This window comes from Streptomyces sp. JJ36 (assembly GCF_021696945.1).
Lineage (GTDB): Bacteria > Actinomycetota > Actinomycetes > Streptomycetales > Streptomycetaceae > Streptomyces.
Genome location: NZ_JACYHE010000024.1, coordinates 1 through 57,671, shown reverse-complemented (window position 1 = coordinate 57,671; position 57,671 = coordinate 1). Strand labels below are relative to the sequence as shown.

The 57,671-nt window shown below is 74.7% G+C and carries 48 protein-coding genes (1 of these 48 running past the window's edge); 34 read left to right on the top strand and 14 right to left on the bottom strand.

What is annotated here, in order from left to right; genetic code table 11:
- The 3 genes in view from HOY81_RS12490 to nusB are tightly spaced (at most 56 nt apart) and all read left to right on the top strand, a layout consistent with a single transcriptional unit that may run on beyond the window.
- Positions 1-212: the end of an aminopeptidase P family protein gene (locus HOY81_RS12490; RefSeq protein WP_237320377.1), read on the top strand. 889 nt of this gene lie to the left of the window's left edge; only the last 212 of its 1,101 coding nucleotides appear in the window; its start codon lies beyond the left edge, outside the window; its stop codon occupies positions 210-212.
- 56 nt (positions 213-268) lie between these two features.
- Positions 269-835, top strand: a complete 567-nt coding sequence (efp, locus tag HOY81_RS12485; RefSeq protein WP_237320376.1) for an elongation factor P — start codon at positions 269-271, stop codon at positions 833-835.
- Positions 836-837: 2 nt separating this feature from the next.
- The gene (nusB, locus tag HOY81_RS12480) at positions 838-1,263 is read left to right on the top strand and encodes a transcription antitermination factor NusB (protein ID WP_237320375.1); all 426 of its coding nucleotides are present in this window, start codon (positions 838-840) and stop codon (positions 1,261-1,263) included.
- A gap of 125 nt (positions 1,264-1,388) precedes the next feature.
- Here nusB and bldD read toward each other — a convergent pair whose 3' ends face one another.
- Positions 1,389-1,889 (bottom strand): transcriptional regulator BldD, encoded by a 501-nt coding sequence (bldD, locus tag HOY81_RS12475; protein WP_237320374.1) that lies wholly within the window; start codon positions 1,887-1,889, stop codon positions 1,389-1,391.
- Between the two features lie 288 nt (positions 1,890-2,177).
- Here bldD and pyrR point away from each other — a divergent pair, with 288 nt between their 5' ends.
- The 14 genes from pyrR (at position 2,178) to HOY81_RS12405 (ending at position 19,001) form a co-directional block, all read left to right on the top strand.
- On the top strand, positions 2,178-2,762 hold the full coding sequence (pyrR, locus tag HOY81_RS12470) for a bifunctional pyr operon transcriptional regulator/uracil phosphoribosyltransferase PyrR (protein ID WP_237320393.1): 585 nt from the start codon (positions 2,178-2,180) through the stop codon (positions 2,760-2,762).
- A 132-nt stretch (positions 2,763-2,894) separates the two neighbouring features.
- Positions 2,895-3,869, top strand: coding sequence for an aspartate carbamoyltransferase catalytic subunit (locus HOY81_RS12465; RefSeq protein WP_237320373.1), 975 nt, complete (start codon positions 2,895-2,897; stop codon positions 3,867-3,869).
- Complete coding sequence (locus tag HOY81_RS12460) at positions 3,866-5,152, top strand: dihydroorotase (RefSeq protein ID WP_237320372.1); 1,287 nt, start codon at positions 3,866-3,868, stop codon at positions 5,150-5,152. The genes HOY81_RS12465 and HOY81_RS12460 overlap by 4 nt, the downstream gene beginning before the upstream one ends.
- Positions 5,149-5,754, top strand: coding sequence for a hypothetical protein (locus HOY81_RS12455; RefSeq protein WP_237320371.1), 606 nt, complete (start codon positions 5,149-5,151; stop codon positions 5,752-5,754). The genes HOY81_RS12460 and HOY81_RS12455 overlap by 4 nt, the downstream gene beginning before the upstream one ends.
- On the top strand, positions 5,751-6,899 hold the full coding sequence (gene carA, locus HOY81_RS12450) for a glutamine-hydrolyzing carbamoyl-phosphate synthase small subunit (protein WP_237320370.1): 1,149 nt from the start codon (positions 5,751-5,753) through the stop codon (positions 6,897-6,899). The genes HOY81_RS12455 and carA overlap by 4 nt, the downstream gene beginning before the upstream one ends.
- Positions 6,892-10,203, top strand: a complete 3,312-nt coding sequence (gene carB / locus HOY81_RS12445) for a carbamoyl-phosphate synthase large subunit (protein ID WP_237320369.1) — start codon at positions 6,892-6,894, stop codon at positions 10,201-10,203. The genes carA and carB overlap by 8 nt, the downstream gene beginning before the upstream one ends.
- 151 nt (positions 10,204-10,354) lie before the next feature.
- Positions 10,355-11,464: a quinone-dependent dihydroorotate dehydrogenase gene (locus tag HOY81_RS12440; RefSeq protein WP_237320368.1), complete on the top strand. Its 1,110-nt coding sequence runs from the start codon at positions 10,355-10,357 to the stop codon at positions 11,462-11,464.
- The gene (gene pyrF, locus HOY81_RS12435) at positions 11,461-12,306 is read left to right on the top strand and encodes an orotidine-5'-phosphate decarboxylase (RefSeq protein ID WP_237320367.1); all 846 of its coding nucleotides are present in this window, start codon (positions 11,461-11,463) and stop codon (positions 12,304-12,306) included. Before HOY81_RS12440 ends, pyrF begins: the two co-directional genes overlap by 4 nt.
- 315 nt (positions 12,307-12,621) lie before the next feature.
- Positions 12,622-12,945: an integration host factor, actinobacterial type gene (locus HOY81_RS12430; protein WP_237320366.1), complete on the top strand. Its 324-nt coding sequence runs from the start codon at positions 12,622-12,624 to the stop codon at positions 12,943-12,945.
- A 36-nt stretch (positions 12,946-12,981) separates the two neighbouring features.
- A complete protein-coding gene (gene gmk, locus HOY81_RS12425) occupies positions 12,982-13,578 on the top strand; it encodes a guanylate kinase (RefSeq protein WP_237320365.1) in 597 nt (198 codons plus the stop codon).
- Between the two features lie 21 nt (positions 13,579-13,599).
- On the top strand, positions 13,600-13,884 hold the full coding sequence (gene rpoZ / locus HOY81_RS12420) for a DNA-directed RNA polymerase subunit omega (RefSeq protein ID WP_237320364.1): 285 nt from the start codon (positions 13,600-13,602) through the stop codon (positions 13,882-13,884).
- A gap of 148 nt (positions 13,885-14,032) precedes the next feature.
- Complete coding sequence (gene coaBC / locus HOY81_RS12415; protein ID WP_237320392.1) at positions 14,033-15,250, top strand: bifunctional phosphopantothenoylcysteine decarboxylase/phosphopantothenate--cysteine ligase CoaBC; 1,218 nt, start codon at positions 14,033-14,035, stop codon at positions 15,248-15,250.
- A 146-nt stretch (positions 15,251-15,396) separates the two neighbouring features.
- Complete coding sequence (metK, locus tag HOY81_RS12410; RefSeq protein WP_237320363.1) at positions 15,397-16,605, top strand: methionine adenosyltransferase; 1,209 nt, start codon at positions 15,397-15,399, stop codon at positions 16,603-16,605.
- A 254-nt stretch (positions 16,606-16,859) separates the two neighbouring features.
- Complete coding sequence (locus HOY81_RS12405; protein WP_237320362.1) at positions 16,860-19,001, top strand: primosomal protein N'; 2,142 nt, start codon at positions 16,860-16,862, stop codon at positions 18,999-19,001.
- A gap of 198 nt (positions 19,002-19,199) precedes the next feature.
- Here HOY81_RS12405 and HOY81_RS12400 read toward each other — a convergent pair whose 3' ends face one another.
- Positions 19,200-19,760 (bottom strand): hypothetical protein, encoded by a 561-nt coding sequence (locus HOY81_RS12400; RefSeq protein WP_237320361.1) that lies wholly within the window; start codon positions 19,758-19,760, stop codon positions 19,200-19,202.
- Positions 19,761-20,072: 312 nt separating this feature from the next.
- On the opposite strand from HOY81_RS12400, the gene fmt reads away from it, so the two are divergent.
- The 6 genes from fmt to HOY81_RS12370 all read left to right on the top strand — a co-directional run bounded on the left by fmt (position 20,073) and on the right by HOY81_RS12370 (position 26,359).
- Positions 20,073-21,005: a methionyl-tRNA formyltransferase gene (gene fmt, locus HOY81_RS12395; protein ID WP_237320360.1), complete on the top strand. Its 933-nt coding sequence runs from the start codon at positions 20,073-20,075 to the stop codon at positions 21,003-21,005.
- 186 nt (positions 21,006-21,191) lie between these two features.
- The gene (locus tag HOY81_RS12390; RefSeq protein WP_237320359.1) at positions 21,192-22,598 is read left to right on the top strand and encodes an RsmB/NOP family class I SAM-dependent RNA methyltransferase; all 1,407 of its coding nucleotides are present in this window, start codon (positions 21,192-21,194) and stop codon (positions 22,596-22,598) included.
- 41 nt (positions 22,599-22,639) lie between these two features.
- On the top strand, positions 22,640-23,314 hold the full coding sequence (gene rpe, locus HOY81_RS12385; protein ID WP_237320358.1) for a ribulose-phosphate 3-epimerase: 675 nt from the start codon (positions 22,640-22,642) through the stop codon (positions 23,312-23,314).
- Between the two features lie 169 nt (positions 23,315-23,483).
- A complete protein-coding gene (locus HOY81_RS12380; RefSeq protein WP_237320357.1) occupies positions 23,484-24,500 on the top strand; it encodes a sugar-binding transcriptional regulator in 1,017 nt (338 codons plus the stop codon).
- Between the two features lie 143 nt (positions 24,501-24,643).
- Entirely contained in the window at positions 24,644-25,123 is a 480-nt protein-coding gene (locus HOY81_RS12375; protein ID WP_237320356.1) for a cation:proton antiporter regulatory subunit, read from the top strand.
- 12 nt (positions 25,124-25,135) lie between these two features.
- Positions 25,136-26,359, top strand: a complete 1,224-nt coding sequence (locus tag HOY81_RS12370; protein ID WP_237320355.1) for a cation:proton antiporter — start codon at positions 25,136-25,138, stop codon at positions 26,357-26,359.
- A gap of 63 nt (positions 26,360-26,422) precedes the next feature.
- Here the strand turns inward: HOY81_RS12370 and HOY81_RS12365 are convergent, their stop codons facing one another.
- The 3 genes from HOY81_RS12365 to HOY81_RS12355 form a co-directional block, all read right to left on the bottom strand.
- Positions 26,423-27,493 (bottom strand): SCO0930 family lipoprotein, encoded by a 1,071-nt coding sequence (locus tag HOY81_RS12365; protein ID WP_237320354.1) that lies wholly within the window; start codon positions 27,491-27,493, stop codon positions 26,423-26,425.
- 161 nt (positions 27,494-27,654) lie between these two features.
- The gene (locus HOY81_RS12360; protein ID WP_308340986.1) at positions 27,655-29,172 is read right to left on the bottom strand and encodes an NADH-ubiquinone oxidoreductase-F iron-sulfur binding region domain-containing protein; all 1,518 of its coding nucleotides are present in this window, start codon (positions 29,170-29,172) and stop codon (positions 27,655-27,657) included.
- Positions 29,169-30,002 (bottom strand): hypothetical protein, encoded by an 834-nt coding sequence (locus HOY81_RS12355; protein WP_237320353.1) that lies wholly within the window; start codon positions 30,000-30,002, stop codon positions 29,169-29,171. Before HOY81_RS12355 ends, HOY81_RS12360 begins: the two co-directional genes overlap by 4 nt.
- A 364-nt stretch (positions 30,003-30,366) precedes the next feature.
- On the opposite strand from HOY81_RS12355, the gene HOY81_RS12350 reads away from it, so the two are divergent.
- Positions 30,367-31,455 (top strand): CdaR family transcriptional regulator, encoded by a 1,089-nt coding sequence (locus tag HOY81_RS12350; protein WP_237320352.1) that lies wholly within the window; start codon positions 30,367-30,369, stop codon positions 31,453-31,455.
- Between the two features lie 131 nt (positions 31,456-31,586).
- Here HOY81_RS12350 and HOY81_RS12345 read toward each other — a convergent pair whose 3' ends face one another.
- Together HOY81_RS12345 and HOY81_RS12340 are read right to left on the bottom strand one after the other, a co-directional pair.
- Complete coding sequence (locus HOY81_RS12345) at positions 31,587-33,083, bottom strand: DUF1996 domain-containing protein (RefSeq protein ID WP_237320351.1); 1,497 nt, start codon at positions 33,081-33,083, stop codon at positions 31,587-31,589.
- 13 nt (positions 33,084-33,096) lie between these two features.
- Complete coding sequence (locus HOY81_RS12340; RefSeq protein WP_237320350.1) at positions 33,097-33,753, bottom strand: DUF4142 domain-containing protein; 657 nt, start codon at positions 33,751-33,753, stop codon at positions 33,097-33,099.
- A 723-nt stretch (positions 33,754-34,476) separates the two neighbouring features.
- On the opposite strand from HOY81_RS12340, the gene HOY81_RS12335 reads away from it, so the two are divergent.
- The 5 genes from HOY81_RS12335 to HOY81_RS12315 all read left to right on the top strand — a co-directional run bounded on the left by HOY81_RS12335 (position 34,477) and on the right by HOY81_RS12315 (position 40,076).
- Complete coding sequence (locus HOY81_RS12335; protein ID WP_237320349.1) at positions 34,477-35,913, top strand: GuaB1 family IMP dehydrogenase-related protein; 1,437 nt, start codon at positions 34,477-34,479, stop codon at positions 35,911-35,913.
- A 73-nt stretch (positions 35,914-35,986) separates the two neighbouring features.
- Positions 35,987-36,682, top strand: coding sequence for a bifunctional 2-polyprenyl-6-hydroxyphenol methylase/3-demethylubiquinol 3-O-methyltransferase UbiG (locus HOY81_RS12330; protein WP_237320348.1), 696 nt, complete (start codon positions 35,987-35,989; stop codon positions 36,680-36,682).
- Positions 36,683-36,776: 94 nt separating this feature from the next.
- A complete protein-coding gene (locus tag HOY81_RS12325) occupies positions 36,777-37,235 on the top strand; it encodes an Lrp/AsnC family transcriptional regulator (RefSeq protein ID WP_237320347.1) in 459 nt (152 codons plus the stop codon).
- A 271-nt stretch (positions 37,236-37,506) separates the two neighbouring features.
- A complete protein-coding gene (locus HOY81_RS12320) occupies positions 37,507-38,346 on the top strand; it encodes a carbon-nitrogen hydrolase family protein (protein ID WP_237320346.1) in 840 nt (279 codons plus the stop codon).
- Entirely contained in the window at positions 38,343-40,076 is a 1,734-nt protein-coding gene (locus HOY81_RS12315) for an NAD(P)/FAD-dependent oxidoreductase (protein ID WP_237320345.1), read from the top strand. The genes HOY81_RS12320 and HOY81_RS12315 overlap by 4 nt, the downstream gene beginning before the upstream one ends.
- A 29-nt stretch (positions 40,077-40,105) precedes the next feature.
- Here the strand turns inward: HOY81_RS12315 and HOY81_RS12310 are convergent, their stop codons facing one another.
- Positions 40,106-41,140, bottom strand: coding sequence for a LacI family DNA-binding transcriptional regulator (locus tag HOY81_RS12310; RefSeq protein WP_237320344.1), 1,035 nt, complete (start codon positions 41,138-41,140; stop codon positions 40,106-40,108).
- Between the two features lie 318 nt (positions 41,141-41,458).
- On the opposite strand from HOY81_RS12310, the gene HOY81_RS12305 reads away from it, so the two are divergent.
- The 4 genes from HOY81_RS12305 to HOY81_RS12290 all read left to right on the top strand — a co-directional run bounded on the left by HOY81_RS12305 (position 41,459) and on the right by HOY81_RS12290 (position 46,271).
- Complete coding sequence (locus HOY81_RS12305; protein WP_237320343.1) at positions 41,459-42,964, top strand: alpha-N-arabinofuranosidase; 1,506 nt, start codon at positions 41,459-41,461, stop codon at positions 42,962-42,964.
- Between the two features lie 49 nt (positions 42,965-43,013).
- On the top strand, positions 43,014-44,378 hold the full coding sequence (locus HOY81_RS12300; protein WP_237320342.1) for an ABC transporter substrate-binding protein: 1,365 nt from the start codon (positions 43,014-43,016) through the stop codon (positions 44,376-44,378).
- 10 nt (positions 44,379-44,388) lie between these two features.
- Entirely contained in the window at positions 44,389-45,357 is a 969-nt protein-coding gene (locus tag HOY81_RS12295) for a carbohydrate ABC transporter permease (RefSeq protein ID WP_237320341.1), read from the top strand.
- Positions 45,358-45,440: 83 nt separating this feature from the next.
- Complete coding sequence (locus HOY81_RS12290) at positions 45,441-46,271, top strand: carbohydrate ABC transporter permease (protein ID WP_237320340.1); 831 nt, start codon at positions 45,441-45,443, stop codon at positions 46,269-46,271.
- Positions 46,272-46,659: 388 nt separating this feature from the next.
- On the opposite strand, the gene HOY81_RS27355 is transcribed toward HOY81_RS12290, so the two are convergent.
- Positions 46,660-50,850: a CHAT domain-containing protein gene (locus HOY81_RS27355; RefSeq protein ID WP_272892705.1), complete on the bottom strand. Its 4,191-nt coding sequence runs from the start codon at positions 50,848-50,850 to the stop codon at positions 46,660-46,662.
- Between the two features lie 65 nt (positions 50,851-50,915).
- Entirely contained in the window at positions 50,916-51,662 is a 747-nt protein-coding gene (locus HOY81_RS12280; protein WP_237320339.1) for a hypothetical protein, read from the bottom strand.
- A 677-nt stretch (positions 51,663-52,339) separates the two neighbouring features.
- On the opposite strand from HOY81_RS12280, the gene HOY81_RS12275 reads away from it, so the two are divergent.
- Positions 52,340-54,175 (top strand): caspase family protein, encoded by a 1,836-nt coding sequence (locus HOY81_RS12275; RefSeq protein WP_237320338.1) that lies wholly within the window; start codon positions 52,340-52,342, stop codon positions 54,173-54,175.
- Between the two features lie 46 nt (positions 54,176-54,221).
- Here HOY81_RS12275 and HOY81_RS12265 read toward each other — a convergent pair whose 3' ends face one another.
- The 4 genes from HOY81_RS12265 to HOY81_RS12250 are packed head-to-tail and all read right to left on the bottom strand — an operon-like array spanning position 54,222 to position 57,559.
- A complete protein-coding gene (locus HOY81_RS12265; protein ID WP_308340985.1) occupies positions 54,222-54,854 on the bottom strand; it encodes an RES family NAD+ phosphorylase in 633 nt (210 codons plus the stop codon).
- A gap of 51 nt (positions 54,855-54,905) precedes the next feature.
- Positions 54,906-55,580 (bottom strand): hypothetical protein, encoded by a 675-nt coding sequence (locus tag HOY81_RS12260; RefSeq protein WP_237320337.1) that lies wholly within the window; start codon positions 55,578-55,580, stop codon positions 54,906-54,908.
- Positions 55,577-56,734, bottom strand: a complete 1,158-nt coding sequence (locus tag HOY81_RS12255; RefSeq protein WP_237320336.1) for a hypothetical protein — start codon at positions 56,732-56,734, stop codon at positions 55,577-55,579. Before HOY81_RS12255 ends, HOY81_RS12260 begins: the two co-directional genes overlap by 4 nt.
- A 42-nt stretch (positions 56,735-56,776) precedes the next feature.
- On the bottom strand, positions 56,777-57,559 hold the full coding sequence (locus HOY81_RS12250) for a DUF5995 family protein (RefSeq protein ID WP_237320335.1): 783 nt from the start codon (positions 57,557-57,559) through the stop codon (positions 56,777-56,779).
- Between the last annotated feature and the right edge of the window lie 112 nt (positions 57,560-57,671).

Sequence of the window (57,671 nt, the reverse complement as noted above, 5' to 3'; positions counted from 1 at the left end):
GCGGCGTCGGTCTGGAAATCGGGGAGGAGCCTCGGCTGGCACCGGACGCCATGGGTAAACTGGACGCTTGTGTGCCGGTCACCGTCGAACCGGGGGTCCACCTCCCGGGACGGGGCGGAGTCCGGATCGACGACACGCTCGTCGTCCGCCCGCAGGCGGACGGCGGACCCGAGCTACTCACCATCACGACCAAGGAGCTGCTCGCCCTGTGACCCACGGGCTGCGGCTCCGGGTCACCGCAGCAGCAGTCTCAGGAGATTCCGCAACCGTGGCCACCACGAACGACCTCAAGAACGGCATGGTGCTCAAGCTCGACGGCGACCAGCTCTGGTCCGTCGTCGAGTTCCAGCACGTCAAGCCCGGTAAGGGCCCCGCCTTCGTCCGCACCAAGCTGAAGAACGTGCTCTCCGGCAAGATCGTCGACAAGACCTTCAACGCGGGCACCAAGGTCGAGACGGCCACCGTGGACCGACGCGCCATGCAGTTCTCCTACATGGACGGCGAGTACTTCGTCTTCATGGACATGGAGACCTACGACCAGATGCACATCACCCGCGAGATCGTCGGCACCGCCGCGAACTACCTCGTGGAGGGTTTCGAGGCGACCGTCGCCGTCTACCAGGACAACCCGCTCTTCGTGGAGCTGCCCGCCGCCGTGGAGCTCACCATCGAGCACACCGAGCCGGGCGTCCAGGGCGACCGCTCCACCGGCGGCAGCAAGCCGGCCCGCCTGGAGACCGGCTACGAGGTGGGCGTTCCGCTCTTCATCACCACCGGCGAGAAGATCAAGGTCGACACCCGGTCCGGCGAGTACCTCGGCCGGGTGAGCGGCTAACCGTGGCAGCCCGCAGCAAGGCCCGCAAGCGCGCCTTCCAGATCCTTTTCGAGGCCGACCAGCGCGGCCGGGCGGTCACGGACGTTCTGGGGGACTGGATACGGCACGCCCGGACCGACGACCGGCAGCCCCCGGTCAGCGAGTACACCCGGCAGCTCGTGGAGGGGTACGCCGAGCACGCCGGGCGCATCGACGAGCTGCTCGCGGCCTACTCCGTGGGCTGGACGCTGGACCGGATGCCCGACGTGGACCGCAGCATCCTGCGCCTCGGCGCCTACGAGCTGCTCTGGTCGGAGGAGACGCCGGACGCCGTCGTGCTCGACGAGGCGGTGCAGCTCGCGAAGGAGTTCTCCACCGACGACTCGCCGAACTTCATCAACGGCCTGCTCGGCCGGCTCAAGGAGCTCGGCCCCAGCCTGAAGCGGTGAGGCCCCGCCGGATGCCGTGAGCGGCACCGGCCGGCAGCGCACGAGGGGGCCCGGACGCACGGCGTCCGGGCCCCCTCGGCCTCTCCGGTCTTCCCGTGGCGGCCGTTCCCGGCCGCCCCGGAGGCTCAGCCCTCGTCGTGCGAGACGGCGCGGCGCGCGTCGGCGTCCAGCACGCCCCAGCTGATGAGCTGCTCGGTCAGCACCGAGGGCGACTGGTCGTAGATCACCGCGAGCGTGCGCAGGTCGTCCTGCCGGATCGAGAGCACCTTGCCGTTGTAGTCGCCGCGCTGGCTCTGGATGGTCGCGGCGTACCGCTGCAGCGGCCCGGCCTTCTCGGCGGGCACTCCTGCCAGCCGCTCCAGATCGAGCACGAGCTTCGGCGGCGGCTCCGCCGCGCCCCCGGGCGTGGTGCCGGGCAGCAGCTCCTGCACCGGGACGCCGTAGAAGTCCGCCAGCTCGGCGAGGCGCTGGACCGTCACCGCACGGTCCCCGCGCTCGTACGAGCCGACCACGACTGCCTTCCAGCGGCCCTGGGACTTCTCCTCGACCCCGTGGAGTGAGAGGCCTTGCTGAGTGCGGATGGCCCGGAGCTTGGCTCCGAGCTGTTTGGCGTATTCGCTGGACATAGGGCTCCCCGGACGACGTCTTGGTAACTCACTGTGAGATTACGCAGCGTAATGTGCGCCGTCAAGCCGAACGGGCTCCGGTAACCGCCGATCAGGTCGAATACGGCGGGCGACGACCCGGTGCGGCCGTGCGGTCGCCCGGTGTGGCCAGGCGGCTCCCCGCCGGCCCGGCGGCGCCCCCGGTCCGGTGCGGAGCAGGCCGCCTGCTACGGTTGACGGCGCACATCCCCGACGTCCTTTAAGACCGTCCCGTGAGGCGGAGAAGGAGGTCCGTTCGCCATGGATTCCATGGACGGAAACGGCAGCGCACGCGCCGGCACAGCCCGCCCCGTGCTGGAGGCCCCCGACATCGCGCGGGTCCTCACCCGTATCGCCCACGAGATCGTCGAGCGCGCCAAGGGCGCCGACGACGTGGTCCTGCTCGGCATCCCCACCCGAGGCGTCTTCCTCGCCCGCCGGCTGGCGGCCAAGCTCGCCGAGATCACCGGCCGCACCACCCCGGTCGGCTCCCTCGACATCACCATGTACCGCGACGACCTGCGGATGCGCCCGGCGCGGGCGCTGGCCCGCACGGAGATCCCCGCCGACGGCGTGGACGGCCGCCTCGTCGTCCTCGTCGACGACGTGCTCTTCTCCGGCCGCACCATCCGCGCCGCCCTCGACGCCCTGGGCGACATCGGCCGGCCGCGCGCCGTGCAGCTCGCCGTGCTGGTCGACCGCGGCCACCGCGAGCTGCCCATCCGCGCCGACTACGTCGGCAAGAACCTCCCCACGTCGCTGCGCGAAACGGTCCGGGTCCAGCTCACCGAGGAGGACGGCCGCGACGGCGTGCTCCTGGGGGCCCGCGGCACCGCCCCGCCCGCCGCCCGCTAGCGGCGCGCCCGTACGCCCCCGGAGCCGCGCCCCGTGGGCCCGGCCGCCCCGCGCGGGCCCGCGCCCGGGCCCGGTGGCGGACGCCCGCGCACCCGCACGCCCCAGCACTCCTCCCACCCCGTGAGGCACCAGATGAAGCGCCACCTCACCTCGGCCGCCGACCTGAGCCGCGACGACGCCGTCCTCATCCTCGACACCGCCGAGGAGATCGCCCGGGTCAGCGACCGGCCGATCAAGAAGCTGCCGACGCTGCGCGGCCGCACCGTGGTCAACCTCTTCTTCGAGGACTCCACCCGCACCCGGATCTCCTTCGAGGCCGCGGCCAAGCGGCTCTCGGCCGACGTCATCAACTTCTCCGCCAAGGGCTCCTCGGTCTCCAAGGGCGAGTCCCTCAAGGACACCGCGCTCACCCTGGAGGCCATGGGCGCCGACGCCGTGGTCATCCGGCACCACGACTCCGGCGCACCGCACCGGCTGGCCACCTCGGGGTGGATCGGCGGCTCCGTGGTGAACGCCGGCGACGGCACCCACGAGCACCCCACCCAGGCCCTGCTGGACGCCTTCACCATGCGGGGCCGGCTGTCCGGCACCGGCACCGGGCAGGACCTGGCGGGGCGCCGCGTCACCATCGTCGGGGACATCCTGCACAGCCGGGTGGCCCGCTCCAACGTCCATCTGCTGAGCACCCTGGGCGCGCACGTCACCCTGGTCGCGCCGCCCACCCTGGTCCCGGTCGGGGTCGGGAGCTGGCCCTGCGAGGTCTCCTACGACCTCGACGCCGTGCTCCCGGACACCGACGCGGTGATGATGCTGCGCGTCCAGCGTGAGCGGATGAACGCCGCCTTCTTCCCCACCGAGCGCGAGTACGCGCGCCGCTACGGCCTGGACGGCGCCCGGATGGCCCGGATGCCGGAACACGCCCTGGTGATGCACCCCGGCCCGATGAACCGCGGCATGGAGATCACCGCCGAGGTCGCCGACTCGCCCCGCTGCACCGCCGTCGAGCAGGTCACGAACGGCGTCAGCATCCGGATGGCCGTCCTGTACCTGCTGCTCGGCGGCAGCGAGCCCGCCGTGTCCCCCCGCACCGAGGAGAACGACCGATGAGCAAGACCCTGATCCGCGGCGCGCAGCTCCTGGGCGGCGACCCCACGGACGTGCTGATCGACGGCGAGACCGTCGCCGGGGTGGGTCCCGGGCTCGACGCCGCGGGCGCCCAGGTGGTGGACGCGGACGGCCTGGTGCTGCTGCCCGGCCTGGTCGACCTGCACACACACCTGCGCGAGCCCGGCCGCGAGGACTCCGAGACGGTGCTCACCGGCACCCGGGCCGCCGCCCAGGGCGGCTTCACCGCCGTCCACGCGATGGCCAACACCTTCCCCGTCGCGGACACCGCGGGCGTCGTCGAGCAGGTCTGGCGGCTCGGCCGGGAGTCCGGCTACTGCGACGTCCAGCCCGTCGGCGCCGTCACCGTCGGGCTGGAGGGCCGCCAGCTCGCCGAGCTCGGCGCCATGCACGACTCCGCCGCCGGCGTGCGGGTCTTCTCCGACGACGGCAAGTGCGTCGACGACGCCGTGATCATGCGCCGGGCGCTGGAGTACGTGAAGGCCTTCGACGGCGTCGTCGCCCAGCACGCGCAGGAGCCCCGGCTCACCGAGGGCGCGCAGATGAACGAGGGCGTGGTCTCCGCCGAGCTCGGCCTCGGCGGCTGGCCCGCGGTGGCCGAGGAGTCGATCATCTCCCGGGACGTGCTGCTCGCCGCCCACGTCGGCTCCCGGGTGCACGTCTGCCACCTCTCCACCGCCGGTTCCGTGGAGATCGTCCGCTGGGCGAAGTCCAAGGGCTGGCGCGTCACCGCCGAGGTCACCCCGCACCACCTGCTGCTCACCGACGAGCTCGTACGCTCCTACGACCCGGTCTACAAGGTGAACCCGCCGCTGCGCACCGAGGCCGACGTGCTGGCACTGCGCGAGGCCCTGGCCGACGGCACCATCGACTGCGTGGCGACGGACCACGCCCCGCACCCACACGAGGACAAGGACTGCGAGTGGGGTGCCGCCGCCATGGGCATGGTCGGCCTGGAGACCGCGCTCTCCGTCGTCCAGCACACCATGGTCGACACGGGGATGCTCGGCTGGGACGCGATCGCGGACCGCATGGCGTACCGGCCCGCAGCCATCGGCCGTCTCGCCGGCCACGGCCGGCCCGTCTCACCCGGTGAGCCAGCCAACCTCACCCTGGTCGACCCGGCCTACCGTGGACAGGTGGACCCCGCGGGCTTCGCCTCCCGCAGCCGCAACACCCCCTACGAGGGCCGCGAGCTGCCCGGACGCGTCCAGCACACCTTCCTGCGGGGCACACCGACGGTCATGGACGGGAAGCTGCAGTGAACCAACCGAACGCCCCGCACCCGCACCCCCTGGACGCCGTCACCGGCCTGGCGGCCGCGGCACGGAAGTCGCAGGAGGTCACCGACTGGGCCGAGCGCATCGGCTGGACGGTCGGCCTGCTCCTCTTCGTCCTGCTGCTCTACTGGCTGATGCGGCAGGGCTGGAAGTGGCGCGCCACCCTCCAGAGCGACCTGCCCGAGCTGCCCGAGCCGCCGGACCCGTCGGCCGGGAGCGGCGACGCCCGGCTCCGCCTGACCGGCCGCTACCACGGCACCACGACCGCCGGGCAGTGGCTCGACCGGATCGTCGCCCACGGACTGGGCACCCGCAGCCGCGCCGAGCTGCTCCTCACCGACGCCGGCGTGACCGTGCTCCGGCCCGGGGCCCGGGACTTCCACATCCCCGCCGACCGGCTGCGCGGCGCCCGGCTCGACACCGGCATCGCCGGCAAGGTGCTCACCGAGGGCGGGCTGCTGGTGATCAGCTGGTCCCACGGGGAGCGCCGGCTCGACTCCGGCTTCCGCTCCGACCACGCCGCCGAGCACCCCGAGTGGGTCACCGCGGTGAACGCACTGACGACCACCCAGGAGGGTGCACGATGACGACCCCCGCCAGGAGCGCCGACCGGACCCCCGCCGTACTCGTCCTCGAGGACGGCCGCACCTTCCGCGGCCGGGCCTACGGCGCCGTGGGCGAGACCTTCGGCGAGGCGGTCTTCAACACCGGCATGACCGGCTACCAGGAGACCCTCACCGACCCCTCCTACCACCGCCAGGTGGTCGTCATGACCGCCCCGCACATCGGCAACACCGGTGTCAACGACGAGGACCCGGAGTCCCGCCGGATCTGGGTGGCCGGCTACGTCGTCCGCGACCCGGCCCGGGTGCCCTCCAACTGGCGCTCGGTGCGGACCCTGGACGAGGAGCTCGCCGCCCAGGGCGTGGTCGGCATCAGCGGTGTCGACACCCGCGCCCTCACCCGCCACCTGCGGGAACGCGGTGCCATGCGGGTGGGCGTCTTCTCCGGTCCCGCGGTCCGCGGCGCCGACGAGGCGGCGCTGCTGGCCCGGGTGCAGCAGGCGCCGCAGATGTCCGGCGCCGACCTCTGCGGCGAGGTGGCGACCACCGAGCCGTACGTCGTCCCGGCCCACGGCACCCGGCGCCTCACGGTCGCCGCGGTGGACCTCGGCATCAAGGGCATGACCCCGCACCGGATGGCCGAGCGGGGGATAGAGGTCCACGTGCTGCCCGCCCACACCACGCTGGAGCAGCTCTACGCGGTCCGCCCGGACGGTGTCTTCTTCTCCAACGGCCCGGGCGACCCGGCCGCCGCCGGGCACCCCGTCGAGCTGATGCGCGGGGTCCTGGAGCGCGGCACACCGCTCTTCGGGATCTGCTTCGGCAACCAGATCCTGGGCCGCGCCCTGGGCTTCGGCACCTTCAAGCTCAAGTACGGTCACCGCGGGATCAACCAGCCCGTGCAGGACCGCACCACCGGCAAGGTCGAGGTGACCGCGCACAACCACGGGTTCGCCGTGGACGCGCCGCTCGACCGCGTCACCGACACCCCCTACGGCCGGGCCGAGGTCTCCCACGTCTGTCTCAACGACGACGTGGTGGAGGGCCTGCGGCTGCTCGACCGGCCGGCCTTCAGCGTCCAGTACCACCCCGAAGCGGCCGCGGGCCCGCACGACGCCGCCTACCTCTTCGACCGCTTCGTCCAGCTCATGGAGGGCCAGCGTGCCTAAGCGCACCGACATCCAGTCCGTCCTGGTGATCGGCTCCGGTCCGATCGTGATCGGTCAGGCTGCCGAGTTCGACTACTCGGGCACGCAGGCCTGCCGGGTGCTGAAGTCCGAGGGCCTCCGCGTCGTCCTGGTGAACTCCAACCCGGCGACGATCATGACCGACCCGGAGATCGCCGACGCCACCTACGTGGAGCCGATCACCCCGGACTTCGTGGAACGCATCATCGCCAAGGAGCGCCCGGATGCCCTGCTGGCGACCCTGGGCGGCCAGACCGCGCTGAACACCGCCATCTCCCTGCACCAGGACGGCACCCTGGAGAAGTACGGCGTCGAGCTGATCGGCGCGAACGTCGAGGCGATCCACAAGGGCGAGGACCGGGACCGCTTCAAGGAGGTCGTGGACGCGGTCCGGGAACAGACCGGCCACGGCGAGTCGGCCCGCTCGGTGATCTGCCACTCCATGGAGGAGGTCCTGGCGGGCGTGGAGGGGCTCGGCGGTTACCCCGTCGTCGTGCGCCCCTCCTTCACCATGGGCGGCGCCGGCTCCGGCTTCGCCCACGACGAGGACGAACTGCGCCGCATCGCCGGCCAGGGGCTCTCGCTGTCCCCCACCACCGAGGTGCTGCTGGAGGAGTCCATCCTCGGCTGGAAGGAGTACGAGCTGGAGCTGATGCGCGACCGGAACGACAACGTCGTGGTCGTCTGCTCCATCGAGAACTTCGACCCCATGGGCGTGCACACCGGCGACTCGGTCACCGTCGCCCCGGCGATGACCCTCACCGACCGCGAGTACCAGGTGCTGCGGGACATCGGCATCGCCGTGATCCGCGAGGTCGGGGTGGACACCGGCGGCTGCAACATCCAGTTCGCCGTCAACCCCGAGGACGGCCGGGTCGTGGTGATCGAGATGAACCCCCGCGTCTCCCGCTCCTCGGCGCTGGCCTCCAAGGCCACCGGTTTCCCGATCGCCAAGATCGCCGCCCGGCTCGCCGTGGGCTACACCCTGGACGAGATCCCCAACGACATCACGGAGCAGACCCCGGCCTCCTTCGAGCCGGCCCTGGACTACGTGGTGGTCAAGGTCCCGCGCTTCGCCTTCGAGAAGTTCCCGGCGGCGGACAACACCCTCACCACCACGATGAAGTCCGTCGGCGAGGCCATGGCCATCGGGCGGAACTTCCCGGAGGCGCTCAACAAGGCGCTGCGCTCGCTGGAGAAGAAGGACTCGCAGTTCGACTTCACCGGCGCGCCCGGCGACAAGGACGAGCTGCTCGCGGCCGCCGCCCGGCCCACCGACGGCCGGGTCAACACGGTGATGGCCGCCATCCGGGCCGGCGCCACCCGTGCCGAGGTCTTCGCCGCCACCCGGATCGACCCCTGGTTCACCGACCAGCTCTTCCTGATCAAGGAGATCGCCGACGAGGTGGCGGCCGCACCGCGGCTGGACGGCGAGGTGCTGGCCGAGGCCAAGCGGCACGGCCTCTCCGACGCGCAGCTGGCCGCCCTCCGCGGCCTGCGTGAGGACGTGGTCCGCGAGGTCCGGCACGCCCTCGGTGTCCGGCCGGTGTACAAGACGGTCGACACCTGCGCCGCCGAGTTCGCCGCCCGCACCCCGTACTTCTACTCCTCCTACGACGAGGAGACCGAGGTCGCCCCGCGGGAGAAGCCCGCGGTGATCATCCTGGGCTCCGGGCCCAACCGCATCGGGCAGGGCATCGAGTTCGACTACTCCTGCGTGCACGCCTCCTTCGCCCTGCACGACGCCGGCTACGAGACCGTGATGGTCAACTGCAACCCGGAGACCGTCTCCACCGACTACGACACCTCCGACCGGCTCTACTTCGAGCCGCTCACGCTGGAGGACGTGCTGGAGATCGTGCACGCCGAGCGGCAGGCGGGGCCGGTCGCCGGGGTCGTCGTCCAGCTCGGCGGGCAGACCCCGCTGGGCCTCGCCCACGGGCTCAAGGACAACGGCGTGCCGATCGTCGGCACCTCTCCGGAGGCGATCAACCTCGCCGAGGAGCGCGGCGCCTTCGGCCGGGTGCTCACCGAGGCCGGGCTGCCCGCGCCCAAGTACGGCACGGCGTACTCCTTCGCCGAGGCCCGGGACATCGCCGCCGGGATCGGCTACCCGGTCATGGTCCGGCCCTCCTACGTCCTCGGCGGCCGCGGCATGGAGATCGTCTACGACGAGCCCTCGCTGGAGGCCTACCTCACCCGGCACGCCGGGCTGATCTCCGAGCACCCGGTGCTGATCGACCGCTTCCTCGACGACGCCATCGAGATCGACGTGGACGCCCTCTACGACGGTCACGAGCTCTATCTCGGCGGCGTCATGGAGCACATCGAGGAGGCCGGCATCCACTCGGGCGACTCCGCCTGCGCCCTGCCCCCGATCACCCTGGGTGGCCACGACGTCAAGCGACTGCGCGCCTCCACCGAGGCCATCGCGCGTGGCGTGGGGGTGCGCGGACTGATCAACATCCAGTTCGCACTGGCCGGGGACATCCTCTACGTCCTGGAGGCCAACCCGCGGGCGTCCCGCACCGTGCCCTTCACCTCCAAGGCGACCGCGGTGCCGCTGGCCAAGGCCGCCGCCCGGATCTCGCTGGGCGCCACCGTCGCCGAACTCCGCGCCGAGGGCATGCTCCCCGCCACCGGCGACGGCGGCACGCTGCCGATGGACGCGCCGATCTCCGTCAAGGAGGCGGTGATGCCCTGGACGCGGTTCCGGGACGTGCACGGGCGCGGGGTGGACACCGTCCTCGGGCCGGAGATGCGGTCCACCGGCGAGGTCATGGGCATCGACTCGGTGTTCGGCACCGCCTACGCCAAGTCGCAGGCGGCCGCGTACGGCGCGCTGCCGACCCGGGGCCGGGCCTTCGTCTCGGTGGCCAACCGGGACAAGCGGTCCATGATCTTCCCGGCCCGGGAACTGGTGGCCATGGGCTTCGAACTGCTGGCCACCTCCGGCACCGCGGAGGTCCTCCGCCGCAACGGCATCGACGCCACCGTGGTGCGCAAGCACAGCGAGGGGGAGGGGCCGGACGGCGAGAAGACCATCGTCCAGCTCATCCACGACGGCCAGGTCGACCTGATCGTCAACACCCCCTACGGCACCGGCGGCCGCCTGGACGGCTACGACATCCGCACCGCCGCCGTCGCCCGCTCCGTCCCCTGCCTGACCACCGTGCAGGCCCTCGCCGCCGCCGTGCAGGGCATCGAGGCGACCGGCCGCGGCGAGGTCGGCGTCCGCTCCCTCCAGGAGCACGCGGGGCACCTGAACGCGGCGCGGAACGCGTGACCCGCGTGCCCGGCCGTACGCCGTCCGGCGGCGTACGGCCGGGCACGGCCCCCCGCCCGCAGGGGCGCCCGTCCCGGCCCGCAGGCGGCTCGCCGCCGGCCGCCGTTCCGCCCACCGCCCCGCCCCCGACCGAGAACCCGCGAAGGGCCGCATGTACCCCCTCCTCTTCCGTCTCCTCTTCCGCCGGATGGACCCCGAGCAGGCACACCGGCTGGCCGCCGGCTGGATCCGGCTGGCCGCCCGGATCCCCGTGCTGCGCACCTTCCTCGCGGCGTATCTCGCCCCGCGCGACCCGGCGTTGCGCACCGAGGCGCTCGGGCTGCGCATGCACGGGCCGTTCGGCCTGGCCGCCGGCTTCGACAAGAACGCCGACCTGATCGACGGCATGGCGCTGCTCGGCTTCGACCACGTCGAGACCGGCACGGTCACCGCGCAGCCCCAGCCCGGCAACCCGCGCCCGCGGCTCTTCCGGCTCACCGCCGACCGGGCCCTGATCAACCGCATGGGCTTCAACAACGACGGCTCCGCCGCGGTCGCCGCCCGGCTGGCCGCCCGCCGGCCGGTCTTCCGCACCCCGGTCGGGGTCAACGTCGGCAAGACCAAGGCGGTGCCGGAGGAGGAGGCGGTCGCCGACTACGTCACCTCCACCGAGCGGCTCGCTCCGCACGCCGACTACCTGGTGGTCAACGTCTCCTCGCCGAACACCCCCGGGCTGCGGGACCTGCAGGCCGCCGAGCGGCTCCGGCCGCTGCTGGCAGCAGTGCGCGCGGCCGCGGACCGTGCCGTCCCCGGCCGCCGGGTACCGCTGCTGGTGAAGATCGCCCCGGACCTCGCCGACGAGGACGTGGACGCCGTCGCCGACCTCGCCGCCGGACTGGGCCTGGACGGCATCATCGCCACCAACACCACCGTCGCCCGCGAGGGCCTGGGTCTCGTCTCCCCGGCGGCGGCCGTCGCGGAGCCCGGCGGGCTCTCCGGCGCACCCCTCAGGGAGCGCTCGCTGGAGGTGCTGCGGCGCCTGCACGCCCGGGTGGGCGACCGGCTCACGCTGATCGGCGTCGGCGGCGTGGAGGACGCCGAGGACGTCTGGCAGCGCATCCTGGCCGGGGCCACCCTGGTCCAGGGCTACAGCGGGCTGATCTACCGCGGGCCGTTGTGGTGCCGGTCCGTGCACAAGGGGCTCGCCGCGCGGCTCGCCGCGAGCCCGTACCGGACGCTCACCGAGGCGGTCGGCGCCGGGACCCGGAGGACGGCGGCATGACGGAGCGTTTCGGGGCGCGCCTGCGGCGCGCCATGGACACCCGCGGGCCGCTCTGCGTCGGCATCGACCCGCACCCCGGGTTGCTCGGGGCCTGGGGCCTCACCGACGACGTGCCGGGCCTGGAGCGGTTCACGCACACCGTGGTGGAGGCGCTGGCCGGCCGGGTCGCCGTGCTCAAGCCGCAGTCCGCCTTCTTCGAGCGGTTCGGCTCGCGGGGAGTGGCCGTGCTGGAACGCGCGGTGGCCGACGCCCGCGACGCCGGCGCGCTGGTGGTGATGGACGCCAAGCGTGGCGACATCGGCTCCACCATGGAGGCGTACGCCGCCGCCTATCTGAACCCCGGGGCCCCGCTCTGCTCGGACGCGGTCACCCTCAGCCCGTATCTGGGTTTCGGCTCGCTGCGGCCCGCGCTGGAACTGGCCCGGGAGCACGGCCGGGGCGCCTTCGTGCTGGCCCTCACCTCCAACCCGGAGGGGGCGGAGGTGCAGCACGCCCTCCGCGGTGCCGGCGGCCCCAGTGTCGCCGCCGGGGTGCTGGAGCGGCTCGCGGCGGAGAACGCCGGGGCCGAGCCGCTCGGCTCCTTCGGGGCCGTGGTCGGGGCCACCCTGGGCGACGCGGCCGCCCGGCTGGGCGCGGATCTGTCGATCAACGGCCCGTTGCTCGCCCCCGGCCTCGGGGCCCAGGGGGCGACCGCCGCGGACCTGCCGCGGGTCTTCGGCGACGCGGCCGGCCAGGTCCTGCCCAGCGTCAGCCGGAGCGTGCTGCGGCACGGACCGTCCGTGACGGCGCTGCGCGAGGCCGCCGCGGCACAGGCCGCGGAGCTGGCCGCCGTCCTGCCGTAGCCGTCCGGAGGTTTTCGCAGCTCCGGGCAGGTTCGCAGCTTCGGACATCTGTGGTGGTTTGCCCCGGAAAGTCCTGGTCAGAATTAAGCTGACCAGGACTTTTCCGCAGTTCTCGCTGACTACGGCGCCGTCGGCCGCTAGTCTCCGTCGGGAGCACCGCGAAATCCGGGGTCTCACCAGGTCCGGAGGGCCGGGGGAGGCTCCCGGGGCCGCCGGAACCACGGGGAAGCGTTGCTCGTTGCTCCGCAGGAGCGGGGTGACCAGGTTCCTCAACCGATCCATATCCGACAGTTCGACAACTGAGGTGACGTAGGCGTGGCTCTTCCGCCCCTTACCCCTGAACAGCGCGCAGCCGCGCTCGAGAAGGCCGCAGCGGCTCGCCGGGAGCGCGCCGAGGTCAAGAACCGGCTCAAGCACTCCGGCGCATCCCTGCACGACGTGATCAAGCAGGGCCAGGAGAACGACGTCATCGGCAAGATGAAGGTCAGTGCTCTCCTGGAGAGCCTGCCGGGCGTCGGCAAGGTCCGCGCCAAGCAGATCATGGAGCGTCTCGGGATCTCCGAGAGCCGTCGCGTCCGCGGGCTCGGCTCCAACCAGATCGCCGCACTGGAGCGTGAGTTCGGCGGCGCCTCGGCCTGATTTTCCGGCGCCCCCGGAAACCTGGATAATCGCTCCATGGCTAACGCAGTCTCCCGGGGGGCGACCCCCGTACCCCCGGAAGGACGCACGCGGCTGACCGTGCTCTCCGGCCCCTCCGGGGTCGGCAAGAGTACGGTCGTCGCACACCTGCGCAAGGCACACCCGGAGGTGTGGCTCTCGGTCTCGGCCACCACCCGCAGACCGCGGCCCGGCGAGCAGCACGGCGTGCAGTACTTCTTCGTCGAGGACGAGGAGTTCGACAAGCTGATCGCCAACGGCGAGCTGCTGGAGTGGGCCGAGTTCGCCGGCAACCGCTACGGCACCCCGCGACGGCCCGTGGTGGACCGGTTGGAGGCCGGGGAGCCGGTGCTGCTGGAGATCGATCTCCAGGGCGCGCGGCTGGTGCGGGAGTCCATGCCGGAGGCGCGTCTGGTCTTCCTGGCCCCGCCGAGCTGGGACGAGCTGGTCCGCCGGCTCACCGGCCGGGGCACGGAGTCGCCGGAGGTGATCGAGCGCCGGCTGGCTGCCGCCCGTACGGAGCTCGCGGCCGAGGAGGAGTTCGACTCCACCCTGGTCAACACCTCGGTCGAGGAGGTCGCCGCAGAGCTGCTAGCCTTGATGAACGTCGCATGACCACCCTCCGGAAGGCAGAGCGTGTCCTCTTCCATCTCCACACCCGAGGGCATCATCAATCCGCCGATTGATGAGCTGCTCGAGGCCACCGACTCGAAGTACAGCCTGGTGATCTACGCCGCCAAGCGCGCGCGCCAGATCAACGCGTACTACTCGCAGCTCGGTGAGGGCCTGCTGGAGTACGTCGGCCCCCTGGTGGACACCCACGTCCACGAGAAGCCGCTGTCGATCTCCCTGCGAGAGATCAACGCCGGCCTGCTGACCTCCGAGGCCACCGACACCCCGCCCGCCGCCCCGGCCCCGTAGGGACCGCGTGGCACCGCGGCGCCACGGGCCGTAGGCCCGGCGGAAGCCCTGCACGGGCCCGGCAGCGTGGCTGCCGGGCCCGTGGTGTGTCATGGGAACGAGTACCGCGGTGCAGGCCGGGGTGGCCACGAGTGGGGAGAGGCGAGCGATGGACGAGCGGGTCGGGCCCGGCGTCGTGCTGGGGGTGAGCGGCGGCATCGCCGCCTACAAGGCGTGCGAGCTGCTGCGCGGCTTCACCGAGTCGGGACACGACGTGCGGGTGGTGCCCACTGCCTCCGCGCTCCGCTTCGTCGGGGAGGCCACCTGGTCCGCGCTCTCCGGGAACCCGGTGACCACCGGGGTCTGGGAGGACGTGCACGAGGTGCCGCACGTCCGTATCGGGCAGCGCGCCGCACTGGTCGTGGTGGCCCCCGCCACCGCGGACCTGCTGGCCAGGGCCGCGCACGGGATCGCCGACGACCTGCTGACGAACACCCTGCTCACCGCCCGCTGCCCGGTGGTGTTCGCTCCCGCCATGCACACCGAGATGTGGGAGCACCCCGCGACCCGGGAGAACGTCGCCACGCTGCGCCGCCGCGGCTGTGTGGTGATCGAGCCCGCCGTCGGGCGGCTGACCGGCGTGGACACCGGCAAGGGGCGGCTGCCCGACCCGGGCGAGATCCTCGAGGTCTGCCGCCGGGTACTGGCCCGGGGGGTCGCCGCCCCCGACCTGGCCGGGCGCCGGGTGGTGGTCAGCGCGGGCGGCACGAGGGAGCCGCTGGACCCGGTGCGGTTCCTCGGCAACCGCTCCTCCGGCCGGCAGGGCTACGCCCTCGCCCGTACGGCCGCCGCGCGTGGCGCCCGGGTGACGCTGGTCGCGGCGAACACGGCGCTGCCCGACCCGGCGGGAGTGGACGTCGTCCCGGTGGGCACGGCGGTGCAGCTCCGGGAGGCCGTGCTGAAGGCCGCCGCCGACGCGGACGCGGTGGTGATGGCGGCCGCGGTGGCCGATTTCCGCCCCTCGGCCTACGCCGAAGGGAAGATCAAGAAGCGCGACGGGGAGGAGCCGGAACCCCTCCGGCTGGTCCGGAACCCCGATGTGCTGGCCGAGCTCTCCGCCGACCGTGCCCGGCCCGGACAGGTGGTGGTCGGCTTCGCCGCGGAGACCGACGACGTCCTCGCCAACGGCCGCGCGAAGCTCGCCCGCAAGCGCTGTGACCTGCTGGTCGTCAACGAGGTGGGGGAGCAGCGCACCTTCGGCGCGGAGGAGAACGAGGCGGTCGTGCTCGGTGCCGACGGCAGCGAGACACCGGTGCCGCACGGCCCGAAGGAGGCCCTCGCCGACACCGTCTGGGACCTGGTGGTGCGGCGGCTCCCGGGAGCGTGACCGGGGGACGAATCGTGTCGGAGTTCGAGACAGCATGATTGGATGCGGCCTCGGATGGATAAACTGGCCGCGGACCGTCGTCGGGCGCAGCCCCCGGCCGGTCCGACCATGTTCAGCCAGCAGCCGCTGCAACCCCAGGGAGCGATGTGTCCCGCCGCTTGTTCACCTCGGAATCCGTGACCGAGGGTCACCCTGACAAGATCGCTGACCAGGTCAGCGACACCATTCTCGACGCGCTGCTCAAGGAGGACCCGCAGTCGCGGGTCGCCGTCGAGACCCTGATCACCACCGGCCTGGTCCATGTGGCCGGGGAGGTCACCACCAAGGCCTACGCCCCGATCTCCACCCTGGTCCGCAACAAGATCCTGGAGATCGGTTACGACTCGTCGAAGAAGGGCTTCGACGGCGCCTCCTGCGGTGTCTCGGAGTCGATCGGCGCGCAGTCCCCCGACATCGCCCAGGGCGTCGACACCGCCTACGAGAAGCGGGTCGAGGGCGACGAGGACGAGCTCGACAAGCAGGGCGCGGGCGACCAGGGCCTGATGTTCGGCTACGCCTGCGACGAGACCCCCGAGCTGATGCCGCTGCCCATCACGCTGGCGCACCGGCTCTCCGAGCGCCTCTCCGCCGTCCGGAAGAACGGCACGATCCCGTACCTGCGCCCGGACGGCAAGACCCAGGTCACCATCGAGTACGACGGGGACAAGGCGGTCCGGCTGGACACCGTCGTGGTCTCCTCGCAGCACGCCGCGGACATCGACCTGGACTCGCTGCTGGCGCCGGACATCAAGGAGTTCGTCGTCGAGCCCGAGCTGAAGCAGCTCGTCGAGGACGGCATCAAGCTGGACACCGACGGCTACCGCCTCCTGGTCAACCCCACCGGCCGCTTCGAGATCGGCGGCCCCATGGGCGACGCCGGGCTGACCGGCCGGAAGATCATCATCGACACCTACGGCGGTATGGCCCGCCACGGCGGCGGCGCCTTCTCCGGCAAGGACCCCTCCAAGGTCGACCGGTCCGCCGCCTACGCGATGCGCTGGGTCGCCAAGAACGTCGTCGCCGCGGGCCTGGCGTCCCGCTGCGAGGTGCAGGTCGCCTACGCGATCGGCAAGGCCGAGCCGGTGGGTCTGTTCGTGGAGACCTTCGGCACCGCCAAGGCCGACGTGCACAAGATCGAGCAGGCCATCTCGGAGGTCTTCGACCTCCGCCCGGCCGCGATCATCCGCGATCTGGACCTGCTGCGGCCGATCTACTCCCAGACCGCCGCCTACGGGCACTTCGGCCGTTCCCTGCCGGACTTCACCTGGGAGCGCACCGACCGGGTCGACGCCCTGCGCAAGGCCGCCGGGCTCTGACCCCCGGGCGGTGACGCCCCGCCGCGCGCCCGCCACCGGGCGCGGGCGGGGACCGTACCCGCACGGCACCCCGGCACACCCGGAGACACCGCGGCCCGGCCGCCCCGCAGCGGGGCGGCCGGGCCGCAGCCGTGTCCAGGGGACCATGGTGTCCCTGGGCTCCGCGGCGCGGTGGCGTGCGCAGGGCTCCGCGGCGCCGGGACGGTCGCCGCACCGCCCCGGCGGTGTCGGCGCCGTCTGCTAAGACTGGAGCCGTGAGCAGCGACGACGCCCGCAGCGGCCCCTCCGGCGCCCGGCCCCCGGAGCAGCTGGCCCTGCTCCGGGAGACCGTGCGGCGCAGCCGTGAGCCGCGGGCCCGGCCGCGCACCTGGCGCGGGGCGGCGCTCGCCGGGGAGCTGCCCGTGGCCCGGGTGCTGGTGGACAAGGGCCCTGTCCACCTCGACCGCCTCTTCGACTACGCCGTCCCCGCCGCCATGGACGCCGAGGCCCGGCCCGGGGTCCGGGTCCGGGTGCGCTTCGGAGCGGGGGAGAAGGAGGGCCGGCGGGAGGGCGGCGGGCTGATCAACGGCTTCGTGGTGGAGCGCGTCGCGCACAGCGACTATCCCGGCGTCCTCGCCCCCCTCGCCCAGGTGCTCTCCCCGGAGCCCGTGCTCTCCCCGGAGCTGCTCGCCCTCTGCCGCGCGGTCGCCGACCGGTACGCGGGCTCGCTCGCCGACGTCGTGCAGCTCGCCGTGCCGCCCCGGATGGCCCGTGCCGAGAAGGCTCCGTCGCCTCCCGTCCCGGATGCCCCGCCCGCCCCCGCACCCGGGTCGTGGACGCGCTACCCGCGCGGTCCCGGCTATCTGGAGTCCCTGGCCGGGGGCGGCACCCCCCGCGCCGTGTGGACGGCGCTCCCCGGGCCGTCCTGGCCGGACGAGCTGGCCCGCGCTCTCGCCGCCGCGCTGGCCTCCGGCCGCGGTGCGCTCGCCGTTCTTCCCGACGGCCGCTCCGCGGCCCGGGCGGACGCCGCCCTGACCGGGCTGCTCGGCCCCGGCCGTCATGTGCTGCTCACCGCCGACGCGGGCCCCGAGGCGCGGTACCGCCGCTGGCTCGCCGTGCGCCGGGGCGCCGTGCGGGCCGTCGTCGGCACCCGGGCCGCGATGTTCGCGCCGGTGCGGGATCTCGGGCTCGCCGCCATCTGGGACGACGGCGAGAGCGCGCACAGCGACGACCGTGCTCCGCTGCCGCATGCCCGCGAGGTCCTGTTGCTCCGCGCGGCCCACGAAGGCGCCGGCTTCCTCCTGGGGGCACACGGCTGCACCGTGGAGGCGGCTCAGCTCGTGGAGACCGGCTGGGCGGGTCCGCTGACCGCGGACCGGGCGACCGTACGGGCCGTGGCGCCCCGGATACGCACGGTCGGGGAGGACGAGGAGGCCCGGGACCCGGCCGCCCGCGCCGCTCGACTGCCCAGCGCCGCCTGGGAGACCGCCCGGGACGCGCTGCGCACCGGCCCCGTCCTGGTGCAGGTGCCGCGGCGCGGGTACGTCCCCCGGCTGGCCTGCGAGCGCTGCCGCACCCCGGCCCGGTGCGCCCGCTGTCACGGCCCGCTGGAGGCGCCCGGCGCGGGCGAGGCGCCGCGCTGCGCCTGGTGCGCCCGGGCCGTGCCCGGCTGGCACTGCCCGGAGTGCGGCGGCGACCGGCTGCGCGGACGCGTCTTCGGTACCCGCCGCACCGCCGAGGAGCTGGGCCGGGCCTTCCCCGCCGTCCCGGTGCGCACCTCCGGCCGGGACCACATCCTCGACCGGGTGCCGGACCGGCCCGCCCTGGTGGTGTCCACGCCCGGCGCGGAGCCGCCCGCGGACGGCCCGGGGTATGCGGCGGCGCTGCTGCTGGACGGCTGGGCGCTGCTGGGACGCCCCGATCTGCGGGCCGACGAGGAGGCGCTGCGGCGCTGGCTGGGCGCGGCGGCCCTGGTGCGGCCGCAGAGCGAGGGCGGCAGCGTGCTGGTGGTGGCCGAGCCCTCGCTGCGGCCGGTGCAGGCCCTGGTGCGCTGGGACCCGTCCGGGCACGCCGTGCGCGAGCTGGCGGAACGCGCCGAGCTCGGTTTCCCCCCGGTGTCCCGGATGGCGGCGGTCACCGGTCTCCCGGAGGCCGTCGCGGGCCTGCTGGCGGAGGCGGAGCTGCCGCCGGAGGCCGAGGTGCTGGGGCCGGTGCCGCTCCCCGTGGCGCCGGCGGGGCGGCCGCGCCGCCCGGGGGGCCCGCCGCCGGGCGAGCGGTGGGAGCGGGCCCTGGTGCGGGTGCCGCCCGGCAGCGGCACGGCGCTCGCGGCAGCGCTGCGGACGGCGCTGGCCCGGCGGCTGGCCCGGCGCGAGGGCCCGCCGGCCCAGCTCCGGATCGACCCGCCCGACATCGGCTGAGCCGGCCTCGCGGGGCGGCACGACCGGCCCGCGCGCCCGGCCTGAGGCGCGGTGGGCTGCGGTGCGGTGGGCTGCGGTGCCGTGGGCCTTCGGCCCGTGCGGGAGGGCGGAGGAGGGCGCCCGGGCATGAGGCCGCCCGGCGCCCCGGCCTGCGGCTGCGGGCGGGTCCGCCGGGCGGCGGCGACGGCTGCGGAGGGATCAGCCGTTGCGGGGGCCGGGAAACGCCCCGGGCCGCGGCTCCTGCGGGGATTTCTGCGTCGGCTGTCCCGGCAGGGAACGCGCGGCGGGCACCGCTGCGGTGCCCGTGGGCCCCGGAACTCCCGGCGTGACGGGAACGGCGGGTGCGGGGACCGCCGTCCCGTCCGTCCGAGCGGCGGGCTCGCCGCTGCTGCCGGCGGCGTGCCGGGTGGTGGCGCGCCGTGAGCCGTAGCGGCGGTGGACCGCCTGCTTGGTGACGCCCAGCGCCGATCCCACGGCGTCCCAGGAGAAGCCGAGCGAGCGGTCGAAGTCCACGGCCGCCGTCACCAGGGTCTCCACGCTGTCGCGCAGCTCCTGGGCCAGCCGTACGGTCGGCGCGGGCGCCCGCCCGTACACGACGAAGCCCGCCGACGGACCCGTGCGCCGGGGCCGGTAGACGTTGCCGAGCTGCGCGGTGAGCGTGCGCAGCGCGTCCACCTGCCGGCGGACCCGCTCGATGTCCCGCACCAGCAGATGCAGGCTGGCCCTCGCCTGAGCGTCGTGGGATGCGTGGTCGGCCATGAACAAGCCTCTCGAACCGGCGTGCAGGGAATGACGTTGCAGGGAACACGTGCGGAGAACACGTGCAGGGAGGTGCTGGGGGAAGGGAGTACGTGTCGGGGGTACGTGCGGGGGTCGGGGGCCACTCGGCAGCCCGTTTCGGTCAATCCGACTTGACCAACGCCGCACCCTCCGCCCGGGTCACGCACCGGGGGCGCGCGAACGGCAGTACGGGTCGCGCGGCGCCGGACGTGCACCCACGGCGACCAGGGCGCTGACGGACCGTAGACTCGGAGCGCCGTTCCACCGTTTGTGAGAGGTTGTTCCCCACCGATGAGGCTCGTCTTCGCCGGCACCCCCGAGGTCGCCGTACCCGCCCTGGACGCCCTGCTGGCCTCGGAACGGCACGAGGTGGCGGCCGTCGTCACCCGGCCCGACGCCCGGGCCGGTCGCGGGCGGCACGTCGCGGCCAGTCCCGTGGCCCAGCGCGCCCGCGAGGCCGAGATCGAGGTGCTGCGCCCGGAGCGGCCGCGCGACCCGGCCTTCCTGGCCAGGCTCGCCGAGATCGCGCCGGACTGCTGCCCGGTGGTCGCCTACGGCGCGCTGCTGCCACAGGCCGCCCTCGACATCCCGGTGCACGGCTGGGTCAACCTGCACTTCTCGCTGCTCCCGGCGTGGCGCGGGGCGGCACCCGTGCAGCACGCCGTGCTTGCCGGGGACGAGCTGACGGGCGCCAGCACCTTCCGCATCGTGGAGGAGCTGGACGCCGGGCCGGTCTTCGGCGTGGTCACCGAGCGGATCCGCCCGGCGGACACCAGCGGCGACCTGCTCACCCGGCTCGCCTTCGCCGGTGCCGGACTGCTGGCCGCCACCATGGACGGCATCGAGGACGGCGCCCTGCAGGCCGAGCCGCAGCCGGCCGAGGGCGTCTCCTTCGCGCCCAAGATCACCGTGGCCGACGCCCGCATCGACTGGGCGGCGCCGGCCCTGCGGGTGGACCGGCTGGTGCGGGCCTGTGCCCCCGCCCCGGGGGCCTGGACGACCTTCCGCGGCGCCCGGCTCAAGGTCCGTGCCGCGGCCCCGGACCCGGAGCACACCGGCGTCGCGCCCGGCGAACTCGCGGTCGGCAAGAAGACCGTGCACGCCGGCACCGGCTCGCACGCCGTGCGGCTGGAGTGGGTGCAGCCCCAGGGCAGGAAGCCGATGCGCGCCGCGGACTGGGCGCGCGGGGTCCGCCCCGGCCCCGGCGAGCGGCTGGGGGAGTAGCCGGCGGCCACCGTTCCGCCGGTCCCCGGAGGTAGCCTGGCTTGACCAGGCCTGAGCCGGACCGGGCCGGGCGCAGCGCCCGGCGGCGCCTGCGCCGGGCCGCCACGCAGTTTCCCCCGGCGCCCGCTGCACGCCCCCGCAACCCCGTAGCCCCGCCGATCCCGCGACACCGGAGCACCGACACCCGTGAGCACCCGGACCCGCCGTCCCGCCCGTCCCGCCCGCCCGCCCCGCAAGGACCCGGTGCGGCTGCTCGCCTTCGAGGCGCTGCGGGCCGTCGACGAGCGCGACGCCTACGCCAATCTGGTGCTGCCGCCGCTGCTCCGCACGGCCCGCGAGCGCGGCGAGCTCGACGGGCGGGACGCGGCACTCGCGACCGAGCTGGTCTACGGCACGCTGCGCCGCCAGGGCACCTACGACGCCGTCGTCGCCGCGTGCGTGGACCGCCCGCTGCGCGAGGTGGACCCGCCGGTGCTGGACGTGCTGGCGCTCGGCGCCCACCAGCTCCTCGGCACCCGCATCCCGACCCATGCGGCGGTGAGCGCCACCGTGGAGCTGGCCCGGCTGGTGCTCGGCGACGGGCGCGCCCGGTTCGTCAACGCGGTGCTCCGCCGGATCGCGGCCGAGGACCTGGAGGGCTGGCTGGACCGGGTCGCCCCGCCCTACGAGGAGGACCCCGAGGAACACCTGGCCGTACGCCACGCCCATCCGCGCTGGATCGTCTCCGCGCTCTGGGACGCGCTCGGCGGCGGCAGCGCCGGGATGGAGGAGCTGCTGGAGGCCGACAACGAGCGTCCGCGGGTCACCCTGGTGGCCCGGCCCGGGCGGTCCACCCCCGGGGAGCTGCTGACCGGCGACGCGGAGCCCGGACGCTGGTCGCCGTACGCGGTGCGGCTGGCCGAGGGGGGCGAGCCGGGCGCCCTGGACGCGGTGCGGGACGGCCGGGCCGGGGTCCAGGACGAGGGCAGTCAGCTCGTCGCGCTCGCCCTGGCGAACGCGCCGCTGGACGGGCCGGACCGGCGCTGGCTGGACGGCTGTGCGGGGCCCGGGGGCAAGGCCGGGTTGCTCGCCGCGCTGGCCGCGGAGCGCGGCGCCTCGCTGACGGCTGCCGAGAAACAGCACCACCGGGCCCGGCTGGTCGCCCGTACCCTCGCGGGCAACCCCGGCCCGTACCAGGTGGTCGCCGCCGACGGCACCCGGCCGCCGTGGCGGCCGGGCACTTTCGACCGGGTGCTGGTGGACGTGCCGTGCAGCGGGCTGGGAGCGTTGCGCCGCCGCCCCGAGGCGCGCTGGCGCCGCCGCCCGGAGGACCTGGAGGCCTTCGCGCCCCTGCAGCGCGGGCTGCTGACCGAGGCGCTGCGCGCCGTCCGGCCGGGGGGCGTGGTGGGCTACGCCACCTGTTCGCCGCATCTGGCGGAGACCCGGGCGGTGGTGGACGACGTCCGCCGGCGGGTCCCCGGCACCGAACCGGTGGACGCCCGGCCGCTGCTGCCCGGTGTGCCGCACCTGGGGGACGGTCCCGACGTCCAGCTCTGGCCGCATCTGCACGGCACCGACGCGATGTATCTGGCCCTGCTGCGCCGCACGGAGTGACCCCCCGTACGGGTGAGAGCGGTCCCCGCCATACTGGAGCCATGGCACAGATCAATCCCAGCATCCTGTCCGCCGACTTCGCCCGGCTCGCCGACGAGGCCCGGGCGGTGGAGGGCGCCGACTGGCTGCACGTCGACGTGATGGACAACCATTTCGTCCCCAACCTCACGCTCGGCGCGCCGGTCGTCGAGTCGCTGCGCAAGGCGACGGACACCCCGCTGGACTGCCATCTGATGATCGAGGAGCCGGACCGCTGGGCTCCGCGGTACGTCGAGGCGGGCGCCGGATCCGTCACCTTCCACGCCGAGGCCGCGGCCGCCCCCGTGCGGCTGGCCCGGGAGATCCGGGCCCTGGGGGCGCGCGCCTCGATGGCGCTCAAGCCCGCCACGCCGGTCGAGCCGTACGAGGACCTGCTGCCCGAGCTGGACATGCTGCTGGTGATGACGGTGGAGCCGGGCTTCGGCGGCCAGGCCTTCCTGGACATCATGCTGCCGAAGATCCGCCGCACCCGGCGGTTGATCGAGAAGCACGGGCTGCAGATGTGGCTCCAGGTGGACGGCGGCGTGTCGGAGTCCACCATCGAGAGGTGCGCCGAGGCCGGCGCGGACGTCTTCGTCGCGGGGTCCGCCGTCTACAGCGCGGACGACCCGGCGGCCGCCGTCCGGGCGCTGCGGCGGCGCGCGGAGGAGGCGGCAGAGCGTGCGGGCACCGGCTGACCGCGCCGCGAGCGCGCCGGAGCGCCCGGACGGGCGGACCCGGCTGCGTGCACCGTGCACGGTTCGGATCACCGCGGCGCGGGATCTGCGAGGATGAACGCGCGGCGCGAGCGCGCCGGTACGGCGGAACAGTGAGGTGAGTGCGGTGTCGACGGGTCGGACCACGAGAATGGGACCCGCCGAGCTGATGCAGGCGGCGGCCATGGCGCGCCGCTTCTACCTGGAGGGCAAGTCCAAGATCCAGATCGCCGACGAGTTCGGGGTCAGCCGTTTCAAGGTGGCCCGGGTGCTGGAGACGGCCCTCGAGCGGGACCTGGTGCGCATCGAGATCCGGGTGCCCGCGGAGCTGGACGCCGAGCGCTCCGACGCGCTGCGGGCCCGCTACGGCCTGCGGCACGCGGTGGTCGTGGAGTCCCCGGTGGACGCTGCCGACGCGGTGCCCGGCGCCACGGCCGACGACGCGGCCGCGGACCCGGAGAACCTCGGGGAGGTCGCTGCCGACCTGCTCGGCGAGCTGGTCACCGAGGGCGATGTGCTGGGCCTTGCATGGGGCCGGTCGACCATCCACATGGCGGCGGCCCTCCGCCAGCTCCCGCCGTGCACGGTCGTCCAGCTCACCGGCGTCTACGACGCGGGGACGGCCGACCGGGGCTCGGTGGAGGCGGTGCGGCGTGCCGCGGAGGTCGCCGGGGGAGAGGCGCACCCGATTTATGCGCCGATGCTGCTGCCGGACCCGGCGACGGCGACCGCCCTGCGCAGCCAGACCGGCATCGCCCGGGCGTTCGAGTACTTCGACAAGGTCACCGTCGCCGCGGTGTCGATCGGCTCGTGGGAGCCCGGGATCTCCACCGTCCACGACATGCTCAGCGACTCCGAGCGCGCCCACTACTCCTCGCTCGGGGTCGCCGCCGAGATGTCCGCACACCTCTTCGATGCCGAGGGCCGGCGCATCGGACGCGATCTGGGCGAGCGGTGCATCACCGTGGAGGCCGACCGGCTGCGCCGGATCCCCGAGGTGGTGGCGATCGCCGGCGGCCAGCGGAAGTCCGAGGCCATCGCGGCCGTGCTCCGATCCGGCCTGGTGACCAGCCTGGTCACCGACACGGCCGCCGCCGACCACCTGCTGCACGAGACGGGTCCGGGGCCGCGGCCGGCCCTGGACCGTGCGGATCCCGACGGGCCCTGAGCTCGCCGCGGTCCCTCCCGGGCCCGCCACCGCACGTGCGGGGCCGGGGCGTGGTCCCGGTCACCCTGGACCGCGGCATCGTAGGATGATCACACCGGGGGTCCCAGGGGTGCCGCCCGGTGCCGGGGACGGAGGAGGACCTCATGATCACACGCCGCACCTCGCTGCCCGGGCTGGGCGTGCAGTACGACATCGAGACGCGGCACGGCGACCGCCATGTCTCCGTCGTCGTCCACCAGGACGGCCGGCGGTTCGTCGGCTTCTACGAGGCGGAGGACCCGGACGCCTGCCAGGCCACCGTGCCGCTCGACCCGGACGAGTCCGCGGCCCTCGCCGAGCTGCTCACCCCGGAGAAGACCGCGCACTGGGCCGCCTACGACTTCGAACTCGACCTGGTGACCGAGCGCCTCCCGGTCGCCCCCGGCTCGCGGTACAGCGGGCGTCCGCTCGGCGACACCCGGGCGCGCACCCGCACCGGCGCCTCCATCGTCGCGGTGCTGCGGCGCACCGGCGCCCATCCCGCGCCCGGTCCCGACTTCCGGCTGGAGGGGAACGACGAGCTGGTGGTGGTCGGCACCCGGGAAGGCGTCGACGACCTCGCCCTGATCCTCTCCGAGTCCTGAGAGGCGAAGCGCGTGCACCATACGGCGATCATGCTCATCGAGCTCGGCGCGGTGATCCTCGGGCTGGGCCTCGTCGGGCGGCTCGCCACCCGGATCGGGATGTCGCCCATCCCGCTCTATCTCCTGGGCGGGCTCGCCTTCGGGCACGGCGGCGTGCTGCCGCTCGACGCCAGCGAGGAGTTCTTCGAGGTCGGTGCCGAGATCGGGGTGATCCTGCTGCTGCTCCTGCTGGGGCTGGAGTACAGCGCCTCCGAGCTGGTGAGCAGCCTGCGCACACAGTTCCCCTCCGGGGCGGTCGACTTGGTGCTCAACGCCACGCCGGGCGCCGTGGCGGGGGTGCTGCTCGGCTGGAGCCCCGCAGCGGTGGTGGCGCTCGCCGGCGTCACCTGGATCTCCTCCTCCGGGGTGATCGCCAAGGTCCTCGCCGACCTCGGCCGGCTGGGAAACCGGGAGACCCCGGTGGTGCTGGGCGTCCTCGTCCTGGAGGACCTCGCCATGGCCGCGTACCTGCCGCTGCTGACCACCCTGGTGGCGGGCGTCAGCCTGGCCGCCGGCAGCGTGACCCTGGCCGTCGCGCTGGGCACCGTCGCCGTGGTGCTCGTGGTCGCGCTCCGCCACGGCCGGATCATCAGCCGGGCGGTGGGGACCGAGAGCGCGGAGATGCTGCTGCTGGTGGTGCTCGGCCTGACGCTGCTGGTGGCGGGCCTCGCCCAGCGGCTCCAGGTCTCCGCGGCGGTCGGCGCCTTCCTGGTGGGCATCGCCCTCTCCGGCGAGACCGCGGAGAACGCGCGGAGCCTGCTGACCCCGCTGCGCGACCTCTTCGCCGCGGTGTTCTTCGTCTTCTTCGGGCTCTCCACGGTCCCCGCCGAGATCCCCCCGGTGCTCGTGCCGGCGCTGCTGCTGGCCGCCGCCACCGCCGCGACCAAGATCGCCACCGGCTGGTACGCCGCCCGCCGGGCCGGCATCGGGCCCCGGGGCCGCTGGCGGGCCGGCGGCGCCCTGGTGGCCCGCGGCGAGTTCTCCATCGTGATCGCCGGGCTGGCCTCCGGCCTGGACGCGCGCATCGCGCCGCTGGCCGCGGCGTACGTCATGCTGCTGGTCGTCACCGGGCCGCTGGCCGCCCGCTGGACGGAGCCGGTGATGCGGCGGCTGACCCGCGGCTCCTCCGGTACGACGGCGGGGCCGGGCGCGCCTGCCACGGGGAAGGACGGCGCGACCCGGCCCCTGTCCCGGTGAGCACGCGGCCTCTCGGCCGCCGGGACGCCGGAGGGCGGGGCGTCGCCCCGCCGGGGGAGGCGGTCAGCCGGCCTTGCCGGCCTTGCCGCCCTTGTCGGTGACGGCCCACCAGAGCCCCTGCTTGCCGTGGCCCGTGGTGTCCCCGGGCTGCCGGTCACCGGTGAACCAGTACACCGGCCAGCAGTCGATGGCGAGCTGCTCGGTGCCGTCCGGGCGCTTGAGCGTGCTGATCAGCTTGGGGGCCACGCCCTCGATCTTGTTCTTGTCGACCGGTTTCGCGGGCTTCCAGGTCTCCAGGCAGGCGCCGGTGCAGTCGGACTTCATGGGCCAGGCGCTGTCCTTGTCGAAGCGGTAGAGCGTCCGGCCCTCGGCGTCCCGCACGAGGCGCCCCAGCGTGGGGTCCTGCACGGCGCGCAGCTCCGCGCCGCCGCCCGCGGGCTCGGAGCCCGCGGGGTCCGACCCGCCGGGGGCTGTTTCCCCGGCGTCCCCGGCGTCCCCGGGAACCTCCTCGCCCGCCTGCGCGGTGCCCGCCTTGCCGCCGTCGGGGGCGAGGGCGTTCCAGGTGCCGCCCACGCCGTGGCCCGTGGTGTCCCCGGGGGCGGCGTCCTGGGCGTAGCGGTAGACCGGCCAGCCGCCCAGGGTGAGCTGCCAGGAGCCGTCGTCGCGCTTCACCCGGCCGAGGTCCTCGGCCTTGATCCCGGCCGCGGGGGAGACCTCCTCGGCCGGTACCGGGGGCCAGGTCTCGGCGCAGCCGCCGGTGCAGTTGGACGCGGGCGGCTGCGCCGAGTCCTCGTCGAAGCGGTAGAGCGTCCACCCCTCGCTGTCCGTCACCACCCGCCCCAGCTCGGGGCTGTTCTGCAGGGTGAGCGTCTTGGCCGGGCCGGACCGGGCGTCGCTGCCCGCCTGGCCCGCCCCGCCGGCCTGCTCGCTCCCGTAGCCGCCGGCGGAGCCGGCGCCCGGACCGGCGGCCGCGTCACCGACCGGGCGGACGTCGTCGCTGCCGGTGGCCTGGTCGCCGTAGCCGCAGGACGCCGTCAGCAGCGCCGTGGCGAGCGCCGCCCCCGCCAGGGCGGCGCTCCGCCACCGCTGCACGGCCCGCCGGCCGGCCGTCCTGGGGGTGCCCGTGTTCTCCATGACCGCTCCTTCACGTGTGTCAGGTCCGGCACGGCGGGAGCCGTCGTGCCGGTGCGGAATTCGCAGTCTGGTGCGGACAGGACGGACAGGGACGGGGATTGTCATAGCTCGACAAAAGCCGAAATCCGGTGAGCGATGCGGCATCCGGCCCCGTACCCCGGTCAGCCCTCCAGCCGCAGCGCCAGCTCCGGGCAGCGGCGCACCGCGCGCAGGGCCTGCCGGCGCAGCGCGTCCGGCACCGGGGAGCGCGCGCGGTCCGGGAAGCCGTCCCGGTCCAGGCCGAGGAGGTCCGGAGCGACGTCGGCGCACAGACCGTGCCCGCGGCAGCGGGTCCAGTCGACCACCAGCCGGCTCGTGCTCTGCTCCTCCCGGGGGGCGCTGCGGCCGCCGGGAGGGCCGCCGGGAAGCGGCAGCGCCCCCGTCGCGCCGCGGCCGCACCCCGCCCCCTCCGCGTGCCGCTCGAACTCGTCCGGGAAGGTGCCCAGGGCCGAGGAGACGAACCCGGCGGAGCCGTCCGGATGGGAGCACGCACCCCTCTTCTCCACGGCCCGCATCCGGGTCCGTACGGCCTCCAGGGACGCCGTGCCCCCGCCGTCCGCCGCATGCCGCAGTGCGTCGGCGAGGGCGGGCAGACCGAGCGCGCACGGACCGCACTGCCCGGCCGACTCGCCCGCCAGCCATGCCGTGACCGCGACCGTCTCGGCCACCGGGCAGGTGTCCTCCGGCAGCGGCAGCACGGCGCCCGCCCCCAGGGTCGCGCCGAGCGAGGAGAGCGACTGGCGGGAGATCACCGCCTCGGCGGCCCCTTCGGGGGTCAGCCAGCGGCCGTGGTATCCCCCGACCAGCACGCCCTGTCCGGGCGCGGTGCCGCACACGTCCAGCACATAGGTCAGCAGCGCCCCGGTGGGGGCCTCCACGACATGCTCGCCGGCCACCGTCAGCAGCACCGTGCCCGGCTCACCGGGCAGCCCGGTCTCCCGGAAGCCGAGCGCGCCGAGCCGTGCGGCCACGGCGATCTGGGCGTACGTCTCCGTGTTGGAGAAGAGCGTGGGCAGCCCGCGCAGTCCGCGTTCGCTGGTGCGCACGGGGCTCCCGGTGGGCAGCGCGGGGCCGTCGTCCAGGCCGCTGGTCAGCGCCGAGGACTCGCCGGTGACGAAGCGCTCCGGGAGGCGGCCCACGCGGATCCGCGGGCCGTCGGGCCCCCGTTCCGCGAGGGCTTCCTGCAGGGACCGCTCCACGTCCCCGCGGGTGACGCCCAGGGCCACCTCGCGGGCCCCGAGCGCGTTGGCGCACAGGACCGCCCCGTCCAGCACGAGATGCGGCGCGTACAGCAGCAGAGCCGCGTCCTTGAGGCAACTCGGTTCTCCCTCGCTGCCGTTGACGACCACCGCGGTGTCCGCGCCCTGCCGTCCGGCCGCGTCCACGACGGCCCGCAGCTTCCGCACGAACGGGAAGCCCGCGCCGCCGCGCCCGCGCAGCGCGATGTTCTCCGCGAGGTCCATCAGCTCTTCGAGGCGCAGGTCCGGCAGCCCGCCGTGGACGGTCAGATGCGCGACCCGGTCCATCCGGTCGCGGTCCTCCAGGCCCGCGAGCAGCCGCGGTTCCCCCAGACAGGCGAGGTCGGGGACGGCCTCCGCCGTCCCCCTCCCGGCGGGGGCGGCGGGCAGCGTGAAGGTCACTGCTCTCTCCTCTTCCGTACGGGGGCGGAGCCGCCCGGCGGCGGGGTCCGCGGCATCCGCAGCCGCATCACCAGGACGCCCGCCATGCCGAGCGCGCAGAGCGCATAGCTCGCGGTCACCCAGCCCGCCGCCTCCCGGCCGGCCTTGAGGCCGTGCACCAGGGCCATCCCCCAGGCCGGGTAGGCGCCCATGTGCAGCGCACGCCACCAGGGGGAGCGGCGGGGGGTGGCGAAGGCGCTGCGGGCCGCGCCGATGACGGCGACGGCGAGGAAGAGATAGCCGGAGAGTGTGCCCAGGCCGATGAGGAACGGCCGCATCCCGTCGGTGAACGGGACCGCGGCGGCGAGGCCGCCGGTCGAGCCGGTGGCGACCTTCACCCAGATGTGCAGGGCGAGGAAGCCCAGCCCGGCCACCGCCGTTCCCCGGTGCACGCCCTGGGCGAGCAGCCGGTGGTCGGGTCCGAGCAGCAGCCGGTCGCCCGCCGCCATGCCCCACAGGGTGGTGGCGGTCAGCGAGACCAGGGCCAGCACCCCGGCGCCGAAGTCGAGGAACGCCCAGAGCCGGCCCATCGCCCGGTCCCCGACGGTGAGCAGCAGGGCGACGGCCACGGCTGCCGCGAAGAGGGTGTTGAGCCGTCCCGGGCGGGCGCCCGGGGCGGAGAAGCGGGCGCGGCGCCGCGGGCTCGCCGGGCGTTCCAGGAGGTACAGCGTGGGCGGCTGCCGCCGGGCGCGGTGCGAGGCGGCCGGCCGCCGGCCCGGTGGCGGGTACGGCGGCTCGTAGGGCGCCGGATACGCCCCCGGTCGTGACGAAGGGGAGCGGGGTGTGGTCATGTGGGTCTCCCGAGGGGCGGGCCGGGCCCCCGGGACCGGCCCGCTGCCGGAAACGTTATTGACGCGGTGACATACAACGGCCGGATGTGCCGGGCGGAACCGCGTGTTTCCGCATCCGCCGAAGAGGCCGGCCGGTTCAGCAGCATCTCGGAGGTGCACCAGGCCTTCACAGGATTTATCGTCCTGTGACAAATTCCTGCGGGGACGTCGCCGTCGCGGACCGTGACTGTCGATGATGCCCAACCAGAGGAGGCAGGGGGGACCAACTCCGTTGCCGGGGCGGGAAACCGGCTTCGGGGACCACCTCCGCGGGCTCAGTCCGTCCCGCACCGGCGGGCCCGTACCAGGCAGGAACGAGGTAGAGATGTGCGACCTTCTTAACCGCATCTGGTCTCGCCCCCGTGGCGAGTGGACGCGGGTTCTGAGAAAGGAACTCCCCGCCATCGCCGACCGTATGGTGGAGTCGCTGCAGCACAGTATTCCGGGAGTATCCCCGCTCGGGAAGGACAACCGCGCGGACCTGCAGTGGGCGGTGGAGCAGGCACTGCTGACGGCCCTCGGCTACCAGCGTCACACCGGTGGCGCCACCGCGGCACCGGAGCCGGAGCGCCCGGCCCGCCGGACCGGCATCGCTCCCGCGGTCCCGATCGACCGGGCCCGCCGCACCCTGTTCACCGCGCTCATCGGTGAGCGGGCCACCTCTCCGGTGCCGCTCGCCGAACTCGCCCGCGCGGCACGGTGGCCGCTGCCGGCCACGGTGCGTGCGGTGGCGCTCGGCTCACCGTGCGAGGCCCCGCAGCTCGCGGCCGTGCTCGGCAACGTCCTCGCGGGGCCCGTCGAGGGCGAACTGTGCCTGCTGCTGCCGGGCCCCGGCCCGGCGGAGGAGACGGGCACCGCCCTGGAGAACGCGCTGCCCGGCCGCACCGTGGCGATCGGGCACACGGTGCCGCTCGCCGAGGCGGCCTCCTCGGTGCGCTGGGCGCGCCGGCTGCTGGAGATCACCCCGCCGGAGGGCGGGGCCCAGCAGGGCGGCCGCGTGGTCACCGTCGACGACCATCTGTCGCTGCTGCTGCTGCTCCAGGACGAGTCGCTCACCGAGGCGCTGTCCTCGCGCTGGCTCGCCCCGCTGGGTGATCTGACGCCGCGGCAGAGCGAGCGGCTGGAGGCGACGCTGCTCGCCTGGCTGGAGGGCGGTGGCGCGCCGGAGGCCGCCAAGGCCCTGCGGGTCCACCCGCAGACGGTGCGGTACCGGCTGCGGCAGATCGAGAAGCTCTTCGGCTCGGCGCTGCGCGACCCGCACACCCGCTTCGAGCTGGAGGTGACCCTGCGCAGCAGGCGGCTGGTGGCCGAGACGCGGCGGCGTGCCGTCCGCGGCGGTCGCCGGGCCCGTGCCGTCGCGGCCGGCCTTCGCCCCCTGGGCCGGGCGCAGGAAGCGCGGGTCAACGGCCTCTGACCCCCGGGGCGCTTCCGCCCCGTACGACGGCGGCCCCGGACACGGAACCGAATCCGTGTCCGGGGCCGCCGCCTTTCCCCGCGAGGCCGGCGGGGCGGAGGGCGGGGAGGGCCTCGCGGGGAGGCGGCGGGTCAGGAGCAGTCCTGCCCGCTGTTGATGCAGTCGACGGCCTCCTCCATCAGCTCCTCCGGCATCACGTTGATGAAGTCGCTGTGGTCGGTGACCGGCTTCTTGAGCTGCTCCGCGAAGCCGTCCACCGCGAAGGGCGTCTCCTCCGGGATGTTCTCGCCTTCCGGAACCTCGTAGGTCAGCTTCTGCACCAGTTGCGGCACGGCGACGAAGCCGTCCGGGCAGGAGCCGTCCTCCTCGGCGAAGGCCATGTGGTCCCGGCTGTTCGCGCTGTCGATGTTCTCGCCGTCCCAGCAGCTCTGGAAGCGGAAGGTGCGGGTGATGTCGCTGCCCTCCGGGCAGATCGGGTACTTGTCGGTGAGCTGACGGTCCTCGAAGCCGGTGCAGCTCCAGGAGGCGTTGGCGTTCTCCGGCCCGTTGGTGAACGCCTTGGCGTCACCGGTGATGATCTGCAGGAAGCGGGGCATCGCCACGACGTCGCCCACCGGGCTCCCCTCGAAGGTGATGTCCACCTCCTTGGCCTGCAGGATGGTGCCGACGTTGCCCTGGTTCCCGAAGCCGTCGGGGGTGCCCCGGTTGTCCTCCTGGCCGTCCAGGGCCCGCAGCACGGGCCAGTAGTACGTCGACTGGTCCCCGTTGGTGCAGGTCGTCTCGCCCTGGGCCAGGACGTCGTTGTCCGAGTCGAAGTCGGTCTCGAGGTTGCCGACGTGGTCGTGGGTGTGCTGGGCCCCGTTGAGCTGGCCCGGCGCCACGATGACGTTGTCCGTGTTGAAGTGCTCCTCCTCGTTGACGCCGCACTCGGAGGTGAAGGTGCCGGTGGAGGCGCCCTCCTGCTCCTGTGGTTCCTGCACGTTCGGCTCGACGGTGGTGATGTCGACGAAGTCCTCGGCGACCGGCCCGGTGGCCTGTTCCTCGCCGTCTCCGTCCTGGCCGTCCTGGCCGCCGCCGTCCTGTTCCTGGCCGTCTCCGTCCTGGCCGTCCTGGCCGTCGCCGCCCTGTTCCTGGCCGTCCTGACCGTCGTCGCCGTTCTGGCCGTCGTCGACGGGCGTGCCCTCGACCTCCCGGACCTCGCACTCGTCCATGGAGTCCAGGCCGGCGGGCTGCTGAGCCTCCAGGCGGTCCAGCAGGACCCGGATGCGGTCGATGAGCGTCTGGCGTTGCTGCTCCAGCCGGGGTACCACCGTCCTCGCGGACTCGCCCCGGTTGAGCTGCCAGAACGCCTCCGTCACCCGGCGGTCGAGCTCGGCAGAGCTCCTGGCCACCTCCTCCTCGGCCTGCTGGGGTACCTCCTCCATCGCGAGCGCCACGTCCGGGCAGTCGATCGTCTGCACGGTGGCCGTCCTGCCGACCGTCCCGTCGCGGTCGTCGCCCTGGCTGCCCTGGCCGGCCATGGCGTTGGCGGTCACCACCGCGATGCCGCTCCCGCCCAGCAGCAGGGCCGCGAGCATGGCGATCCCCTTGCGGGACCTGCGTTGGTGCCTGGCTGGCTGTGCTCTCATCTGCGCCTCACTCTCATAGCACGTCGTCGTCGAACGGTTCGAAGTCCACGAGCCCGGTGTTCTCCAGGACCGTGATGTGGTCGAGAACGACGGCGTTCGCCCGGTCCGCGAGGGACCGCACCATCGAGTTGCGGGTCTGGTGCCGCACGACGGCGATCAACTGGAAGACCTTTCCGTGCGCCATCCGCAGGATGTTCGCCAGCTTGCGGTCGAACTCCTCGCCCTGCGCCGCGTCCATCTCCGCCAGCAACTGCTGCTGTTTCTCGCCGGGCTGGTTGGGCAGCGAGATGCCCAGCGCCCGGCCGGCCTCGATGGCGCGGCGGTCCAGCTCGGTGTGGCCCGCGACCAGATGGTCCCCGGCGGTCCGGGTGGCCTTGCGGAAGCCGCGCTCCTGTGCCTGACGGCCGGCCGGGAGCTCCCAGAGCCCGGCGAGCCGGACCTTGCGGACGAAGTCCCGGTCGAGTGCCGTCAGCGGTCCGTAGGGGGTGCTGGTGGTGCCGCGGCCGTCGTCGATCCAGCCCTGCCGGGCAGCGGCCACCGAACGGTTGCCGTTGAACAGCTGGGCCGGCAACAGCAGCGACACCACCGTGGCGATGAGGGACACCACGATCAGCGCGGTGCCGATCGTCCGCCGGTCCCCCGGCGGCCTGATACTGGTGAACCACCGCATGGGTTCCTCCGTGTCCGTTCGCACAGGTGCTCGTCCTCGAAGTGCGACTGGACGCTAGTCGCCGCCGGAGGCAGGTCACTGAGGGTTCGTCATCAACCGACAAAGACCGGCCGGGCCCGTTGCGGCTGCGCTACATTGCCGCGCCCGGGCGTCCGCCGGGCGGCTCAGGAGCAGAGGGCGTCGATCTCCCCGCGTACCGCCGCACGATCGCGCCGCGGCGCAGCCTCGGCGCGGGCGCCGGCAGGGCCGCTCCCCGCCCCCGTGCCGCGCGATACGGAGGGCTACGCCCGGTGTCGGCCTGCCCACGGTCCCGGACCCACGGCCGGGCCGGCCCCTGCGCCGTGACGGCGCCCGGGGTCCCGGTCGGTCCGCTGCCGTCGTGGACGGTGATGCCCGCCCCGGCGAGCGCCGGCCCGAGCTGCCGGCCGCGGGTCGACCCGCCGGAGACCACGTGGCGGGTGCGGCCGCCGTGCACCGCGCGGATCCGCCGTCCACCCGGACCGGACGCCGACGGCCGGCAGCCCCTTCGCCACGGCCGGCCCGCCGCCCTCGCCGCCGGCGGAAGGCGCGACCCCACCCGCCGGACCGCGCTGCCCCGGGGGCGGAGGAGACCGGCCGCCCTCCGGGCACCCGTGGGTTTGTGCGATCGCACGGACGCCGGGGCGGAGCTGTGGCGCTTCCTCCGTTCCCGGGCCGGCGCTGCGGCGTGGGAGAATGAACCACGTGCGTTTTCTCAATGATCAGCGTCCGCCGTACGACCTGACGTACGACGACGTCTTCATGGTCCCCAGCCGCTCCGCGGTCGGCTCCCGCCAGGGCGTGGACCTGGCCAGCCCCGACGGCAGCGGCACCACGATCCCGGTCGTGGTCGCGAACATGACGGCGATCGCCGGCCGCCGGATGGCCGAGACCGTCGCCCGGCGCGGCGGCCTGGTGGTGATCCCGCAGGACATCCCGCTGGAGGTGGTCGCGGAGGTCACCGGCTGGGTCAAGCAGCGGCACCTGGTGCTGGACACCCCCATCACGCTGGCCCCCGGGCAGACCGTCGCCGACGCGCTCTCCCTGCTGCCCAAGCGTGCGCACGGCGCGGGCGTGGTGGTGCGGGACGGGCGCCCGGTCGGCGTGGTCACCGAGCACGACCTCACCGGCGTGGACCGCTTCACCCAGCTCTCCGAGGTGATGTCCCGGGACCTGCTGGTGCTGGACGCGGACATCGACCCGCGCGAGGCGTTCAACCGGCTGGACGCCGCGCACCGCAAGCTCGCGCCCGCCGTGGACGCCGACGGCCGGCTCGCGGGCATCCTCACCCGCAAGGGCGCGCTCCGCGCCACCCTCTACACCCCCGCCACCGACGCCGCGGGGCGGCTGCGCATCGCCGCCGCCGTGGGCATCAACGGCGATGTGGCCGGCCGCGCCAAGGCGCTGCTCGACGCCGGGGTGGACACCCTGGTCGTGGACACCGCCCACGGCCACCAGGAGGGCATGCTGGACGCGCTGCGCGCGGTCCGCGCCCTGGACCCGCAGGTGCCGGTCGTGGCCGGGAACGTGGTGGCCGCGGACGGCGTGCGGGATCTGGTGGAGGCCGGCGCCGACATCGTCAAGGTGGGCGTCGGGCCCGGCGCCATGTGCACCACCCGGATGATGACCGGGGTGGGCCGGCCGCAGTTCTCCGCCGTGCTGGAGTGCGCCGCCGAGGCCCGTCGGCTCGGGAAGCACGTCTGGGCGGACGGCGGGGTGCGGCACCCCCGCGACGTCGCGATGGCGCTGGCCGCCGGTGCCTCCAACGTGATGATCGGCTCCTGGTTCGCCGGCACCCACGAGTCTCCGGGCGACCTCCAGCAGACCGCCGACGGCCGGCTGTACAAGGAGTCCTTCGGCATGGCCTCGGCGCGCGCCGTGCGGCAGCGCACCAGTGAGGAGTCCGCCTACGACCGCGCCCGCAAGGCGCTCTTCGAGGAGGGCATCTCCACCTCCCGGATGTTCGTCGACCCGGCGCGTCCCGGCGTCGAGGACGTGATCGACTCCATCATCGCGGGCGTGCGCTCCGCCTGCACCTACGCGGGTGCCGGCAGCCTGGAGGAGTTCACCGAGCAGGCCGTCATCGGCGTCCAGAGCGCCGCCGGCTACGCCGAGGGGCAGCCCCTGCACGCGAGCTGGTGACCCGCACGGCCGAGGGTATTCGCCCCAGCGCGAATTGCTTCGGCCGGCGGAGGCCTCGTGCTGGGATGCGGGCATGACCGACACACCTCAGCGGACCCTGCTGCACCACGGCACCGGACCGGGCGCCTTCACTCCCGACGGCTGCTCCGTGGAGCTGTACACCCGGCTCCTCGCGAACGGCGAGCCGGAGATCGTCGCCGGGGCCGTGCCGCCCGGCGCCACCCTGCTCGAACTCGGCGCCGGGGCCGGGCGCATGACCCGCCCGCTGCTCGCCCACGGCCTCCGGGTCACCGCGGTCGACGAGTCCCCGGAGATGCTGGCCCGGATCGACGGCGCCCCGGCCGTGTGCGCCGCCATCGAGGACCTCGCGCTGGACACCCGGTTCGACGTGGTCCTGCTGGCCTCCTTCCTCGTCAACACCGCCGACGAGACGCTGCGCGGCGCCCTGCTGCGCACCTGCGCCCGCCACACCGCCCCCGGCGGCTGCGTGCTCGTCCAGCGCGAGGGACAGTGGCAGCGCGACCTCGCGCCGGGGACCGAGTGGCACCGGGACGGGCTGACCGTACGGGTGGCGCTGCGGGAGCCCGCGGCCGGCGGCGCCCGCCGGACCCGCCTGGAGTACGCCTACCGCGACGCCGCCTGGAGTCAGACCTTCGTCTCGCACCATCTCACCGAGCCGCAGTTCGAGGAGGCGCTGGCCGGGGCCGGGCTCGCCCTCGACCGCTATCTCACCGAGGACCGCACCTGGGTCCGCGCGGTGCCCGCCTGAGCGGGTCCCGGTGGCCGTCCTGTGCTGTACTTCGGGTACGGCGCGCACCGCCCCCGACCGGCCACCGCAGCAGAAGTGAAGTGACCCTGCCCTCGTGCGACACCTCAACGAACTCGACGAACGCATCGTCCACGTCCTCGCCGAGGACGCCCGCCGCTCCTACGCCGAGATCGGCGCCGAGGTCGGGCTCTCCGCCCCCGCGGTGAAACGCCGGGTGGACCGGCTGCGCGCCGAGGGGGCGATCACCGGGTTCACCGTACGGGTGGACCCAGCGGCGCTGGGCTGGGAGACGGAGGGCTACATCGAGATGTACTGCCGCTCCAAGACCTCGCCGCGGGACATCCACCGCGCGCTGTCCCGCTATCCGGAGGTGGCGTCCGCCTCGACCGTGACCGGCGACGCGGACGCCATCGTGCAGGTCTTCGCCTCGGACATGCGCCACTTCGAGCGGGTGCTGGAGCGGATCGCCGGTGAGCCCTTCGTGGAGCGCACCAAGTCCGTCCTGGTGCTCTCGCCGCTGCTGCGCCGCTACAGCGCGGGCCCGCCCGCCTGACCGGCCGGACCGGGACCCGGGGCGTCCCGGCCTCCCAGGGGCCGCCGGCCCTCGGGGACTGCTGCCCGCACCGGACGACGCCCTGCCGGGCACGCTCAGCCCCGGCCCCTCCCGGCGCTCTTCCGGGGCCGACTCCCGCAACAGATCGCCGTAGGCGGCCGAAATCGCGCAACGAATCCTCCCTGAACGCGCAACAGAGCAGCCTTGCCCGCCGCAGAGCCCCGCCCGTACCGTCGAATCGTTCCCACCGCACGACTCCGTACGAGGTTCCATGACGCCGCTGCGCACCGCGCTGCTCCAGGGCCCCGGCGGCGTCCCCGCCTCCACCGCGGACAGCCTGTCCGCTCTGCGCGCCGCCGCCGGGCGCGCCGCACGGAGCGGGGCCCGGCTGCTGGTCACCTCAGAGCTCTTCCTCACCGGGTACGCCCTGGGCGACACGCTCCCGGAACGGGCCGAGCCGGCCGACGGGCCGGGCGCCCGCGCCGTCGCCGCCCTCGCCGCCGAGCACGGCCTGGCGATCGCCTACGGCTACCCCGAGCGGGACGGCGACGCCGTCCACAACGCCGTCCAGCTCGTCGGCCCGGACGGCACCCCGCTGGCCCACTACCGCAAGACCCATCTCTACGGCGACTACGAGACCGCGCACTTCACCCCCGGCGACGAGCTGGTCGTCCAGGCGGAGCTGGACGGTCTCCGGATCGGCCTGCTGATCTGCTACGACGTGGAGTTCCCGGAGCCGGTGCGGGCACATGCTCTCGCCGGTACCGACCTGCTGCTGGTGCCCACCGCGCTGATGCGCCCGTACGAGCACGTGGCGCAGACCGTGCTGCCCGCACGGGCCTGGGAGAGCCAGCTCTACATCGCCTACACCAACCGCTGCGGCCCGGAGGGCGACTTCGCCTTCGCCGGGCTGAGCTGCCTCGCCGCCCCGGACGGCACCGTACGGGCCCGGGCGGGCACCGGCGAGGACCTGCTGCTGGCCGACGCCGACCCGGCGTCGCTGGCCGCCTCCCGGGCGGGGAACCCCTACCTCGCCGACCGCCGCCCGGAGCTGTACCGCCCCCTGCACGACCCCCTGCACCACCCTCTGCAAGGAGAAACGCCCCGATGACGTCCACGGTGCCCACCGCCGCCCACGACGAGCAGCACGCCGCGAGCGCCACGGAGCCCCACGCGCAGCCGCTGACCATGTTCGGGCCGGACTTCCCCTTCGCCTACGACGACTACCTCGCCCACCCCGCCGGCATCGGCTCCGTGCCGGCCACCGAGCACGGCACCGAGGTCGCCGTCATCGGCGGCGGCCTGTCCGGCATCGTCGCCGCCTACGAGCTGATGAAGATGGGCCTGCGGCCCGTGGTCTACGAGGCCGACCGGATCGGCGGGCGGCTGCGGACCGAGTCCTTCACCGGCTGCGAGCCCGGCCCGACCGCCGAGATGGGCGCCATGCGCTTCCCGCCGTCCTCCACGGCCTTCCGGCACTACGTCGACCTCACCGGGCTGGAGACCACGCCGTTCCCGAACCCGCTGGCTCCGGACACCCCCTCCACCGTGGTGGACCTCAAGGGCGAGTCCCACTACGCCCGCACCCTGGACGACCTGCCCGAGGTCTACCACCGGGTGATGGAGGCCTGGAACGCCTGCCTGGAGGAGGGCGCCGACTTCTCGGACATGCAGCAGGCGATCCGGGAGCGCGACGTGCCGCGCATCCGGGAGATCTGGTCCGCGCTGGTGGAGAAGCTGGACAACCAGACCTTCTACGGCTTCCTCTGCGACTCCCCGGCCTTCGCCTCCTTCCGGCACCGGGAGATCTTCGGGCAGGTGGGCTTCGGCACCGGCGGCTGGGACACCGACTTCCCCAACTCCATCCTGGAGATCCTCCGGGTGGTCTACACCGGGGCTGACGACGACCACCGCGGCATCGTCGGCGGCAGCCAGCAGCTTCCGCTACGGCTCTGGGAGCGCGAACCCGCCAAGCTCACCCACTGGCCGCTGGGCACCTCGCTCGCCTCGCTGCACGAGAACGGGCGGCACCGGCCCGCCGTCACCCGGCTGCACCGCACCGCCGGCAACCGGATCACGGTCACCGACGCCGACGGAGCCATCCGGACCTACCGCGCCGCCGTCTTCACCGCGCAGTCCTGGATGCTGCTGTCCCAGATCGACTGCGACGACGCGCTGCTGCCCATCGACCACTGGACCGCCGTCGAGCGGACCCACTACATGGAGTCCTCCAAGCTCTTCGTGCCCGTCGACCGGCCGTTCTGGCGGGACGAGGCGGTCGACGCCGAGGGGAACCCGACGGGCCGCGACGTGCTGAGCATGACGCTCACCGACCGGATGACCCGCGGGACCTACCTGCTCGACGAGGGCCCGGACCGGCCCGCGGTGATCTGTCTGTCGTACACCTGGTGCGACGACAGCCTGAAGTGGCTGCCGCTGAACGCCCGGGAGCGGATGGAGGTCATGCTCAAGTCGCTGGGCGAGATCTATCCCGGTGTCGACATCCGCAAGCACATCATCGGGGACCCGCTCACCGTCTCCTGGGAGAACGAGCCCTACTTCATGGGCGCGTTCAAGGCCAACCTGCCCGGCCACTACCGCTACCAGCGGCGGCTGTTCACCCACTTCATGCAGGACCGGCTGCCCGGGGACAAGCGCGGGCTCTTCCTGGCGGGCGACGACGTCTCCTGGACGGCCGGCTGGGCCGAGGGCGCGGTGCAGACGGCGCTCAACGCGGTGTGGGGCGTGATGCACCAGCTCGGCGGGGCCACCGACCCGGCCAACCCCGGCCCGGGCGACGTGTACGACGAGATCGCCCCGGTCGAGCTGCCGGAGGACTGAGGAGCCCGCGCCGGGGAGAGCACGGCGGCCTACCCGGCCGCCGTGCTCTCCCGGACGATCAGCCGGTAGTCCGCCTCGATCTCCCGCGGCCCGTCCGCCTCGCCGCCCGCCCGGCGCGCGCCGCGGCCACCCCCGATGAGCGAGTCCAGGACCTCCACGGCGACCCGGGCGATCTGCTCCTTGTCCGGGGAGACGGTGGTCAGCGTCGGGGTGCTGTACCGGCCGTCCTCGACGTCGTCGAAGCCCGCCAGCGCCACGTCCCCGGGCACCCGCAGGCCCGCGGAGAGGGCCGTCCGCAGCGCGCCCAGGGCGAGGAGGTCGTTGAAGCAGAAGACGGCCTGCGGCGGCTCGGGCAGCTCCAGCAGTTCACGCATCAGCGCGGCCCCGTCGGCCCGGCGGTAGGAGCCGGTCGCCGGCACCAGCCGCTCGTCGAAGGGCACCCCGGCCGCCTCCAGCGCCTGGCGGTATCCCGCGAGCCGCAGATGGGCGGTGTTGGCGCTCGGGTTCTCCTGGGCTCCTATGGCGGCGATCCGGGTGTGGCCGCGGGCGAGCAGATGCTCGGTGACCTCGCGGGCGGCCCGCAGGTTGTCGATGGCCACATGGTGCGTGGGACCGTCCAGCACCCGCTCGCCGAGCAGCACCAGCGGGGTGCGGTCGGTGCGCGTCGCCAGTTCCTCGCGGCCCACGGTGATCGGGCTGAAGATGAGGCCGTCGATGAGCTGCTCCCGGATGCCCTGCAGCACCTCGCGTTCCCGGGCGGCCTGACCGTCGGTCTGGTCGATGAGCACGGTCCAGCCCCGCTCGGCCGCCGCGTCGATCACGAACCGGGAGAGCTCGGCGAAGTACGGGGCGTCCAGCTCGGGCAGGGCCAGGGCGATCACGCCGGTGCGGCCGCGGCGCAGGTTGCGCGCGGAGAGGTTCGGGCGGTAGTCCAGCTCGGCCAGCGCCTGCTCGACCTTCTCCCGGGTCGCCGGGGAGACGTAGGTGTAGCCGTTGACCACGTTGGAGACGGTCTTCACCGACACTCCCGCGCGTGCGGCCACGTCCTTCAGACTGGAACCCACCTGCATCACCTTCCACCGGCACCCGCGGGCGCCACCCCCAAGAAGCGGTCGCCCCACATTCGCACACCGTGTCCGGGGCGCCACGGGGAGCCCCGTTCCGGCCTGGGACCCCGTAACCTTCGGCGTCCCTATTTACAACGCTGTTTCAACGATGTAACTGTAGCAGCGCGCGGTGGCCCGCCACCCGTCCGGCCCCACCCCGGCCGGTCCTCGGAGCCACCGCGGTCCCGGCACACCGGCCACCGCGCGCGGCGGCCGCGACCGGCCCGGACCACCGCCGCGCCCGCTCGTCCCACCAGCACAGGGAGCCCACCGCACATGCCCACGGCCCGCCTTCACCTCGACCCCGCATTCCGGGTCGGCACCGTCGACCGCCGCCTGTTCGGCTCCTTCGTGGAACACATGGGACGCTCCGTCTACACCGGCGTCTTCGAACCGGACCACCCGCGGGCCGACGCCGACGGCTTCCGCACCGACGTGCTCGACCTCGTCCGCGAACTCGGCGTCACCACGGTGCGCTACCCGGGCGGCAACTTCGTCTCCCACTACCGCTGGGAGGACGGAGTCGGCCCCGTCGAGGAGCGCCCCACCCGCCTGGATCTCGCCTGGCGGAGCATCGAGAGCAACGCCTTCGGCCTGGGAGAGTTCATGGCTTGGGCCGCCAAGGCGGGGGTCGAACCGATGATGGCGCTCAATCTCGGCACCCGCGGCGTCCCCGAGGCGGTCGCCCTGCTGGAGTACGCCAACCACCCCGGCGGCACCGCCCGCTCCGAGCTCCGGCGGTCGCACGGCGCCGAGGACCCGTACGGCATCCGCCTGTGGTGCCTCGGTAACGAACTCGACGGCCCCTGGCAGATGGGCCACAAGACCGCTCACGAGTACGGCCGGCTGGCCGCCGAGACCGCGCGGGCCATGAAGCGCTTCGACCCGGGCCTCGAACTGGTCGCCTGCGGCAGCTCCAACGCCCACATCGACACCTTCGCCTCCTGGGAGGCGACCGTCCTGGAGCACACCTACGAGTTCGTCGACTACATCTCCCTGCACGGCTACTACGAACCCCAGGACGGCGACACCGACTCCTTCCTGGCCAGCGCCGCGGAGATGGACCGCATGATCGACGCCGTCGTGGCCACCGCCGACCACGTCGGCGCCAAGCTCCGCGACCCGAAGAAGATCAAGCTCTCCTTCGACGAGTGGAACGTCTGGTACCAGAGCCGCTTCGGCGGCGAGGACTCCCTGGAGTGGCGCACCGCCCCCGAGCTCATCGAGGACGTCTACGACGTCACCGACGCCGTGGTCGTCGGCAGCCTCCTCATCACCCTGCTGCGCCACGCCGACCGGGTCGGCGCCGCCTGCCAGGCCCAGCTCGCCAACGTCATCGCCCCGATCATGACCCGCCCCGGCGGCCCGGCCTGGCGGCAGACCGTCTTCCACCCGTTCGCCCTCACCGCCCGGCACGCCCGCGGCCGGGTGCTGCGCGTGGAACCGGAGTCGCCGGTGGTGGAGACGGCACGCCACGGCGCGGTGCCCGCCCTCTGGGCCACCGCCACCCACGACGAGGAGACCGGTGAGCTCGCCCTCTTCGCCGTCAACCGGGACCGCACCGCGCCGCTGACCCTCACCGCCGGTCTCCGCCCCTTCCCGGGCAGCCACGTCGTCGAGCACCTGCTCCTCGCCGACGACGACCCGGCGGCCGTCAACACGGCCGAGCAGCCCGACCGGGTGGTGCCGCGCCCCGTGGCCGGCACCAGGGTGAGCGACGACGCCCTCACCGTCGAGCTCCCGCCCGCCTCCTGGACGCTGGTGCGGCTCGCCACGTCCTGAACCCCTTCCGGCCGCCCCCCAGCCCCGATCCCTCGCCGAGGAGAGAACCATGAGCAGCACGACCCCGAACCGTACGACCTTGCAGCGCCGGTCCTTCCTCGGCGCGGCGGGCGGCCTGGCCGGCGCCGGCCTGCTGACCGCCTGCGGCAGCGGCTCCAAGGTGGGCGCCGACGGCGACGAGCCGAAGGACGCCCCCGACTTCCAGGGCGGCGAGTACAAGGGCCCGAAGGTCACCCTGGAGTACTGGAACGGCTTCACCGGCGGCGACGGCCCGCACATGCGGTCCATGCTCAAGGCGTTCAACAAGGAGTACGCCGGGAGGATCGAGGTGAAGAACACCACCCGGCAGTGGCAGGACTTCTACCCGGCGCTGCCCACCGCGATCACCGCCGGCAAGGGGCCCGACGTGGCGGTGATGCACAACGACTGGGTGGGCACCTTCGCCGCGCGCAACATCCTCGTCCCGCTGGACGACGTCGTCTCCGCCCTGGAGATGAGCGAGTCGGACTTCATCCCGGCGGTGTGGCAGGCCGGCGTCTACGAGGGCAAGCGCTACAGCGTGCCGCTGGACGTGCACTGCCTTGCCGACTACGCCAACAGCAAGCACCTCACCCGGGCCGGCCTGGACGCCCCGCCGCAGGACCGCGACGGCTTCGAGTCCTCTCTCGCCGAACTCCAGGACGCGGGCGTCAAGCAGCCCTTCTGGATGCCCAACAAGTGGCCCGGACACCTGATGTTCATGTCCCTGTTGTGGCAGTTCGGCGGGGAGCTCTACAACGAGGACGGCACCAAGGCCCTGTGGGGCTCCGACGCCGGGGCCGAGGCGCTCGCCTGGATGCGGAAGCAGATCACCGAGGGCTACAGCCCCGGGAAGGTCGCCCAGGACTCCCAGTACACCGCCTTCAAGAACAACAAGGTCAGCTACACCTGGGACGGCATCTGGCAGATCAACGACCTGAAGACCAACGCCGAAGGCCTCGACTGGGAGATGGCCTCCCTGCCCGTCATCGGCGACCGGGCCGCCGTGTGGACGGCCTCGCACAACTTCGTGCTGACCTCCCAGGCGCTGAAGGGCGACGACGGCGACCACAAGGCCGAGGCCGCCAAGTTCTTCATCGACTACATGAGCAAGCAGTCCACCGAGTGGGCCAGGGCCGGCATGATCCCGGCCCGCAACTCCGTCCGCGAGCAGTCCCAGGTCGCCTCGCTGCCGCAGATCGCCCTGGCGAAGGACGTGGACGTCTTCCACTTCGTGCCGCCGGTCGCCGGCGTGGGGGACGTCCAGGTCAAGGCCCTGGAACTGGCCGTCCAGGAGGCCGTCCTGGGGCGGAAGTCCCCCGCCGGGGCGCTCGCGGACGGCGTGCGCACGGCGGACAAGCTGCTGGCCCAGAACAAGCAGAAGTACGCGAAGTGAGGCACGGCACGTGGCACTGCGGATGACCGCCCGGCCCCCCGCCGGGGGAGCGGGGCCCGGCCGGGGCGCACGCCCCGGCCGGGCCGCCACCCGCTCCTACCGGTGGTGGACCCCGTACGCTTTCCTCACCCCCTATCTGGTGCTGTTCCTCACCTTCGTGCTGGTGCCCATCGGCTACGGCCTCTGGATCAGCCTGCACAGCTGGGACATCAACTTCGCCGCCAAGCCCTTCGTCGGTCTCGGCAACTACCGGGAGCTGTTCGACCCCGCCAGCGTGGACGGGCCCCGCTTCTGGTCGGCGATGCGGGCGACCGGCGTCTTCACCCTGCTGTCGCTGCCGTTCCTGCTGGTCGTGCCGCTCTTCGTCGCCATGCTGATGAACGGCAGGTTCCGCGGCCGGAACCTCTACCGGGCGGTCTACTTCGCCCCGTACGTGCTGGGCGTCGCCGTCGTCAGCCTGCTCTGGCGCTTCCTGCTCGACGGCAACATCGGCATGGTCAACCACTACCTCGGGATGATCGGGCTCCCCGACGACATCCAGTGGACGACCTCCACCCCGGCGGCCTGGTGGGCACTCGTCGGCGTCACCGTGTGGTGGACGCTCGGCTTCAACGCCGTCATCTACCTCGCGGGCCTCCAGGACATCCCCGCCGAGCTCTACGAGTCCGCGCGCGTGGACGGCGCGGGCGCCTGGCACCGGTTCCGGCACGTCACCCTGCCCGGGCTGCGCCCGGTGGCGCTCTTCGTCGTCAACGTCACCATCCTGGCCTCGGCCAACGTCTTCGGCCAGGCCTACCTCATCACCGGCGGAGCCCCGGCGGACGAGACCAAGACGGCCGTGTACCTGATCGCCGAAACGGGCCTCAACGAGTTCCAGATGGGCCGGGCCTCGGCCATGAGCTTCGTACTCGCCCTGTTCCTGATGGCCGTGAGCGCGGTCGTGTTCCGCCTCTTCCGCGAACGACAGGAGGACCGTTGACCGCCCCCCGCACCCGGCCGCCCGCACCCCGGGCGGGCGCCCGCCCCCCGCTGCCGTCCGGCCGAGGGGAGAGCCGCAGTCCCGTGGCCGTCCGGAAGCTGCGGCGCTCGCTGCTCCACCTGGTGCTCGCGGTGGTGGCGCTCGGCTACCTCAGCCCGCTGGTCTACATGCTGGTCACGTCGTTCAAGACGCGCGGGGACGCCGGGGCCACGGAACCGGCGTGGATCCCGGACCCGGCCACCCTCGACGCCTACCGGCACGTGCTGGGGGCCACCGACAGCCCCGTCGCCCAGTGGTTCCTCAACAGCCTCCTGGCGGCCACCGGCCATGCGGCCCTCGTCCTGGCCACCGCGACCCCGGCGGCGTACGCGCTGGCCCGCCTGGAGTTCCGGGGCCGGGGGGTGATCTTCACCGTCGTCGTGGCCACCCTGTTCGTCCCCCCGATGATCCTGCTCATCCCCAACTTCCTCATCGTGAACGAGCTGATGTGGGTGGACACCCTGCCCGCCGTCATCGTGCCCATGGCGGGCGGCGCCTTCGGCGTCTTCTTCCTCCGGCAGTTCTTCCTCACGCTGCCCGGCGAACTGGAGGAGGCCGCGGAGCTCGACGGCTGCAACCGGTGGCAGATCTTCCTGCGCGTGGTGCTGCCGCTCTCCCGGCCCGCCCTGGTCACCCTCGGCCTGCTGGCCTTCCTGATGAACTGGAACGACTTCCTCTGGCCGCTGTACGTGCTGCTCAGCCCCGAGTCGCTGACGCTCCCCGCCGGCCTGGCCAACTTCCAGAACGCCAACAGCATCCGCTACGACCTGCTCATGGCCGGTGCCGTGATCGCCAGCGTCCCCGTGCTGCTGCTCTACGTGGTGGCGCAGCGCTGGGTGATCGAGGGCGTCTCCCGGTCGGGGCTCAAGGGCTGACGGGCCGCGGCCACGGAGCCGCGGCGCGTCGCACGCCGTCTGCTCGCCCCGCGCCGGACCGGCGGCCGGGCGGGGTGAGCAGGCACCCGCCCGCCAGGGCCTGTCCGGCGCCCCCAGTCCGGCGCACGCCGTCCGGCGCACGCACTCCGGAACGCCCCGGACGCCCGCAGTCCCGCCATCACCGCCGCCGGGGGGCCGTGCGCGGGTCACGCAGGACCGGCTGCCCGGGGACGAACGCGGCCCTTCCCGGTGCGCGCCGGCGTCTCCCGGACGCCCCGGCCGGGCCCCGCGTGGTGCAGGCGGCGCTGCACCCGGTGGGCCCGGGCGCCTGCACCACCCGGCGGCGCCCCCGACCCGGCGGCCCCGGACGGCCCCGGCTCCGGGGCCCTCACCTGCCGACGGCGAGGAACCCGGCCCAGGCGGTCAGGTCCCCCGGGTCGATCTGCGCGGCCTGCCGGGCCAGCTCCCGCGGCATCCGCGGGGGCAGCGCCCGCGCCGGGTCCAGCATCCACAACTGGGCCCGGCGCAGCGCCTCGCCCGGCGGCATCCCGGCGTCCCGCAGGTAGTGGTGGGTCAGGAACATCAGCAGTGAGGTGGCGTCGTCCGGGACGGGCCACAGCGAGCCCAGGACCGACCGTGCGCCGGAGGTCAGGAAGGCGGTGGCGAGGGTGTACACCTCGTCGGCGCCGCGCCCGGAGACGTGGCTGCGGCACGCCGCCAGCACCACCAGGTCGGGGCCCCCGCCGGCTCCCGCCGCCGGCCGCTCGGTCAGCGCCTCCGCGGACAGGTCGCCGTCCCGCAGCCGCAGCACCGCGCTGTGCCGTGCGTTCTCGGCCACCGCGGCATGGCAGGCCAGATGCAGCGTCCCGCCGCGTGCGGCCGGGGAGCCCAGCCAGTCCAGCACCTCCGCCACGGTGCCGGAGCCGTCGGCGGTCCCCGGCGCCGCCCGCCCGAGGAAGGTGGCGTGCGGGTAGTAGGCGTCGCGCACCGCCCGGGCCTCCCGGCCGGCGAACCAGAGGTCGCCGGTGGGGTCGCCGACGATCAGCGCGGCACCGCGCGGCGGCTCCGGCCGCCCGGCCACCTCGCACACCAGCCGCGCCGAGGCGGCGTAGGAGACCTCGGTCACGTGCAGTGCATAGCGCCGCCCGCCGCCCGGACGGGACCGCCAGGCCGCGTGCCAGGGCACCGCCCCCAGCGGGCCCATGGGGACCAGCACCAGCCGCGCCACTCTTCCGGGAGCGCGGAGCCGCGCGGAGACGTCGGCCGTCAGCGGCCCCATGGCCGCCTCCCAGGCCCAGGCGCAGAGGGCGTCGAGCCGGGCCGGTCCGGGCGGGGGCGCGCCGCCGCCCGCCTCGCCCGGAGGGCCGCCCATGTCACGGCCGCCGTCCCGCGCAGGCATGGCGCAGCGGCGCAGCGCTGCGGCGTCGGTGCGCAACGCGGGCAGCGGCAGCGCCCGTACGGCACCGTCGGCGCCCACGACCACGGCGGCGCCCGCGCCGTGGTGCGTGTCGTCGCCGGGCACCAGATAGGCGAGCGCGTCCCGGCCGAGCGCCCGCAGCGCCCCGGCGATCTCACCGGCCGCCGGCGGGTCCAGCAGCCAGTCCCCGGCGGGTCGGCGACGCCCGGGCGCCGTCAGGGAGGCGAGGACCTCCCGGCGCAGCGCGCTGGGCACGGCGTTCCCCTCGGAGCCCGCCTCCGACCACCGCGCGGCGAGGTCCGCACGTCCGGCGCCGGACAGGCGCTGCCCGACCGTGCGGGCGACCGTGGCGGCATGCAGGACGAGCCCGCGGCAGGAGTCCAGCGCGGTCACCGCGTCCTGCGGGACCCCGTCGGCGAGGCTCCAGGCGGCGACGCCGAGCGCCTGCTCCGTCCCCTCGGCCGCCACCTGCGCCGCGTGGCCGGTGCCGGACTGGAGCAGCACCCCGTACGCCGTGGCGCGCAGCGCGTCCAGCGCGAGGCCGCGGCCCACCCGGCGGTCGTCCAGGACGGTGTCACCGCGCTCGCGCAGCACCCCCGCCAGCACGGTGCCGCACGTGGCCCGCATCGGGTGCTCCGGCCCGCCGGTCGCCTCGTAGGCCTCCGTCAGCAACGCGATCGCCTCGTCCAGCCGGCGTCGCCGGGACCAGGGCCGCCCGCGCATCGCGAGGTCACGCGTGACCACCCCGAGCGCCGCGGTGCCCCGGAGCCACAGAGCGTCGCCGGGCACCGCAGCCTCCCGGCCCGCCCGCAGCAGCACGCCCGCGTCCTCCAGCCCGCGCCGGTCCCGCTCCCGGAGCGCCTCCAGATGGCGCGCGGTGCCGGTCATCATCAGCAGCAGGGCGCGCTGTGCCCCCGGGACGGCGGAGACGGACCGGATCACCTCCGCCGCCGGCACCCGGCGCCCCGGGCCGGCCGCCGGGTTCTCCGGAGGGGGAGTCCCGTCGCCGGGCGGGGCGCCGAGCAGGGCGAGCGTCCGTTGCACCTCGCCCCACACGGGATGCCGGGGGTCGATGCCCAGGCCCCCGGCCCCCAGCGTGGCCAGGGCCGCGGCCCGGTCGCCGGTACCGGACCGGCCGGGCAGCAGCAGGCCCACCGCGGCGAGGGCGCGCTGGAGCTCCCCGGCGCTCGGCAGCCCCGGGGCGCCCGGGACGGTGCCCTCACCGGCGGCCGGCAGGCCGGTCATGCCGGCGAGCTGCCCGGCACCGTGCTCGATGTCGTCCAGCCCACCGTTCATGAGGCCGTTCAGGATCCCCACCACCGAGGCCATGCCGGTGGCGGCGACGTCGCCGGGCACGGGCGGGGAGTCCCCGGCCTCGCGGCCGGTCACGGCGGACCACTGCGCGAGCGCCTCACCCAGCAGCCGCTCGTCGCCCAGCCCGTAGTGGGCCAGTGCCACGCCCACGGCCATGCGGGTCCGGTCCCGCCCGACCCCCGGGGCGCCGGCGGAACCGCCGGCGCCTTCGGTCGCCACCGCCTGCAGCCGCCGGAGGTGTTCCGGGGCCAGTCCGGTGCGCCCGGGGTCGAGGCTCGGGGCGTGCCGCAGCAGGAACGCCGCCTGGGCGGCGCGCTGCGCGCCGTCCGGCCGGGAGTGCTCCCACTGCCGGTAGAGAGCCGGCAGGGTCTCGTCGGCGTCCTCCGGGCCGACGATGCCGGACACGACGCCTGCCCACTGTGCGTCGCCCGGATCGGGCCGCCCGGCCGCGGCGGTCACGGCGTGCCGGAACAGCCGGGCCGCGTCCGCGTTCTCCAGCGGCCGGTGCCCCGCCAGCAGTCCGGCCCGGGCCAGGGCCCGCAGCATGCGGGCCGACAGCACCGCCGCGGGGTCCGTGGTGTGCCGCAGCACCGTGGCGGCGTGCCGGGCGCAGGCCACCAGCCGTTCCGGCCGGCCCTCCGTGTACAGCTCCCCCTGCCAGGAGGCGAGCACCAGGGCCGGCGGGTGCACCGGGCCGTGTTCCGGCCGCCACCCCGCCACCGCGACCTCCAGCAGCCCGGTCGCCTCCTCCTGGAGACCGCGGTCGCCCTGCCGGACACCGTGGTCGAAGAGGAGCCGGGCGAAGACTGCGGCGAAGACCGGGGACAGGACGGAACCGGCTCCCGGAGCGGAGACGACGTCCCGGACCCGCCGTACCAGCGGCCCCGGCGGGACGGCACCCACGTCGTCCCCGAGGGCGAGGACGGCGGCGTACGCGGCGGCCGCCTCGGCGTCGCGCACCGCCTCCGGCAGCGCGGGCGCGCCGGGTGGTACGGCGGCGCGGCCGTACCGCGCCGCGTCGAGGAAGGCGGTCTCGGCCGACCGCAGCGCCTCCGCGTCCCCGGTGAGGCGGCCCCGGGCGAGCAGCGTCCACCCGAGCGAGCCGTACCGGCCCACCGCGTCGCCGCCCGCGCCGCCGCCCCGCAGCGCGCTCCGGTAGTGGTCCTCTGCGGTGCGGAGACCCGCCGCGTCCTGCCGGTCCACGGCCCGGTCGTAGAGCAGGTCCCCGAGCTCCTCGTGCAGCACCGGCAGGTCCTCCGGGTCGGGCGCCGGGTCGCAGGCCAGCAGCCTCTCGTACCGCTCCACGGCCTCGTCGCGATGGCGGACGTCCCCCGTCTGCTGCCAGCGGCACCGGGCGAGCTGGGCGAGGAGCAGCGTGCCCAGGTGGCGGACCGGGGCGGAGTCCGGTGCGCCGCCGAGGGCGGCGACCCCGCAGCGGATGAGCGTCTCGGCCCGGCCGAGGACGGGCAGCGGCGGCGGGCCCGGGTGCTCCAGCGCCATCAGATGGCCGAGACAGACCAGGCCGGCGTGCCGGGCGGGGTTCTCCGCCCCTCCGCCCTGACCCGCAGTCAGCGCCCGTTGCAGCGCGGCGTGGGCGAGGAGGCGGTCCTGGTCCCCGTCCTCCGGGCGGTCCGCGGCGGCGTGCAACTCGTAGCAGATCAGGCCGAGCTGGAGCCACACCTCCGGGAGCCCCGGCGCGCCGGCGGGGGACCGGAGCGCCTCGTGCAGGAGCCGGTCGCGTTCGCTGCGCAGATCCGTCCAGGGCTCCGGGGCCGGGCCCGCGGGCGGCGGTCCGGGGTCCGGGGGCAGCGGGCGGAGCGGCTCGAACGCGGGGTCGGTCAGGGGCATCGGCGGTCCTCTCTCTGCGCGCCGGGCGCGGTCCGGCCGCCCGCGGGCCGCCGGCGGCCCGGCGGTCAGCCCCGGAGCGTCACTCCGTGGCGGGTCTGCAGCCGGTGGACCTCCCACCACACGACGCCCGTCAGCGTGACCGGGCCGCCGAACAGCAGCAGGAGGGGCAGGGCTCCGGGGCCGGGCGGCAGCCCGCCCACGAGCAGGCTCACCGGCACGAACTCCCACACGGTGAGGCAGGTCAGCAGGGCCGGCAGCGCCGCGTGGACCTCGCCGGTCCCGAACCCGGTCCGGACGACCACCATCGAGGCGGACACCGCGAAGAACACCGCCCACAAAACGGGTACGAGCAGCACCAGGCTGAGCAGCACCGCGAGGTCCTCGTTCGCGACCAGATGCTGCGGCAGCGCCGTCGACCAGGCCAGCAGCGGCACGAGCGTCAGTGCGCCGACGTACTGCGCCAGCGACGTCAGGGGCCCGCGGAGGCCGCTGCGCATGGCCGGGCGCCGCTCGGCGGGCGCCAGCCGGACGAGGAGCACGATCACCGCCGGCGCGGTGACGATCAGCAGCCACGGCGCGATCAGCAGGCGCAACGCGCTCTCGGCCAGCGCGTCCCGGACGTCCTGTCCGGCGCCGTAGGCGCCGAGGAACACGGCGGACGCGAGAGCGGCCGTCCAGGCCCGGGCCCGCTTGATCCGTGCGACCCGGTGGTCCTCGACGCGGACGCGGAACCGGGCGAAGACGGCGTGCGCCCTGCGGTAGGCCGACCGGAACATCGAGTAGAGCAGCAGGACCGGGACGGCTCCCGGCACGAAGAGCAGGATCAGCCACGCGCAGCCGGGCGACCGCCGCGCCAGGGTGCGGAACGAGGGCAGGTCCCCCCGTGGGCCGTCCGGCCGGGCCGGTCCGTCTCCCGGCCCCCGGTACGGGGTGCCGGGGCCCGGTCCCGGGCCCGGCGGGTACGGGTGGCCCGGGCCGGGCCACGGTCCCGGGTACGGCGGGTACGGGCCCCAGCCGGGGTACGGCACCGGCACGGGGCCCCAGCCCGGAGGCGGATACGGCCCCGGGCCGGGACCCCCTCCCGGCGGGTACGGCCCGGGGTTCCCTGCCGGCGGATACGGCGGCCCGTACCCGGGTGCCGGCGCGGGCGGCCGCGCCGGTGGGTCCGGCTGCGCCGGCCCTGGGTCCGTGGTTGCCATGTCTGCCCCCTCGCCTCCCGCCGGCCGGTGCTCCCGGCCGGCCCGTGCTGCTCCCGGCCGGCCCGCCGCGCTCCGGCGCCTCCGCGCGGTACGGAGCGCCCCACCTCCGGACGCCCGACCGCGGCGGGCCCTGAGAGGCGCCGCACCCCTTCGGCACCGCCTCAGCCGCCTCTCATTCAAGCCCAACCGGCCCCCGGCGAACGGCGCTCGCGCCGCCGCGCCCAGCAATCGACCGGCATTCGCCCACGCCGCGCCCCGTCCCCCTGCGCCGGCTCTGCCACGCTCACCGCATGGGAACGGTTTTCGCCCTCCTCGTGGGGATCGACGCCTACGCGGAACGGCCGCTGGGCGGCTGCGTCAACGACGTACGGGCCGCCGCCGACTGGCTGCGCCGGAAGTCCGGGACAGCCGCCGACATCCGGACGCTGACGGACGCCGCCGCAACCCGTGCCGCCGTGCTCGAGGCCCTCGGCACGCACCTGGGACGCGGCGGCCCGGGGGACACGGCCCTGCTCTGGTTCAGCGGGCACGGCTCCAGCAAGCCCACCGCCGATCCCCGCGAGGCCACCGGAAACCGCCAGGCCCTGGTGTGCCACGACAGCCCGGAGCCCGGGAGACAGGCGCTCACCGACCGCGAACTCGGCCCGCTGCTCGACGGGATCGCCCACGGCGGCGCCCATGTGGTGGCGGTGCTGGACTGCTGCTACTCCGGCGGCGCGACCCGGGACGGCGACGGCACGGCACGCAGCATGACGTGGCGGTCCTGGTGGACGGTGCCGGGCGCCCCGCGCGGGGCCGGCGCGCCGGGGCCCGCGCCGCGCCGGCACGTGCTGCTCGCGGCCAGCCGGCTCGACGAGACCGCGCACGAGGGCTGCCCGGACGGCGACCGCACCCTTCGGGGCTACTTCAGCCACGCCGTGCTGGAGGCACTGGAGACGGCCGGGGCCGGGACCTCCTGCCGGGACCTGCACGCCCTCGCGGAGGCAGCCGTGCGCAGGAGGCGGCCCGGCCAGCACCCGACGCTCTTCGGCCCCGGAGAACGGCGCTTCCTGCACGGCGGGACGGTGCCCTCCACCCCGTACCGGATGCGGTGGACGGACGGTGAGTGGGAGGTGAACTGCGGGGCCGCGCACGGGCTGCGCGCGGAGGGGAGCGAGTTCACCGTCCTCACGCCGGGTCCGCCGCGCAGGGCGGTGGTGCGTGCGGTGCTGCCGGAGACGTCCCGGGTGGCGCCGGCGGACTGGGAGCCGGACGGGCGGGAGCGTGCCGGGCTGCTCCCGGTGACCCCGACCGCCCTCGCGTTCCCTCCGGCGGCCGTCACGCTCCGCGGCCGGGGCGCGGCCGCCGCCCTGGCGGAAGCCGTCACCGCGCATCCGCTGCTGTCGCTCGGCGGCCCGGGCACCCCGCTGCGGGTCGAGGTGGCCGGCGGCACCGCCCGTGTCGAGGACGGGGTGCGGGCCCCCGCCGTGCTCGGGCTGCGCACCGACGCGGAGGTCCGGCACGCCGTCCGCTGCCTCGCCCATCTGGCCCGCTGGCACCGCGTCCGGGAGCTGGAGAACCCGGATCCGACGTTCTCCGCACTGGTCCGGGTGACCGTCGAGCCGCTGTCCGGCACCCAGTGGCGCACCGCCGGCGGGGAACTGGTCCATGCCTACACCCCGGACGGCAGGCCGCCCCGGGTCCGGGTGCGGGTCCACAACGACACCGACCGGCCGCTGTGGTGCGTCCTGCTGGACCTGACGGACAGCCACGAGATCACCGACACCCTGTACGAGGGGGACTTCGTCGGTCCCGGACGGGCCGGTGAGGCCCGGGGCGGCGCACCGGTGTGGCTCTACCTGCCGGAGGGCCGCCCGGCGGAGCCCGGCGCCTCGGTACGGGACTGGCTGAAGCTGATCGCGACCGAGCAGGAGCTCGACACCACGCCGTTCCGGCTGCCCGCCTGGCCGCCGGCCGCGGGAGCCCGGGGCGGCGGCCCGCCCGGGACGGGGAACATCCTGCGGCTGCAACCGCGCCCGGGCAGTCGCGACCTGGGCGGGCCGCGACCGGTGCCGGGCCGGTGGGGAACGGTCACCGTCCCGCTGCGCACCGTGGTCCCGCGGGGGCCCGCGGACCCGGTCGGCTGACACCCGTCACCCCGGGAGCCGCTCCCGGCGGGCCGCCTCCGGGCGGTCACGCCCGGCCGCTTGCGCCCGGCGCCGCCGGTGCCACCCGGGTGCAGTAGGGCGCCAGCACGCCGTTCAGCCAGCGCTCACCCTCCGGGGTGCCGAAGTCGACGGGGGCGGCACCGGTGGGCTCCAGCGGCGGGGCGGGGCAGCGGTCGTCGAAGAGGACGGAGACCCGGTCGGCCGGCTCCCGCTTCGAGGGCCACACGAAGCCCTGGGCCCACGGCGCCGCGCGGTCCCGGATCCAGTGGCCCCAGTCGCGGGTCTGCGGGTACTCCGGGCACTCGGCGTGGACCAGCCAGGAGTCCTGTCCCACCGCGGCCAGATCGGCACCGGACATCAGCGACACCACCTCGGTCGGTGCGGCCAGCCGCAGGAAGGACAGGCAGCGCCGGGCGACGGCGGCCCGGGGAAGCAGCCGGGGGCCGCCGTCGCCGCCGAAGGGCAGCGAGCGCAGCAGGGTCTCGCTGACCGCGGCTCCCACGCTGAACCCCAGATACAGGAATCCGCACGGCCGGTGGGGGGTGCTGTCGAACCGGCCCCCGCCGTAGAGCGCCTGGGCGGGCACCGTGTTGAAGGCGGTGGGGGAGCGGTGCGAGGAGTGCACCCGGTAGACGGGCGTGCCCTCGGCGAGGACCACCCTGTTCGGTGTGCCGGGAAGGGCCGCGGGAGGCCGCTGGTTGGGCACCGGTCAGTCCCCCTCGTCCGGTCCGCACAGGGCCCGGGCGGCCTGCCGCAGCTCCTCGTCGCGGCCGCGCCCGAGCAGTCCGGCCGGGGCCGCGTCCCACCAGGCGTGGCCGGACAGCCACCAGTCGGCCGCCCCCCAGGGGTCGGTGCCGGCCCCCAGCAGTGCGTTGACCTCGAGCACCACCCGCCACGGCAGGGGACCCGCCTCGAACTGGAAGGCCGGCAGGACCCTGCGGCCGTGCGCGTCGGACAGCGTGATCAGCCGCCGGTCGCCGGGGTCTCCGCCCTGCCGCAGCACCTCCGCGCGCGACAGCGCGGGCGCCGCCAGCAGGCGCCTGCGCACCGGTCCGAACACCGGCCCCACCATGGGGTTGCCGTCGAGGACGAGCATGCACAGGTCGGCGTGGTCGTAGCCGTGGTGGGGGAGAGGGGCGGCGTCCGCGTAGCGCGCGTCCCCGGCGGTGCGGAGCAGCCGCGCAGCCTCCGCGTCCGGCAGCCCCCCCAGTACGGAGCGGACCGCCCGCTCGCCGACGGGTTCCCCACCGGCCGCCCACCCGGATTCCGCCGCGCGCACCCCGCGCAGCAGGACGGTGAGTTCGCGGCGGGCCCCCGGCGTCAGCCGCGGCCCGAGCCGGTCCCAGTCGGCGGCGAGGGCGCCCAGCACGAGCAGCGGGTTCATCCGGATCCCCGCCCTGTTCCGGCGCAGCACGCCCCCGCCGTCTCCGCCCCGCCCGGCAGCGGCCTGCCGCCGAGCACCTCCGTCACCGCGTCGGCCACCAGCGGACGGCGGACCACGAGATGGAAGTCCCGGGACCCCGCTGCCGCGGCCATGGCCGGCCACACGGCGCTGACGCTCTCCTCCGCCGACAGCCGGCCGCGCCCCGCGCCGAGCACCGTGAAGCACACCGACCGGGGTGGCGGACTGAGCAGCGCGTGCTCCTCGGCCAGCAGGTCCAGCGCCCGGCTCGCCGCCACCGCCACGTCCCGGGAGAGGACGTCGTAGTCGTTGGTGCCCACCCGCGGAACGGCCACCGCCGCGTGGTAGATGCGGCGTATGCCGCGCTCCCGCAGGGCGCCGGAACCGGTCGGCACCACGGTGCCGGCGGGCACCGAGCGGTACAGCACCCCGTGGGCCCGCCGCCACGCGACCAGCTCGTCGTGGACCGGGTCGCCGACCACGGCTCCGGCGGCGTCCCGCACCGCCCCGGCCCGGCGCAGCGAGGCCGACACCGACGCCTTGTACATCTCCGGGAGCGCCAGGTGGGTGTTGGTGGGCGAGACCACGATGTCCACGCCCCGCAGCAGTTCCACCGGGTGGACGTGCAGGGTGAGCGGCACGGAGCGCCCCGCCCCGGCGGGCACGGCCAGCAGCCGGTGCTGGAGGTGCGGCGCGGGCAGGGGGACGTTCCCGCCGCCGGCCCGGTGCCGTTCCCCGCCGCCGGCCCCGGCGATCCAGCAGACCTGCTCGGCCACCTGGGCGAGCACCATCTCCTCCTGGAACTTGCGGAACCGCTCGACGCTGACGCCGTAGACCCGGGCCGCGCGCCGGCGCCGCTCGGCGGCCGGCCGGTCCCGGGTGCCGGAGGCCAGTCCGAGCGAGTGTTCCGCGGCGCTCCGCAGGTCGTCGCCGCCGAGCGACGACACGGCCGCCCGCAGCAGCTGCTCGACCTCGATGGGCCAGGAGTCGGTGAGTGCTCCGGGGACCGAGACCGCCGCGTGGCGGAGCAGCGGCACCCGGAGGTCCCGTAACCGCAGCAGGCCCTCGCGCCGGATCGCCTTCACTTCCCCGAGGACTGACGTGACGTCAAGGTGGTTCCGCACCGGCTGTTGCATGTCCATATCGTCGTATCAGGGACTGTCGCCTTACAAGGCACTTCACCTGGGACGACATCGATATGGTAGTTTTCCCGTTTCCTCGGGTTCTTCCTTTCCCGGCGCTTTCGCCCACTCGCACTCGGGGCACCGGCTGAGCGGCGTCAGCAGGCAGCGGCCGACCAGGCCCACGCCGGCGTCCAGCCGTTCGGCGCACTCCTCGGTCAGGTCCTCGAACGCCCGCAGCCCCCAGAGGGTGCGGAACGCGGCCCACGCGGCGTCGCGTGCGGCCTCCAGGCTCCAGGCGCCCACCAGATGGGTCAGCGGGTCCGCCACGTCCAGCAGGTCGGGCCCGGGCATCAGCTCCTCCCGGATCCGCTCCTCCAGGCCGGTCAGCATCTCGCCGACCCGCTCGAAGTCCGTCTCCAGCAGCCGGGGTTCCGCCCGCCGCGCCCGGCAGGTGTCCACCAGGGCCAGCGGCAGGTCGTGGCCGATGTGCGCATGGACACCGGCCAGCGCGAACTGGAGGGGATGCACCCCGGGATGCCGGCGCGCCTGGAACAGCGGCCGCCAGCACGCGGGCGCGCGCCGCCCCGCCGCGGACGCCGCCACGGCCCCCAGGTAGCGGTCCGCGAACCGCACCGCGAGCTCGGCGGCCACCGCCGGCCGGGCGAACCGGCCGCCGCCGAGCAGGGCGCCGAACTCCTCGGTCACCGCGAGATACACCCGGTTGAAGACCGCGACCCCGTCCCGTGGCGGCAAAGCCGCCGCGAGGGCGCGCATCCGCCGGACCACGCCGTCCACGTCCCCCGCCGGCCGCGCGGTCAAGCCCTCTGCTGTCGTCATGGGCGCCAGGCTTCCAGCCCCGCGGGGCCGGGGCGGGGCGCCCCGCGGCCGGTGCCCCGGACGGGGGACCGGCCGGCGGGCCGGCCCCGCCGGGGCGAGCCCGCGTGCGTAC

Bases quoted from the DNA above. Each gene is read 5' to 3' on its own strand.
- bldD (WP_237320374.1), bottom strand. From the start codon at position 1,889: ATGTCCAGCGAATACGCCAAACAGCTCGGAGCCAAGCTCCGGGCCATC.
- pyrR (WP_237320393.1), top strand. From the start codon at position 2,178: ATGGACGGAAACGGCAGCGCACGCGCCGGCACAGCCCGCCCCGTGCTG.
- HOY81_RS12465 (WP_237320373.1), top strand. From the start codon at position 2,895: ATGAAGCGCCACCTCACCTCGGCCGCCGACCTGAGCCGCGACGACGCC.
- HOY81_RS12460 (WP_237320372.1), top strand. From the start codon at position 3,866: ATGAGCAAGACCCTGATCCGCGGCGCGCAGCTCCTGGGCGGCGACCCC.
- carA (WP_237320370.1), top strand. From the start codon at position 5,751: ATGACGACCCCCGCCAGGAGCGCCGACCGGACCCCCGCCGTACTCGTC.
- HOY81_RS12440 (WP_237320368.1), top strand. From the start codon at position 10,355: ATGTACCCCCTCCTCTTCCGTCTCCTCTTCCGCCGGATGGACCCCGAG.
- pyrF (WP_237320367.1), top strand. From the start codon at position 11,461: ATGACGGAGCGTTTCGGGGCGCGCCTGCGGCGCGCCATGGACACCCGC.
- gmk (WP_237320365.1), top strand. From the start codon at position 12,982: ATGGCTAACGCAGTCTCCCGGGGGGCGACCCCCGTACCCCCGGAAGGA.
- coaBC (WP_237320392.1), top strand. From the start codon at position 14,033: ATGGACGAGCGGGTCGGGCCCGGCGTCGTGCTGGGGGTGAGCGGCGGC.
- HOY81_RS12400 (WP_237320361.1), bottom strand. From the start codon at position 19,760: ATGGCCGACCACGCATCCCACGACGCTCAGGCGAGGGCCAGCCTGCAT.
- fmt (WP_237320360.1), top strand. From the start codon at position 20,073: ATGAGGCTCGTCTTCGCCGGCACCCCCGAGGTCGCCGTACCCGCCCTG.
- rpe (WP_237320358.1), top strand. From the start codon at position 22,640: ATGGCACAGATCAATCCCAGCATCCTGTCCGCCGACTTCGCCCGGCTC.
- HOY81_RS12380 (WP_237320357.1), top strand. From the start codon at position 23,484: ATGGGACCCGCCGAGCTGATGCAGGCGGCGGCCATGGCGCGCCGCTTC.
- HOY81_RS12375 (WP_237320356.1), top strand. From the start codon at position 24,644: ATGATCACACGCCGCACCTCGCTGCCCGGGCTGGGCGTGCAGTACGAC.
- HOY81_RS12365 (WP_237320354.1), bottom strand. From the start codon at position 27,493: ATGGAGAACACGGGCACCCCCAGGACGGCCGGCCGGCGGGCCGTGCAG.
- HOY81_RS12355 (WP_237320353.1), bottom strand. From the start codon at position 30,002: ATGACCACACCCCGCTCCCCTTCGTCACGACCGGGGGCGTATCCGGCG.
- HOY81_RS12350 (WP_237320352.1), top strand. From the start codon at position 30,367: ATGTGCGACCTTCTTAACCGCATCTGGTCTCGCCCCCGTGGCGAGTGG.
- HOY81_RS12345 (WP_237320351.1), bottom strand. From the start codon at position 33,083: ATGAGAGCACAGCCAGCCAGGCACCAACGCAGGTCCCGCAAGGGGATC.
- HOY81_RS12340 (WP_237320350.1), bottom strand. From the start codon at position 33,753: ATGCGGTGGTTCACCAGTATCAGGCCGCCGGGGGACCGGCGGACGATC.
- HOY81_RS12330 (WP_237320348.1), top strand. From the start codon at position 35,987: ATGACCGACACACCTCAGCGGACCCTGCTGCACCACGGCACCGGACCG.
- HOY81_RS12320 (WP_237320346.1), top strand. From the start codon at position 37,507: ATGACGCCGCTGCGCACCGCGCTGCTCCAGGGCCCCGGCGGCGTCCCC.
- HOY81_RS12315 (WP_237320345.1), top strand. From the start codon at position 38,343: ATGACGTCCACGGTGCCCACCGCCGCCCACGACGAGCAGCACGCCGCG.
- HOY81_RS12305 (WP_237320343.1), top strand. From the start codon at position 41,459: ATGCCCACGGCCCGCCTTCACCTCGACCCCGCATTCCGGGTCGGCACC.
- HOY81_RS12300 (WP_237320342.1), top strand. From the start codon at position 43,014: ATGAGCAGCACGACCCCGAACCGTACGACCTTGCAGCGCCGGTCCTTC.
- HOY81_RS27355 (WP_272892705.1), bottom strand. From the start codon at position 50,850: ATGCCCCTGACCGACCCCGCGTTCGAGCCGCTCCGCCCGCTGCCCCCG.
- HOY81_RS12275 (WP_237320338.1), top strand. From the start codon at position 52,340: ATGGGAACGGTTTTCGCCCTCCTCGTGGGGATCGACGCCTACGCGGAA.
- HOY81_RS12260 (WP_237320337.1), bottom strand. From the start codon at position 55,580: ATGAACCCGCTGCTCGTGCTGGGCGCCCTCGCCGCCGACTGGGACCGG.
- HOY81_RS12255 (WP_237320336.1), bottom strand. From the start codon at position 56,734: ATGCAACAGCCGGTGCGGAACCACCTTGACGTCACGTCAGTCCTCGGG.
- HOY81_RS12250 (WP_237320335.1), bottom strand. From the start codon at position 57,559: ATGACGACAGCAGAGGGCTTGACCGCGCGGCCGGCGGGGGACGTGGAC.